General features: G+C 45.9%; 53 protein-coding genes and 6 pseudogenes (1 of these 59 running past the window's edge). 27 read left to right on the top strand and 32 right to left on the bottom strand.

Annotation, left to right across the window (positions count from 1 at the left end):
- The 4 genes from MiSe_RS16090 to MiSe_RS16075 all read right to left on the bottom strand — a co-directional run.
- On the bottom strand, positions 1 to 202 hold the beginning of the coding sequence (locus tag MiSe_RS16090) for an FHA domain-containing protein (RefSeq protein ID WP_226581530.1). The gene continues 224 nt to the left of window position 1, outside the view; the window shows 202 of its 426 coding nt (coding positions 1-202); it begins with the start codon at positions 200 to 202; the stop codon falls past the left edge of the window.
- 81 nt (positions 203 to 283) lie between these two features.
- Positions 284 to 754 (bottom strand): FHA domain-containing protein, encoded by a 471-nt coding sequence (locus tag MiSe_RS16085; protein WP_226581521.1) that lies wholly within the window; start codon positions 752 to 754, stop codon positions 284 to 286.
- A 118-nt stretch (positions 755 to 872) separates the two neighbouring features.
- Complete coding sequence (locus MiSe_RS16080; RefSeq protein ID WP_226581620.1) at positions 873 to 3,371, bottom strand: heavy metal translocating P-type ATPase; 2,499 nt, start codon at positions 3,369 to 3,371, stop codon at positions 873 to 875.
- A 581-nt stretch (positions 3,372 to 3,952) separates the two neighbouring features.
- A complete protein-coding gene (locus MiSe_RS16075; RefSeq protein WP_226581517.1) occupies positions 3,953 to 5,524 on the bottom strand; it encodes a CPBP family intramembrane glutamic endopeptidase in 1,572 nt (523 codons plus the stop codon).
- 117 nt (positions 5,525 to 5,641) lie between these two features.
- Between MiSe_RS16075 and MiSe_RS16070 the strand changes: the two genes are divergently transcribed.
- Positions 5,642 to 5,863: a DUF8778 family protein gene (locus MiSe_RS16070; protein WP_226581504.1), complete on the top strand. Its 222-nt coding sequence runs from the start codon at positions 5,642 to 5,644 to the stop codon at positions 5,861 to 5,863.
- On the top strand, positions 5,821 to 6,183 hold the full coding sequence (locus MiSe_RS16065; RefSeq protein WP_226581501.1) for a type II toxin-antitoxin system PemK/MazF family toxin: 363 nt from the start codon (positions 5,821 to 5,823) through the stop codon (positions 6,181 to 6,183). The genes MiSe_RS16070 and MiSe_RS16065 overlap by 43 nt, the downstream gene beginning before the upstream one ends.
- A 223-nt stretch (positions 6,184 to 6,406) precedes the next feature.
- On the opposite strand, the gene MiSe_RS16060 is transcribed toward MiSe_RS16065, so the two are convergent.
- Positions 6,407 to 6,670, bottom strand: coding sequence for a peptide ABC transporter substrate-binding protein (locus MiSe_RS16060; RefSeq protein WP_226581498.1), 264 nt, complete (start codon positions 6,668 to 6,670; stop codon positions 6,407 to 6,409).
- A gap of 116 nt (positions 6,671 to 6,786) precedes the next feature.
- Here MiSe_RS16060 and MiSe_RS16055 point away from each other — a divergent pair, with 116 nt between their 5' ends.
- On the top strand, positions 6,787 to 7,023 hold the full coding sequence (locus MiSe_RS16055) for a helix-turn-helix domain-containing protein (RefSeq protein ID WP_226581495.1): 237 nt from the start codon (positions 6,787 to 6,789) through the stop codon (positions 7,021 to 7,023).
- An 80-nt stretch (positions 7,024 to 7,103) separates the two neighbouring features.
- Here MiSe_RS16055 and MiSe_RS16050 read toward each other — a convergent pair whose 3' ends face one another.
- Both MiSe_RS16050 and MiSe_RS16045 read right to left on the bottom strand, forming a co-directional pair.
- Entirely contained in the window at positions 7,104 to 7,424 is a 321-nt protein-coding gene (locus tag MiSe_RS16050; protein WP_226581492.1) for a helix-turn-helix domain-containing transcriptional regulator, read from the bottom strand.
- 62 nt (positions 7,425 to 7,486) lie between these two features.
- A complete protein-coding gene (locus tag MiSe_RS16045; protein WP_264196515.1) occupies positions 7,487 to 8,830 on the bottom strand; it encodes an RNA-guided endonuclease InsQ/TnpB family protein in 1,344 nt (447 codons plus the stop codon).
- A 63-nt stretch (positions 8,831 to 8,893) separates the two neighbouring features.
- On the opposite strand from MiSe_RS16045, the pseudogene MiSe_RS16040 reads away from it, so the two are divergent.
- Positions 8,894 to 9,001 (top strand): annotated as a pseudogene (locus MiSe_RS16040) (transposase); the annotation flags it as partial.
- On the opposite strand, the gene MiSe_RS16035 reads toward MiSe_RS16040, so the two are convergent.
- The gene (locus MiSe_RS16035) at positions 8,994 to 9,158 is read right to left on the bottom strand and encodes a hypothetical protein (RefSeq protein ID WP_226581486.1); all 165 of its coding nucleotides are present in this window, start codon (positions 9,156 to 9,158) and stop codon (positions 8,994 to 8,996) included. The pseudogene MiSe_RS16040 and the gene MiSe_RS16035 sit on opposite strands and share 8 nt — an antisense overlap.
- Before the next feature lie 70 nt (positions 9,159 to 9,228).
- On the opposite strand from MiSe_RS16035, the gene MiSe_RS16030 reads away from it, so the two are divergent.
- Both MiSe_RS16030 and MiSe_RS16025 read left to right on the top strand, forming a co-directional pair.
- Entirely contained in the window at positions 9,229 to 10,614 is a 1,386-nt protein-coding gene (locus MiSe_RS16030) for a histidine phosphatase family protein (protein WP_444980507.1), read from the top strand.
- 106 nt (positions 10,615 to 10,720) lie between these two features.
- Complete coding sequence (locus tag MiSe_RS16025; RefSeq protein ID WP_226581483.1) at positions 10,721 to 11,989, top strand: dihydroorotase; 1,269 nt, start codon at positions 10,721 to 10,723, stop codon at positions 11,987 to 11,989.
- 49 nt (positions 11,990 to 12,038) lie between these two features.
- Here MiSe_RS16025 and lepB read toward each other — a convergent pair whose 3' ends face one another.
- Positions 12,039 to 12,713: a signal peptidase I gene (lepB, locus tag MiSe_RS16020; RefSeq protein ID WP_226581595.1), complete on the bottom strand. Its 675-nt coding sequence runs from the start codon at positions 12,711 to 12,713 to the stop codon at positions 12,039 to 12,041.
- 220 nt (positions 12,714 to 12,933) lie between these two features.
- Between lepB and MiSe_RS16015 the strand changes: the two genes are divergently transcribed.
- The 3 genes from MiSe_RS16015 (at position 12,934) to MiSe_RS16005 (ending at position 15,224) form a co-directional block, all read left to right on the top strand.
- Complete coding sequence (locus tag MiSe_RS16015) at positions 12,934 to 14,253, top strand: dihydroorotase (RefSeq protein WP_226581480.1); 1,320 nt, start codon at positions 12,934 to 12,936, stop codon at positions 14,251 to 14,253.
- Between the two features lie 289 nt (positions 14,254 to 14,542).
- Positions 14,543 to 14,842, top strand: a complete 300-nt coding sequence (locus tag MiSe_RS16010) for a type II toxin-antitoxin system HigB family toxin (protein ID WP_226581477.1) — start codon at positions 14,543 to 14,545, stop codon at positions 14,840 to 14,842.
- Positions 14,826 to 15,224: a helix-turn-helix domain-containing protein gene (locus MiSe_RS16005; protein WP_226581475.1), complete on the top strand. Its 399-nt coding sequence runs from the start codon at positions 14,826 to 14,828 to the stop codon at positions 15,222 to 15,224. The genes MiSe_RS16010 and MiSe_RS16005 overlap by 17 nt, the downstream gene beginning before the upstream one ends.
- Before the next feature lie 315 nt (positions 15,225 to 15,539).
- On the opposite strand, the gene MiSe_RS16000 is transcribed toward MiSe_RS16005, so the two are convergent.
- From MiSe_RS16000 to MiSe_RS15990, 3 genes are all read right to left on the bottom strand, one after another.
- Positions 15,540 to 15,710 carry a hypothetical protein gene (locus tag MiSe_RS16000; protein ID WP_226581472.1) on the bottom strand — a complete coding sequence of 57 codons (171 nt, stop codon included), beginning with the start codon at positions 15,708 to 15,710 and terminating at the stop codon, positions 15,540 to 15,542.
- Between the two features lie 243 nt (positions 15,711 to 15,953).
- Positions 15,954 to 16,370 carry a hypothetical protein gene (locus MiSe_RS15995; RefSeq protein WP_226581469.1) on the bottom strand — a complete coding sequence of 139 codons (417 nt, stop codon included), beginning with the start codon at positions 16,368 to 16,370 and terminating at the stop codon, positions 15,954 to 15,956.
- A gap of 187 nt (positions 16,371 to 16,557) precedes the next feature.
- Complete coding sequence (locus MiSe_RS15990) at positions 16,558 to 17,304, bottom strand: TRP family putative cation channel (RefSeq protein ID WP_226581466.1); 747 nt, start codon at positions 17,302 to 17,304, stop codon at positions 16,558 to 16,560.
- A 392-nt stretch (positions 17,305 to 17,696) separates the two neighbouring features.
- On the opposite strand from MiSe_RS15990, the pseudogene MiSe_RS15985 reads away from it, so the two are divergent.
- A pseudogene (locus MiSe_RS15985) lies at positions 17,697 to 19,581 on the top strand (toll/interleukin-1 receptor domain-containing protein); the annotation flags it as partial.
- A gap of 371 nt (positions 19,582 to 19,952) precedes the next feature.
- Here MiSe_RS15985 and MiSe_RS15980 read toward each other — a convergent pair.
- Positions 19,953 to 20,633: pseudogene (locus MiSe_RS15980) on the bottom strand (WD40 repeat domain-containing protein); the annotation flags it as partial.
- Here MiSe_RS15980 and MiSe_RS15975 point away from each other — a divergent pair.
- On the top strand, positions 20,575 to 21,456 hold the full coding sequence (locus MiSe_RS15975; protein WP_226581432.1) for a WD40 repeat domain-containing protein: 882 nt from the start codon (positions 20,575 to 20,577) through the stop codon (positions 21,454 to 21,456). The pseudogene MiSe_RS15980 and the gene MiSe_RS15975 overlap by 59 nt on opposite strands.
- 329 nt (positions 21,457 to 21,785) lie before the next feature.
- Entirely contained in the window at positions 21,786 to 22,682 is an 897-nt protein-coding gene (locus tag MiSe_RS15970) for a DUF4231 domain-containing protein (protein WP_226581420.1), read from the top strand.
- Here MiSe_RS15970 and tsaE read toward each other — a convergent pair.
- The 3 genes from tsaE to MiSe_RS15955 all read right to left on the bottom strand — a co-directional run bounded on the left by tsaE (position 22,664) and on the right by MiSe_RS15955 (position 24,965).
- Positions 22,664 to 23,116 (bottom strand): tRNA (adenosine(37)-N6)-threonylcarbamoyltransferase complex ATPase subunit type 1 TsaE, encoded by a 453-nt coding sequence (tsaE, locus tag MiSe_RS15965; protein WP_226581417.1) that lies wholly within the window; start codon positions 23,114 to 23,116, stop codon positions 22,664 to 22,666. The genes MiSe_RS15970 and tsaE overlap by 19 nt on opposite strands.
- A 53-nt stretch (positions 23,117 to 23,169) precedes the next feature.
- Positions 23,170 to 24,555 carry a gluconeogenesis factor YvcK family protein gene (locus tag MiSe_RS15960; RefSeq protein WP_226581404.1) on the bottom strand — a complete coding sequence of 462 codons (1,386 nt, stop codon included), beginning with the start codon at positions 24,553 to 24,555 and terminating at the stop codon, positions 23,170 to 23,172.
- A gap of 71 nt (positions 24,556 to 24,626) precedes the next feature.
- Positions 24,627 to 24,965, bottom strand: a complete 339-nt coding sequence (locus tag MiSe_RS15955; protein ID WP_226581401.1) for a hypothetical protein — start codon at positions 24,963 to 24,965, stop codon at positions 24,627 to 24,629.
- A gap of 369 nt (positions 24,966 to 25,334) precedes the next feature.
- On the opposite strand from MiSe_RS15955, the gene ruvC reads away from it, so the two are divergent.
- Both ruvC and MiSe_RS15945 read left to right on the top strand, forming a co-directional pair.
- Complete coding sequence (gene ruvC / locus MiSe_RS15950) at positions 25,335 to 25,808, top strand: crossover junction endodeoxyribonuclease RuvC (protein WP_226581398.1); 474 nt, start codon at positions 25,335 to 25,337, stop codon at positions 25,806 to 25,808.
- Between the two features lie 274 nt (positions 25,809 to 26,082).
- A pseudogene (locus MiSe_RS15945) lies at positions 26,083 to 26,831 on the top strand (DUF3891 family protein).
- Positions 26,832 to 27,005: 174 nt separating this feature from the next.
- Here the strand turns inward: MiSe_RS15945 and MiSe_RS15940 are convergent.
- The 3 genes from MiSe_RS15940 to MiSe_RS15930 form a co-directional block, all read right to left on the bottom strand.
- Positions 27,006 to 28,385, bottom strand: coding sequence for a cytochrome P450 (locus tag MiSe_RS15940; protein WP_226581396.1), 1,380 nt, complete (start codon positions 28,383 to 28,385; stop codon positions 27,006 to 27,008).
- A gap of 202 nt (positions 28,386 to 28,587) precedes the next feature.
- Positions 28,588 to 29,151, bottom strand: coding sequence for an MAPEG family protein (locus MiSe_RS15935; RefSeq protein WP_226581394.1), 564 nt, complete (start codon positions 29,149 to 29,151; stop codon positions 28,588 to 28,590).
- 528 nt (positions 29,152 to 29,679) lie between these two features.
- The gene (locus MiSe_RS15930; RefSeq protein ID WP_226581379.1) at positions 29,680 to 32,613 is read right to left on the bottom strand and encodes an ATP-binding protein; all 2,934 of its coding nucleotides are present in this window, start codon (positions 32,611 to 32,613) and stop codon (positions 29,680 to 29,682) included.
- 121 nt (positions 32,614 to 32,734) lie between these two features.
- Here MiSe_RS15930 and MiSe_RS15925 point away from each other — a divergent pair, with 121 nt between their 5' ends.
- Positions 32,735 to 32,944, top strand: coding sequence for a hypothetical protein (locus tag MiSe_RS15925; protein ID WP_226581376.1), 210 nt, complete (start codon positions 32,735 to 32,737; stop codon positions 32,942 to 32,944).
- Positions 32,945 to 33,260: 316 nt separating this feature from the next.
- On the opposite strand, the gene MiSe_RS15920 is transcribed toward MiSe_RS15925, so the two are convergent.
- Positions 33,261 to 33,464, bottom strand: coding sequence for a helix-turn-helix transcriptional regulator (locus MiSe_RS15920; protein ID WP_307731440.1), 204 nt, complete (start codon positions 33,462 to 33,464; stop codon positions 33,261 to 33,263).
- 96 nt (positions 33,465 to 33,560) lie between these two features.
- On the opposite strand from MiSe_RS15920, the gene MiSe_RS52025 reads away from it, so the two are divergent.
- Positions 33,561 to 33,926, top strand: a complete 366-nt coding sequence (locus MiSe_RS52025; RefSeq protein WP_307731439.1) for a hypothetical protein — start codon at positions 33,561 to 33,563, stop codon at positions 33,924 to 33,926.
- Between the two features lie 58 nt (positions 33,927 to 33,984).
- Here MiSe_RS52025 and MiSe_RS15910 read toward each other — a convergent pair whose 3' ends face one another.
- On the bottom strand, positions 33,985 to 35,268 hold the full coding sequence (locus tag MiSe_RS15910) for an aspartate aminotransferase family protein (RefSeq protein WP_226581370.1): 1,284 nt from the start codon (positions 35,266 to 35,268) through the stop codon (positions 33,985 to 33,987).
- Positions 35,269 to 36,169: 901 nt separating this feature from the next.
- Here MiSe_RS15910 and MiSe_RS15905 point away from each other — a divergent pair.
- The 5 genes from MiSe_RS15905 to MiSe_RS15885 all read left to right on the top strand — a co-directional run bounded on the left by MiSe_RS15905 (position 36,170) and on the right by MiSe_RS15885 (position 44,642).
- Positions 36,170 to 41,737 (top strand): trifunctional serine/threonine-protein kinase/ATP-binding protein/sensor histidine kinase, encoded by a 5,568-nt coding sequence (locus tag MiSe_RS15905; RefSeq protein WP_226581367.1) that lies wholly within the window; start codon positions 36,170 to 36,172, stop codon positions 41,735 to 41,737.
- A gap of 118 nt (positions 41,738 to 41,855) precedes the next feature.
- Positions 41,856 to 42,455, top strand: coding sequence for a Uma2 family endonuclease (locus MiSe_RS15900; protein ID WP_226581365.1), 600 nt, complete (start codon positions 41,856 to 41,858; stop codon positions 42,453 to 42,455).
- Between the two features lie 80 nt (positions 42,456 to 42,535).
- The gene (locus MiSe_RS15895; protein ID WP_226581363.1) at positions 42,536 to 42,931 is read left to right on the top strand and encodes a response regulator; all 396 of its coding nucleotides are present in this window, start codon (positions 42,536 to 42,538) and stop codon (positions 42,929 to 42,931) included.
- Positions 42,932 to 43,018: 87 nt separating this feature from the next.
- The gene (locus tag MiSe_RS15890; RefSeq protein WP_226581356.1) at positions 43,019 to 43,234 is read left to right on the top strand and encodes an adenylate/guanylate cyclase domain-containing protein; all 216 of its coding nucleotides are present in this window, start codon (positions 43,019 to 43,021) and stop codon (positions 43,232 to 43,234) included.
- A gap of 343 nt (positions 43,235 to 43,577) precedes the next feature.
- Positions 43,578 to 44,642 carry a potassium channel family protein gene (locus MiSe_RS15885; protein WP_226581354.1) on the top strand — a complete coding sequence of 355 codons (1,065 nt, stop codon included), beginning with the start codon at positions 43,578 to 43,580 and terminating at the stop codon, positions 44,640 to 44,642.
- 190 nt (positions 44,643 to 44,832) lie between these two features.
- Here MiSe_RS15885 and MiSe_RS15880 read toward each other — a convergent pair whose 3' ends face one another.
- The 3 genes from MiSe_RS15880 to MiSe_RS15870 form a co-directional block, all read right to left on the bottom strand.
- Positions 44,833 to 45,423, bottom strand: a complete 591-nt coding sequence (locus tag MiSe_RS15880; RefSeq protein WP_444980508.1) for a methylmalonic aciduria and homocystinuria type D protein — start codon at positions 45,421 to 45,423, stop codon at positions 44,833 to 44,835.
- A 9-nt stretch (positions 45,424 to 45,432) separates the two neighbouring features.
- On the bottom strand, positions 45,433 to 45,639 hold the full coding sequence (locus MiSe_RS15875) for a glycogen debranching protein (protein ID WP_226581348.1): 207 nt from the start codon (positions 45,637 to 45,639) through the stop codon (positions 45,433 to 45,435).
- A 168-nt stretch (positions 45,640 to 45,807) separates the two neighbouring features.
- On the bottom strand, positions 45,808 to 46,680 hold the full coding sequence (locus MiSe_RS15870; protein WP_226581345.1) for a tRNA (5-methylaminomethyl-2-thiouridine)(34)-methyltransferase MnmD: 873 nt from the start codon (positions 46,678 to 46,680) through the stop codon (positions 45,808 to 45,810).
- 123 nt (positions 46,681 to 46,803) lie between these two features.
- On the opposite strand from MiSe_RS15870, the gene MiSe_RS15865 reads away from it, so the two are divergent.
- From MiSe_RS15865 to MiSe_RS15850, 4 genes are all read left to right on the top strand, one after another.
- Positions 46,804 to 47,979 (top strand): DNA cytosine methyltransferase, encoded by a 1,176-nt coding sequence (locus MiSe_RS15865; protein ID WP_226581342.1) that lies wholly within the window; start codon positions 46,804 to 46,806, stop codon positions 47,977 to 47,979.
- Positions 47,980 to 48,081: 102 nt separating this feature from the next.
- Entirely contained in the window at positions 48,082 to 48,687 is a 606-nt protein-coding gene (locus MiSe_RS15860; protein ID WP_226581339.1) for a PDDEXK family nuclease, read from the top strand.
- 47 nt (positions 48,688 to 48,734) lie between these two features.
- Positions 48,735 to 48,950 (top strand): PDDEXK family nuclease, encoded by a 216-nt coding sequence (locus tag MiSe_RS15855; RefSeq protein WP_226581337.1) that lies wholly within the window; start codon positions 48,735 to 48,737, stop codon positions 48,948 to 48,950.
- Between the two features lie 13 nt (positions 48,951 to 48,963).
- On the top strand, positions 48,964 to 49,791 hold the full coding sequence (locus MiSe_RS15850; RefSeq protein WP_226581333.1) for a sulfurtransferase: 828 nt from the start codon (positions 48,964 to 48,966) through the stop codon (positions 49,789 to 49,791).
- 195 nt (positions 49,792 to 49,986) lie between these two features.
- Here the strand turns inward: MiSe_RS15850 and MiSe_RS15845 are convergent, their stop codons facing one another.
- The 6 genes and pseudogenes from MiSe_RS15845 to MiSe_RS15820 form a co-directional block, all read right to left on the bottom strand.
- Entirely contained in the window at positions 49,987 to 51,384 is a 1,398-nt protein-coding gene (locus MiSe_RS15845; protein ID WP_226581328.1) for a hypothetical protein, read from the bottom strand.
- Between the two features lie 549 nt (positions 51,385 to 51,933).
- Positions 51,934 to 52,200, bottom strand: coding sequence for a hypothetical protein (locus MiSe_RS15840; RefSeq protein ID WP_226581644.1), 267 nt, complete (start codon positions 52,198 to 52,200; stop codon positions 51,934 to 51,936).
- Positions 52,154 to 52,381, bottom strand: coding sequence for a group II intron maturase-specific domain-containing protein (locus MiSe_RS15835; RefSeq protein WP_226581326.1), 228 nt, complete (start codon positions 52,379 to 52,381; stop codon positions 52,154 to 52,156). The genes MiSe_RS15840 and MiSe_RS15835 overlap by 47 nt, the downstream gene beginning before the upstream one ends.
- 30 nt (positions 52,382 to 52,411) lie before the next feature.
- Entirely contained in the window at positions 52,412 to 52,594 is a 183-nt protein-coding gene (locus MiSe_RS15830) for a reverse transcriptase domain-containing protein (protein ID WP_264196510.1), read from the bottom strand.
- A 284-nt stretch (positions 52,595 to 52,878) separates the two neighbouring features.
- Entirely contained in the window at positions 52,879 to 53,289 is a 411-nt protein-coding gene (locus MiSe_RS15825; RefSeq protein ID WP_226581562.1) for a reverse transcriptase N-terminal domain-containing protein, read from the bottom strand.
- A gap of 925 nt (positions 53,290 to 54,214) precedes the next feature.
- Positions 54,215 to 55,441 (bottom strand): annotated as a pseudogene (locus tag MiSe_RS15820) (RNA-guided endonuclease InsQ/TnpB family protein).
- Between MiSe_RS15820 and MiSe_RS15815 the strand changes: the two are divergent.
- On the top strand, positions 55,372 to 55,647 hold the full coding sequence (locus tag MiSe_RS15815; RefSeq protein ID WP_226581640.1) for a hypothetical protein: 276 nt from the start codon (positions 55,372 to 55,374) through the stop codon (positions 55,645 to 55,647). The pseudogene MiSe_RS15820 and the gene MiSe_RS15815 sit on opposite strands and share 70 nt — an antisense overlap.
- A 38-nt stretch (positions 55,648 to 55,685) precedes the next feature.
- Here MiSe_RS15815 and MiSe_RS15810 read toward each other — a convergent pair whose 3' ends face one another.
- Positions 55,686 to 55,883: a helix-turn-helix domain-containing protein gene (locus tag MiSe_RS15810; protein ID WP_226581323.1), complete on the bottom strand. Its 198-nt coding sequence runs from the start codon at positions 55,881 to 55,883 to the stop codon at positions 55,686 to 55,688.
- Positions 55,884 to 56,156: 273 nt separating this feature from the next.
- Here MiSe_RS15810 and MiSe_RS52690 point away from each other — a divergent pair.
- Positions 56,157 to 56,528, top strand: a pseudogene (locus MiSe_RS52690) (FecR family protein); the annotation flags it as partial.
- A gap of 445 nt (positions 56,529 to 56,973) precedes the next feature.
- Here the strand turns inward: MiSe_RS52690 and MiSe_RS15800 are convergent.
- On the bottom strand, positions 56,974 to 57,609 hold the full coding sequence (locus MiSe_RS15800; protein WP_226581629.1) for a hypothetical protein: 636 nt from the start codon (positions 57,607 to 57,609) through the stop codon (positions 56,974 to 56,976).
- Positions 57,610 to 57,671: the final 62 nt, after the last annotated feature.

The raw sequence follows: 57,671 nt of genomic DNA, 5'->3' as shown, positions 1-57,671 counted from the left end.
CAATTCGGTAATAGTGAGTGCCATCTTGCCTGGGTAGGCGTACCAACGTGGCATGTCGGCGCGAGACAAAATGGGAGACGAGGCGAATATCGCACTGTGGATCCCGACCAATCGAATAGACCGGGGCTTTTAGTACTACTTCCTTGCGTCCTTTATCGTCTTCAACAATCAACAGATGATTGTGTTCTTGTGGTACAGGCATTGAAGAATCTCTCTTGGAACAAGTTTAAAAACAGCGGTTAACTCAATGTTGAATGTAGCAGTTGCTCTTAACGTTATTGAGTTATATCTGACCGGGAGTTGGCTGACTCTTCGCTGGAGATTGTTCTTCTACAGTTTTTTCTACCATAGCGGGATCGATCAGCGTCACATCAAATGATGGGTCTGGCAGCGGTGCTGACGAGGTGTCTTGGCGCTGCATGTGCAGATAGGTAACCTGCACGTTAGACCCGAAAACAATTTTGTCGTTATGTTTCAGGATACGAGCGCGGATTTTTTGACCGTTAATTGACAACCCGTTAGTACTATACTTGCCTTTTCCATCACCATCGATAATTTGGTAGGAGTAGCTGCCATCTTGATCGGGTAAGCGAAGCAAAGTCGCATGGCGATTGGAGACAAACAAAGACTCCACGCGGATATCGCACCTCTTACTCCGCCCCAGGGAATAAGCAGGAGCTTCTAGAATAAACTCCCTTTGTCCCTTATCGTCCTCAACGATCAATAGATGTTTTTGATAGTTTGGTGAAGTCATCGAAGCATCTGTAATGCGAGGCGGAATCAGCGTGTCTTTGTTTGAATCATAACAGGCACAATCAAAGCGAATCCGATTGACAATGCCTGTTAACTTACCGACAATTTGGCGATGGCAGTTAGGGGGTCAACTCCCGTGAAGACCGACTTTCGCAGCCATTGACAGGGATACACAAGGGATTGGTGCGGCGCAGAAGCAGAGAATTGGTAACAACGCTGACCGAACTAAAGGCCATCATTGCACCCGCACCTGCTGGAGCGAGAACGATGCCCCAAGCCGGAGCTAAAATACCGGCGGCTACGGGAATTCCCAGGGTATTGTAGGCCAATGCCCAAAATAAATTTTGGCGGATTTTGTTGACAGTCGCACGGGAGAGCCGAATCGATTCGACAATGTCGGTGAGGCGCGATCGCATCAGGATAATCTGAGCGCTTTCAATAGCCACGTCGGTTCCCGCTTGCAGAGCAATCCCCGCATCCGCTTGTGCCAGTGCCGGTGCATCGTTAATCCCATCACCAATCATAGCGACTCGGTGACCCCCGGTTTGCATCTGTTGGATCGCCGCTACTTTGCCATCTGGACGGACGTTTGCTTTAACGTCTTTGGCATCAAGTCCTAAAGTTTGGGCGATTGCCACTGCCGCTTCGCGCCGATCTCCTGTTAAAATCATCACCCTTAATCCCATCTGCCGCAGGCTATCCACTGTTGTTTTAGCATCTGGTCTGAGAGCATCTGTAACCGCTATTACCCCTGCTAGCCTGCCTTCTACTGCCACGTATACTACTGTTTTACCAGCCAAAGCTAGCCCCTGCGCTTGGGCTTTTACCGCTTCGACCATCGAGACACCCTGCTGCATTAACCAATCTTCACCTCCCACCAGCACTTGCTGACCTGCCACCGTGGCAGATACCCCCAACCCTGCTTCGGTATAAAAGTCTTGTGCCGCTGGGATGGATAATCCCTTGGCTTTAGCTTCCTCCCCAATTGCCGTTGCCAGGGGATGGCAAGTGCCGCTTTCTGCCGCCGCCGCTAGTTGGAGTAATAAGGACGCGGTGACGCCAAGACGCGGTGACGCGCTGACATCTTTACTCGCCGCGTCTCCGTCTCTCCGCGTCTTGGCGTCTTCCCCATGCCCGATGCCCTCAACTGGTATGCAATCTGTAACCGTAGGTTTACCTAGAGTCAGTGTGCCGGTTTTGTCAAATACGATGGTATCGAGTTGCCGTACTCGTTCTAAGACATCGCCGCCTTTGATTAATATTCCTCGTTCTGCGCCGATGCTAGTGCCGACTAAGATAGCCGTCGGTGTGGCAAGTCCCAAGGCGCAGGGACAGGCAACTACTAGGACTGCGATCGCTAGCTTTAAACTCAACAGCAGGGGTGATGGATGCAGCGTCATTTCCATCCCCATTCCTCCATGCCCCATTCCCCATGCCTCATGCACGACATCAGGCCACAGGTGCGTCCCGATAAAATACCAGAAGACAAAGGTTAAGGCTGCGGCTGTCATGACGCCGTAGGTAAAGTAACCGGCTACTGTATCCGCCAGTTTCTGTACGGGGGCTTTGCGCGTTTGCGCTGCTTCCACCAGTGCCACAATCTGAGCAATGGTTGTATCTTTACCCGTGCGAGTCGCCCGCAAGACGATAACGCCCGACTGATTTAGCGTTCCGGCGGCGACTAAATCTCCTGGTTGCTTTAATACCGGCATCGCTTCCCCAGTCAGCATCGATTCATCCACCGTTGTTTTACCTGCCACGACTTCGCCGTCCGTGGGGATTTTTTCTCCGGGTAAAACCTGCAACCATTCTCCTATCCGCACAAGGTCTGCTGGAATTTCAATTGCCTGATGTATCGATGTTTCATCTACAACCTTGTCCCTAGTAGTTTTGACTAAGCGCGCGGTTGTTGGCTGTAGCGAAAGCAACGCTTCAAAGGCTGATGCGGCTCGTCCCCTCGCCTGTTGTTCCAAGGTTCGACCCAAGAGGATAAAGCCCAACAACATCACGGGTTCGTCAAAGAAACATTCCCAACCCAATTGGGGAAACAGTAAAGCTACGACGCTAGTGGTATAAGCGGTTACAGCCCCCAATCCTACAAGCGTATTCATGTTGGGTGCTAGCCGTCGGATGCCCCAAAAACCATCTACAATGATGGATCTACCTGGCCCTAGTAAGGTTGCGGTTGCTAACCCCCAGTGAAACCAGAACGGGGTAAGAATTGAAAAGTGTTGACCCAGATGCCCCAGTCCGGATAAAACAATTAAAGCACCAGCCATTATCAACCGCCAAATAGTAGCTTTGATTTCCCGGCGGTGACGTTCTGCGGGGGTGATGTAATCTATTTGATTGGTACTCCCATAACGGGGTTGAGTGGGAAACCCGGCAGATGTAAGTTTTTCAGCTAATGTAGCGGGTTCAAGCCTACCAATTTCGTACTCAACAACTGCGACCTCGGTTACCAAATTGACGCAGGCTGAAATAACTCCAGGATTTGATTTTAGCTGTTGCTCTACAACCTTGACGCAGCCAGCGCACCTCATGCCTGCTACATCCAAAGTGGTTGTATCGGTGGATAATATTGGTTGAGCGATCGCGTTAGCGTGCCTCTGGCCGATCGCCGTCTGCGACAATACGGGATGAGAAGATTTCTTGACTAATTCCAACACTTCGCTTGCCTACTCTGTTTCTTGTTTCTTTTTCCAAGGTAGGCTTTGGCTCGCGCGATCGCCTCTATCTCGCTAAGTTTTTTAAACTATCGTTTATAACTGTTAATATTCCAGCCGCAGTCAGTATGTGATGATACTTTGTTGCATCTATCAAAAGCTAGAAATATTAACTTTTTTAGTGAAAAACGCTGTTTTATTGCTTCTGCTTCTACCTTACAGGACTGAGGCACGACGAACCTAGAAACCCGGTTGCTTGCCGCGTACTCTGGTGACAAAGCCATGATTTTTCACAGAAACAAAGGTGATGGCCGCGTACTCTGGTGACAAAGCCATGATTTTTCACAGAAACAAAGGTGATGGCCGCGTACTCTGGTGACAAAGCCATGATTTTTCACAGAAACAAAGGTGATGGCGCCCTACTCTGGTTGCAAAGCCATGATTTTTCACAGAAACAAAGGTGATGGCGCCCTACTCTGGTTGCAAAGCCATGATTTTTCCCAGAAACCCGGTTTCTTTGCCTAAGTCCTGCCTTATTTAGCCCCACTACCTAAGATAAATAGACTCAACAAAGTGCCGCTATTCCACAAACTGTGGAGTAGCATCGGAGCTAGTAGGTTGCGCGATCGCGTATAAACCACCCCCAGCACGATGCCCAATGTCGTCAGGGGCAGTACTTCTGACAAACTCAGGTGAGCAACTGCAAACAGCAAGCTACTCGCCCCAATTGCGCCCCAAACTGGCAGGTAGCGCGTCAAAGATGGCAGTAAAAATCCCCGGAACAGAAACTCTTCAAACAGCGGCGCCGCAACGGCTGCTGTCAAGAAAAATATCAATAAAGCCACCCCATCTTGACTCTCTAGCACCAAGGGCAACAAAGGATTACTCCCTCCCTGTCCACGCCAAACAAGCTGGTTAATCAACGATACTAAAATCACCAGCGGCAGTGCGGTTAAATAACCTCCCAAACCCCACCACAACCAATTGCCGCTCAAATCGATTTGAAACCACTTTTCTGGCTGTGGTAACGGTAAAAAAGGCTTGAGCGAGAAAAACAGCACCAATAATCCACCCAGCGCCACCAAAACATAACTCGCCAGCACGTACAAAGACTGCCCCCGCACGTCGAAGGTAGAAGCTTTGACTTTTAGCAAAAAGAATGCTAATGGAACCAGGATTTGACCCATCAAGAAAAAGCCGACAACGAACACTTGCCAAATCGTCTCGGCGTCCCAGGGAGTTGACCAGGGGAGATTCTCATTTTGCGCCAACAGAGAATCTTTGCCCTTGACCAGTCGCTGACCCACTAGAAAAATTAGCAGTCCGACGCCAATTAAAAACCCTAAAGTTGGGACAGCACTGACAACGGCTAAGTTCAAAACCGCTTGCTCGGCTATTTCCCGTTCTGCGGCGATCAGCTTAGAGAGCGCATCCTCGCGTTGCTGTAACTGGTAAAGTCGGGTTAACGCCTGGTAGCGGAACCATCCATCTAACTGCTTGTTAATCGACTGCTGTGCATCTGGAAGCAAGCGGGGGGGACTGCTCCACAAACCAATCAAAACTGTAGCGGTTTTGGCGGCGGGTTCTGCATTGGGTTGAGTTTGAACTCGCTCTTTAACATCTGTCCAAGTCTTTAACGCCGCCTCGGTTTGTCCTTGCTCAACCTGTAAAATTCCCAGCCGCAAGTCTAGCTCGTTAATCAATTGTTGCGTTTGTTGAATGGAAGCCTGCAAGGGTGCTTGCTTGGCAGAAATCGATGTTTGAACGCGAGTGGCTTTGAGGGGTTTCTTTGGGGTGGGTGAAAGCTTGGTATCTTGCTGTTGCAGTTGTTGTAGCGTATTTTGGGCAGATTGGCGTGCCTGTTCGTATTGCTTAGTAGCCGCTTTGAGCGGTTCAACCCCAATCAGGGTTTCCCGTGCTGACTTGAAATCGACTCCTTGGGCGGTTTCACCTTGCCACTCGGTAGCGTGGAGTAGCAAATTGGTTTGATACAGTTCCAGGCGACTTTGAATCTGAGGCTGATTCCAACTCGCTATTAAAGACAAGCTCAGGATAAACAGTATCGCAATGGTCAGTACGCCTAAAATAAACCGCTTCAGTGTCATCTGGATCTCCGCACGCTCACCCTACCATTGAAGCTTATTGAGGGACGAATGGCTTACCTACAACCGTTTCGTCAGTTGTTTGCTCTATACTACTAATAGTATGACTTATAGTAGCAAATGGCTAAAATCTCTATTTCAATACCAGATGAATTGCTAACCTACATCGACCAAAAGCTAGAGAACCGCAGCGCTTTGATTGAATTGCTCTTGCAACAATGGCGGCGGCAACAGGAAGATGAAGCTTTGGCGCAAGCTTGTAAGTTGGTTGATGAATTAGGTTTAGGCTCTGATGAGGAATGGCAAACTCTAGCGCTCGCGGATTGGGAAGCATCTGGGTAGTCAGATTCGAGCCATCTGTGGGTACGGAAATCAGAAAAACTCGACCCGCTTTGGTTATTTCTGGTTCTGCATTTAATGCCCAACGTAGCAAGGTAACCGTTTTACCTTTTGCTTCAGCTCGTGCCAACGATCCTCGCATTTCTCCGGCTATGGTATTTGTGCCGTCATCAGCAGAAAATGGCTTAGCGGTGGATAGTTTACTGGTGTGCGTTGACCCCATGACATTTGATAAGTCGAGATTAGTACAACGATTGGGTCAATTGGAAACTGAACTGATGACTCAAGCGCAGGCGATTTTGCGTCAATATTTGCGGTTGTAGCATTCTGGTTCTGGATCTTATTCCAAAATAGCTTCGATGTAGCCAGCAGCATATTCAGAGTTTTTGAGACGTGCAATCAGGGACTCGCGGTAGCTATTATCGGTGGGCATTTTCTCTTGTCCTAATGTTGAGGTAATGGTGCGTTACACTTCGTTAACGCACCCTACAAACTCTAAAAAATTAGTAGTTCTTTTCAGTTTGGAGAAATGGGAAGTCTTCTGTTTCAATCCACAAGAACATAGCGGATCAAACTTCGCATTAGCTTATTGGGAGTAAAGGCAGGTAACAGCCTCGACCATTCTTTGACCTCGGCAAAGCGACATTTATACAGCGCGTGAACAATTTTGTCAATACCCTTTGCTGAACCAATGACTAGGATCAGCACAGGTTCGCGGTCTGGTTCAGCAGGCGCAGCAGTTAGCTGTAAGGCAGATGATGTGGGAATCTCTTGGACATCTTTGGCAGTAAAAAGCCTGGTTTTAATCATAGCGGTTGACCTGATTGGTAGAAATAGTTGCTAATCGTCAACTATGACAAGTGTACCGCATTGGGTGACAATCAGCATCGTTTACGAGTACGAGACTCTCTGACACAATCGGGAGCATGGGAAGAGCAGGTAAAGCCCTCAAACAGGTGTTGGCGGCATACGATATCAGTCAGTATCAATTGGCGGCAACAATGGAGATCGATCGCTCAAACATCAGCCGTTGGGTAAGTGAAGAACGAGATCCTTCGGCTGAGGCGGTATTTGCGATTAAGAAAGCATTGAAAGTACTGAACCCGGACGCTGCTAGGGAATTCGTCTGGTTATACCTGGAAAATGGAGAGCAAGATAGTTAGGTGATGACCTATAGGGGATGGGATTGTGGGAGCGATCGCGATCGCTTCACGCGCAATGGGTGCGCCAGCACGTATCGCTCTCAATCCCCACTTTTTGAATTATCTGATTTAACCGTAACCGTTAACTTTAATCCTAGTTTATCCAGCCAAAGTGCCAAGTTATAAATTTCAGCACTTCCTTCTACCGAAAGAATACGGTCTAATTTTTCCAAATGAAGCTTACCTTGCTCTTTTGGCAGATTCATTTCTCCAAGTGCAAGGGCTACATCTTGTAGAGCATCTTTGAGCAATTCTGGTTCTGGATCTTCTTCTTCCAAAATAGCTTCGATGTAGCCAGCAGCATATTCAGGTTTTTTGAGACGTGCAATCAGGGACTCGCGGTAGCTTACACTTTTAGGCATTGTCTTAACTCCTTTGACACTCCCCGACCTGAAGGTACGGGGATTCTTAAGATCTTACGGTCTTAATATCCTTGTTGCCAAGGTTCCCAGGCTCGCCAATGACAGTCACGAAGACGTGGCGATTTCTCCTTACAGTATTTTGGGCGTTTAGCGGTCTTATCCGCAGGTTCCGTCGAGTCCCGGCGTACCATTTCTAATGCTCTGTCTCGGATGTTTTTCGCAGCAGAAATATCAGCATGTGCGAAAAATCCACAGGCTGAACAGATGAACTTTTCGCCATCGCGGTTACTGCCGTCAATATGTCCACAATTTCTGCATTCAGTGCTGGAATGCTTCGGATCAACCTTGATTGCGATCTTTCCCCTCTTTGCAGCGAGATACTCAATCTTCAAAATTAATTCATTCCAAGCAGCATCAGAGATAGCGCGATTTAACCCCTTTTTTCTGGATTGTCCATTCGGTAAAAACCTCCCACTTTCTTCATCTTTCTTCACCCGACAGCGACGCAACATGCCAGAAACGTTCAAGTCTTCCAAGGCAATAGCATCCACTCGTCGGGAAACAATAGTATTAGCTACCCACCATTGATAAGCTTGTCGCTTATCGCTGATTTTCTTATGCAGGCGTCCAACTTTTCTGGACGCCTTTTTTCGGTTGTTGCTACCTTTAATTTTCCGATTAACCCGTCGCTGCCTAATCTTCAGCAGATGCTTGGTCTTTTTATTGTTTCCTGCCCTTGGATTTTCAAATTGATGCCCATCAGAAAGATGTACTAATTTGGTGATACCCAGATCGCATCCAATAACAGATCTGACTTCAGTTAAAGATTTAGCCACCAGGTATGGTACGGTTTTATCCTCAATTCTGAGCGATACATACCATCCGTCTTGTCGTTGCCGGATCGTCGCTGCTTTGATGATAAAACCGTTTGGAATAGGTTTGGAGTTGTAGAATCGCATCCAACCTAACTTGGGTAAATAAATTTTGCTTCCCTGGGTTTTTACCCCCATCGCGTATGTAAACGAGGTGAAGTTGCTGCGATTCTTGAATTTAGGAAACCCTCTACCTTCAAAGAAGTTTTTGTATGCAATATCCAGACGTTTTACGTTCTGTTGCAAAACGGTTGAATCAATCCCGGCATACCAAGGTCTAGCTGCTTTTAGTTGCGGCAATGCCGTAATTTGAATATCGCCAGCGCTGCGGCGGGGGTTTTTAGCAGTTTCGGTGTCTTTCCACGGTTCTCCCGTCGCACCGTTCTTGCTGACAAAACAAGTTAACGGACAAGCTTCGGCACGGGTTCTGATATCGCAGTAATCTCCTTGGATGAATTGCTGGCTGTAGTGGGTAATTCTATCGTTTAAGCACCAATTGTAATGGCTTCGCAACATGTTAACCCAGGATGCCATTGTCACTGATTGAGTTGTGTTTGGCCTCAGCTTGTAGGCGTAGCATGTCAGCAAGATTATCACCTGCCCAGTCTTTGGACGCATTCTTACTTCGTATCTACTGCTGGTAACGTCAGCAGCGAAACTGTGAGGAAATATATTGAAGAGCAGCGCCATCACGATACTACTTGACGGGACTTAAAAGTCCCGGTCGCACTACATCCCCCGCGTAAACGACGGGGGTTTTGTGCTTCTCGTTCTGTTTGATAAAAGGAATTGTACCGTTTGGTGTTACGTAACGTTGAATATCCTTGGGTTGTGCTTGCATTATCAACGGTTGTAGCTGCAAGGGAATTTTATCCTAATCGGTCTATGGGAAGTCTCCGATTCAGTGCAGCTGCCCAAACAAGGTAAAATCTTTGCAGACCCCTCTCCTATTGTTTGCGGAGGATACTCCCCTGGCTACCCGCGTTATCCTTGTCCGTCACGGGCAAAGCAGTTACAACCAGCAGCAGCGCATCCAAGGTCGTCTCGATGCGTCGATTTTAACCGATGCAGGCCGCGCTACCGCGCTTTTAGTGGCAAAGGCACTCAGCGGTATCACTTTTAATGCTGCTTACTCTAGTCCCCTGCAACGGGCTAAAGAAACCGCTCTGACGATTCTATCGAGTTTAGAATCATCAAATGTGCCATCGCTACAGGTTGCAGATAATCTCCTGGAAATCGATCTGCCGCTGTGGGAGGGGTTGTACAAGCAAGAAGTTAAGGACAATTTTCCCGAAGAGTATCGCTGCTGGCAAGAACGTCCCCACGAACTGCAAATGCAGGTTTCAACGCCAGAGGGAACTAAAGCATATTTTCCCGTCTTAGCGCTTTGCGAGCAAGCAAAGCAATTCTGGACTGAAGTTTTATCCCGCCATCAAGGACAAACTATCCTAGTCGTAGCTCATAACGGGATAAATCGGGCTTTGCTCAGTACGGCAATTGGCATTCCTCCAGCACGCTATCATTCAATTCAGCAATCAAACTGCGGCATTAATGTCTTAAATTTCGCCGGTGGTTTGGGGGATACCGTACAGTTAGAGTCGATGAATCAAACGGCTCACTTAGGAGATATCCTACCCAAGCCGCGCCCCAGTCACAAGGGACCGCGTTTGTTGCTGGTGCGTCACGGGGAAACGGAATGGAACCGGCAAAAGAAATTTCAGGGGCAAATTGATGTACCCTTAAACGATAATGGGCGAGAACAATCGAGTCGGGCGGCTGAGTTTCTCAAAGATATTCCGATTGATTTTGCTATAACTAGCCCGATGTTACGTCCCAAAGAAACCGCTGAAATTATTTTGCAATATCACCCAGATGTGGAATTGCAATTGCAGCCGGAATTAAAGGAAATTAGTCACGGGCTTTGGGAAGGAAAATTAGAAGCGGAAATTGAGCAAGAATATCCCGGTTTGCTGAAAGACTGGCAAGTCGCACCGGAAACGGTTCAAATGCCCGAAGGGGAAAATTTGCAACAAGTTTGGTCGCGCGCGATCGCATCCTGGAATGCCATTGTTACCGAATTCAGCCAACAACCCAAAACTGGTATAGTTGTAGCTCACGACGCGATTAACAAAGCCATTCTTTGTCATATTTTCGGCTTGGAACCAAAACATTTCTGGAACTTTAAGCAAGGCAATGGCTCGGTCACCGTCATCGATTATCCCAAAGGTGTGGAAGGATACCCGGTTCTACAAGCAATGAATATTACCATTCACCTCAGCGGCAGTATCCTAGATAAAACCGCAGCCGGGGCATTGTAATCCAGTCTGGAGTTGCAAATGGCAGCTAATGGCTAATCGCTAATCGCTAATAGCTGCTAAAACAATCAGCAATTAGCAATTAGCAATTAGCAATTAGCAATCAGCAATGAACGAACTACTTCAACAAGTAAGAGTATTAGATCCGCTCTCTGGAACGGATAGAGTTGCTGATGTTCTAATTGCAGAAGGTGTAATTCAGGCGATTGAAGATAAAATTTACCACTGGCCTCACGATACATCGATACGCGATTGTTGGGGATTAATATTAGGGCCAGGATTGGTAGATCTTTACAGTCATTCTGGAGAACCTGGTTTTGAAGAAAGGGAAACCTTAATTTCTCTGAGTCAAGCCGCCGCATCTGGAGGTTTTACCCGCCTTGCCATCTTACCCGATACCGCACCAGCTATAGACAATCCAGCAACACTAGCAAGGTTACAGAAATTATATCCCCCCCTCTCCCCTGCACCTATTCTCCACTTCTGGGGTGCTTTAACCTTGCTCTCAAAGGGAGAGGAAATGACCGAATTGGCAGAATTGGCATCTGCTGGAGTAGTTGGTTTTGCCGATGGTCAACCTCTGTCCAATTTAGCGCTAGTGCGTCGCTTGTTGGAATATTTGCACCCTTGGGGAAAACCAGTAGCTTTATGGTGTTGCGATCGCCAGCTTACAGGCAATGGTGTCATGCGCGAAGGCTCTCATTCTATTGTCTACGGTTTGCCTGGTAATCCGGCAATTTCCGAAACTTCTGCGATCGCTGCTTTACTAGAAATGGTAGAAGCCATCGGCACGAGCATCCACATCATGCGCGTTTCTACCTCTCGCGGCGTCGAGTTAATTCAGCAAGCTAAACAACGCGGTTTACCCGTCACCGCCAGTACGACTTGGATGCATTTGTTACTTGACACAGAAGCAGTTATAAGTTATAATAGCTCCCTAAATATTGAACCGCCTTTGGGCAATCCATCGGACCGGGTGGCATTGCGGCGGGGGGTGAAAGAGGGGATATTGGATGCGATCGCCATCGACCATACCCCCTACAGCTACGAAGAAAAAACCGTTGCCTTCGGGGAAGCTCCCCCAGGTGCAATTGGTTTAGAATTAGCCTTGCCCTTACTCTGGGAAAATTTAGTAGAAACCGGCGAATGGTCGGCAATAGAATTGTGGCGGGCGTTGAGTACGCGACCTGCCGAGTGTTTAAAGCAAATACCCGCTAGCGTCGCACCCAATCAACCCGCTGAAATTACCTTATTTGCCCCCCAACAAACTTGGACAGTCGAGAAACAAACCTTGAAGTCCCTTTCTACCAATACACCTTGGCTGGGTCAACAACTCAAAGGTCGCGTTCTGCAAACCGGGCGCCAACCTAGCAATTAACAATTAGCCATTAGCCATTAGCCATTAGCCGTTAACTCTGGGCTACTGACTATTTAGCAGGATACAACGGTTGTGGAGTCAGTCCCCCCATGCGATTGAGAGGCCAGAAACGAACCACTGCCTTACCAATAATATTGTCGCGGGGAACGGGACCCCAGAAATGACTATCGCAGCTATTGTTACGATTATCACCCAAGACTAAGTAATATTTCGGAGGTACGGTAACCGGGCCAAACTGGTAGCTGGGAGGGGCATCGATATACTTTTCTGGCAACTTTTGACCGTTAATAAACAGCTGTTCGCCTTTAACCTCGACTTTATCGCCGGGTAGCCCAACCACGCGCTTGATGAAGGCATCCTTGAGTTTGGGATTATTCTGGGTGGTAGTATCTGAGGACGAGTCAGCCCAATTATTATTATTTGGATTGGGGTCGGGAAAGTTACTAAAGCAACTAGCAGCCTTCTGGGGTGGCATGAATACCACAATATCTCCCCGCTGAGGATCGTTAAACCGATAGCTGATCTTATCAACGATTAAGCGGTCGTTAATCTGTAGCGTTGGTAACATCGACCCGGAGGGGATGTAACGCGCTTCCGCCACAAAGGTGCGAATGCCAAAAGCCAATACTGCACTTAATCCGATCGTCTTGACAGCTTCTAACCAGGCGTTATCGGAGTTTTGATTGGATGTATTATCTGGAACTTGCTTTTGCACGCGAGTCATGTAGATTTTTAACGTAATGGAAAGCAAGGCGGGGATTGGTGCTTTCCTAAACAATAATAGTAGGTGAGTTAGAGAGCGATCGCCAAGAATTCCCCCTGGCTCGATCCGATAGCCAGAAATCTCAGCGTTCTTAACAAATCTAACATGACTTTAGAATCGCTGTTGACTCAAAAACAATCAAGGATGAACTATTGAAATTGTCCTGCTTGACCTATAATCCATGACCCATAACCCATCCCTATTAATCCGCCACGCCCGAATTCTGTTGCCCGACGCAGGGTATCTGGTGGGAGATGTGCTGGTGCGATCTCGCACCATTGTCGAAGTCGCAAGAGAAGTCAGCGCCACAGCAGATAAGGAAATAGACGCAAAAGGTTTAACTTTGTTGCCAGGAGTCATCGATCCGCAGGTACATTTTCGCGAACCTGGACTGGAACACAAGGAAGATTTGTTTACCGCATCTTGCGCCTGTGCCAAAGGGGGGGTAACCTCGTTCCTAGAAATGCCCAATACCCGCCCTTTAACCACCACCCAAGCAGCGTTAGATGACAAGCTGCAACGGGCATCACAGAAGAGCTTGGTTAATTATGGCTTTTTTATCGGGGCGACGGCAGAAAATTTACCCGATCTGGTAGAAGCCAACCCGACCTGCGGCATTAAAATTTTTATGGGGTCGATGCACGGAGCGTTATTAGTAGATCGAGAAACAGCCCTCGAAGCTATTTTTGCTAACGGAAAACGTTTAATTGCCGTTCACGCGGAAGATCAAGCCAGAATTAACCAGCGACGGCAAGAATTTGCCGGCATTAGCGAGCCAGCGATTCATTCTCAAATTCAGGATAATCAAGCAGCTTTAAATGCGACTAAATTAGCGCTGGAATTGTCGAAAAAATATCAGCGACGGCTGCATATTTTACACATGTCCACGGCGGAAGAAGCCGAGTTAATGCGTCGGGATAAACCGCTTTGGGTGACTTGCGAAGTAACGCCGCAACACTTGCTATTAAATACCGATGCTTATGAGAAAATCGGTACTTTGGCGCAAATGAATCCGCCATTGCGCTCGCACCACGATAACGAAGTCCTTTGGCAAGCGTTACTCGATGGCGTAATTGATTTTATCGCCACGGATCACGCGCCCCATACTTTAGAAGAAAAAGCCCAACCTTACCCCAATTCTCCTTCTGGAATGCCTGGGGTAGAAACATCTTTACCGCTAATGCTAACTCAGGCAATGCAGGGAAAATGTACGGTGGCACAGGTGGCAAATTGGATGTCTACCGCTGTAGCGAAGGGTTATGGGATACCGAAGAAGGGAGCGATCGCAGTTGGTTACGATGCCGATTTAGTTCTTGTAGACTTGAACAATTACCGCCCGGTTTTACGCGAAGAATTACAGACAAAATGCGGCTGGAGTCCCTTTGAAGGCTGGAATTTAACCGGATGGCCCGTTTATACTATTGTCGGCGGTCAGGTTGTTTACGAACGGGGTAAATTGAATACAGAAGTAAGAGGTCAGGCGTTAACGTTTGATGCTTGATATCCAATCAAAATATTGGTGTCCAACCTTTCAGCTTGACCAATGCCTCTCATTTTGAGAGAATAAGATATATAGCGGTTTGCAGCCGTATGAGGTACGGCGACTGTTTGTGTAGCGGCAGCATTAATGCTGCCGCTACACAAACAAAGCCTAGTGGCTATAACTCAATCATTTGCAATCCGCTATAAATTGATTGCCTCTCCCGTACTTGCAGTGGTATTACACTCTAAGTACGCGAAAGTTAATCAATTTTTGTGGTCAAAACATATGAAAAGAAAACCTACAAACAATGCATCTGATTTCAATTCGCCACCTCCGAACTGATGTTGCCCAGTACCCCGATGTCAAAAAGCAAATTGATGACTGGTATGCAACCGTCAAGAATGCGGAATGGCAGAACTTAGAGGAGGTTCGTAAGATTTACCGCAATGCTGAAGCGGTGGGAAATTTTACTGTCTTCAACATCAAAGGCAATGACTATCGCCTGATTGTTGGCATCGACTATCAAGAGCAAGTAGTTTACTACAAATATTTTCTAACACATTCTGAATACGACAAAGGTAAATGGAAAAATGACCTTGACTTTTGACCAAACTATTTATCGGAATCTACTGGCTGAAGTTGCTCCCGTAGCGATTGAGACAGAAGCGGAGTACGAACGTGTTTTGGCAGTGGCAGAGCAGCTAACCTTTAAGAAAAATCGTACTTTAGAGGAGCGTGCTTTACTCAAGTTGTTAGTGATATTGATTGAAGCTTATGAGGCACAGAATTATCCAATGGATAGATCGACGCCTCATGAAATTCTGCAACATATTATGGCAGCCAGTGGAACTCGCCAAGCTGACTTAGTAGGTATTATCGGATCTAGCGGCGTAGTTTCCGAAGTTGTGAATGGCAAGCGTTCGATTAGCAAGGCACAAGCTAAAGCGCTTGGGGATTATTTCAAGGTGTCACCCAGCTTGTTTATTTGAGCCTTTTTGTACAGTTTGCCTCAAACAGTTAAACCCTTTAACGCTCAAAGATACAGAATCATTACTAACGCTTGTTGCTAGTTATCTTTTTAGGGCCCAAGACAGGCTAATGGCTAATAGCTAATGGCTGGTAGAACCGAAAAATATTCCCATCAGCAACTAGCAAGCTTGCGATTAGCTTCTGCTGTGCAACCCACGATAGTTATAACTAGCAACTTGGGTTACTAGAGTTGGGTAACAGGCGTCAACCCAACCTAGAGGAGATCGGCTATCGCACTATGGTATTACCTTGCGATTCAAAGCTTTGGTATTCCATTAAGGAATAAATCTCACAGCTTTCAGAACAATTTGCAAAAGTGCATCAGAGTTTGTTGTGAGAAACTTACCTGGGTCAATAGCCTGATCTAATTGAGGGACTGCGTGTTCCTCTAGATACTTCCAATCAAATTCAATTTCTTCCCTGTCATTGGAGTTGGCAATCTCCATAGGGTTTTATCTGAGCAATATCCTATATTTGTAAGGCCAGACTGGCATCCCAACTTTATGCTCTTGCATGATGAAGTACATATTCTGTCGAACGTTGCTCCACCATAGCAAGCCCCCCATAGTTGTAATTGGTTTTCTGAAAGCCATAGTAAATTATTAATTTGTAGGGTGCGTTAACCCAGTGTAACGCACCCTACTAGCTAACTCATCCGCTTGCGCCTTTAGATCGGCTTAAAATCTCGTTTATCTTCCAGGACGTGGTGTTTCTCCCTCACCCAAAACAGCTAAATCTTGTTCAGCCATAGAAAGAGGTTTGGTTCCACTACACAACCCTGTTTCTAACTGAGACTTCTGCCTAGAAGCATAAACGAGGTACTGTTCTGTTTTTTGAAAAGAGTACCCACAACTAGCACTGGAACTAGATGTCATAACAACGATTCGCGGTCTTTTTTGACCTTTCCAAATCCTGGACACTTCAAATATAACTTGAACTTCTGAATCAGGATTTGGCTGAATAACATCAATGACTCGTCCGGCAAACACTGCTTGAGCAGATGCAAAACTTTGTTGAGGATTGCTGGGGAGACAACTACAGGCATAAGCCGCAGTTGCCTGGAAAATAGCCAACAAGCTGGCAACACTAAGTAGTCTCTTATTCATAGCCTTCTCCTGAGAATTTTCGGTTTACCTTAAACTATTGACCGATGAGATTCCAGAAAAGTTCCTCCAGTCTGGAAGTCAGAGAAGCAAATCTAACATGTTTATCTATTTTTCTAACACTGCTGATAGTTTCGACTAAAAGTAACGTCGTTAACTACACCGGATTGCCAGCGAGTGAAGTACAATGTCATATCTGATTAGAAAGTAAATTTTTAATGACTTTAGCTAAATAATTAAAACTATCATCAAGAGCGATTACTTGCAACAACCCAGAGTCAGCTAATTGTCTGCTGCGCTCATCGGAGGTGGGTTCCCCGCGCAGGACAGATGCTAGTTGATCGGCGGTTCTACCGCTGCCAGCAACAACAATCACCAACCTGCCGGCAAAGACGCTGTACAAAGCATCCCGAAAGGTAATTTCCCCGCCATTGAGCAACACTGTAACTGAAGGATTGCCAGCAGCTAGCAAAGTGGCAACCGTCGCTAACCAAGGAGATTCATCACCCCAATTGCTGCCGGGAATCAGCACAAAATGAGTATGATGCGGTTCTAAAGGTGCAGAATCTGCTGGAGGATTGGTATCGTTGGGCAATGCTATTTTTCCATCTGGGCTGACACCAATTAGAGGAAATGTGGCACCTATTTTGGTACGAGCTTGACCCATCAACCGCATGACTCCCGCATCCGTACCGCCATCTACTACATAGGCTTCCAAGGTTTCAGCGATGGGGCCTAATACCTGCACAAACAGTTCTTGGATAGCTAAAAAGCTAGCTTCGCTAATCTTACTTGCGCCCCCCACTACAACTAAAACAGGACGCTGCTCCTGAAGCCCGATCTGACTTAAAGCTTTGGGTAATTCTGCTGGTTCTTGGACTTGAATGGCCTCTGCTGTTTGTCCCTTGGCAAAGGTGAGGCTAAAATGCTTTTCCATCGCGTGATGTAATTTTTAAATTAAGTCAGTCATATTCTTCGTCATTTATACTTTACACTCTCATAGAGAGTGCCAGCTTGCCAGCTGGCTGTTGTTCATCTCCATTATGGATTAGCGATTAGTAACTCAACGAAGGTTTATGCCTGTACGAAGTATACAACGTGATTTTCAAAAGTTTTCTTAAGCGATCGCCAATCCCTGGACTGAGCGAACAACATCAGCGAACTCAGCATGAAAAGTGCGTCAAATGTAGCGAGAATCACCGCAAAGCCGATGGTCGCAGTTCAGCGTGCAGGTCGGTTTGTATATTTTATTTAAAATTCTTTACTTGACTGCAAAAATTTTTTTGGTATAGTGGAAAACACTAGGGAAATATACCTAACGCCAGATGCATGAACAGCTTCCAGGATGCATTTATCTCCTATGGAAGAGCAGATAGCAAAGCATTTGCGTTCAAGCTCTACCAAAACTTAAGCGCTCGCGGCCTGAAAGTTTGGTTTGACTTTCAAGACATCCCTCTAGGGGTAGATTTTCAAAATCAAATAGATGACGGGATGGAAAAGGCGGATAATTTCCTGTTCATCATTGCCCCCCATTCAATCAACTCCCCCTACTGCCGCAAAGAAATAGAACTTGCCCTCAAATGCCACAAGCGGATTATCCCCTTGCTGCACGTGGAACAAATTAACCGCGACACCGGGCAGCAGCGCAACCCTCAAGGAACAGATGCCGACTGGGAAGCGTACCAAGCCAAAGGCTTGCATTCAAGTTTTCCCAACATGCATCCAGCAGTTGGCAAAATTAACTGGGTGTATTTTCGTGAAGGGATAGACGACTTTGACCAGTCACTTACAGGACTGCTGGGGATATTCGATCGTCACAAAAGTTATGTGCATCAGCACACCTACTTTTTAGCCAAGGCACTGGAGTGGGAAAGCCAGCAGAACCAGTCGCGCCACTTACTGGTTGGGGAAGAACGCCAGCAGGCAGAATCCTGGTTAAAAGTCAGGTTCAAAAACGAACAACCCCCCTGTACGCCGACCAACTTGCATTGCGAGTACATCACCGAAAGTATCAAGAATGCCAACAACCTGATGACTCAGGTGTTCCTGTCTTATGCCTATGAGGACAAGGGGGTGAGGGAAAAAATACGCAACAGCTTGCGGCGAGAGGGGTTCACTGTCTGGACGAATACCACCGATATTCAAACAGGGGAAACGTTTGAGAAGGCAATTGAGCGAGGAATTGAACAAGCGGATAATGTTGTTTATCTGCTCTCGCCCGCAGCTTTAAACTCTGCCTACTGTCAGCGAGAACTCAACTATGCTCTCTCCTATAACAAGCGCGTCATCCCCTTGTTGGTGCAAGAAACTGACCCCCAACAAATACCGCCAGAACTGCGGAGTTTGCAGTATATAGACTTGACTGACAACGTTAAGGAAGAAGACTATCGTCTGGATGAAAGTAAGTTAATCAAGATTCTGCACCAAGAAGAAGCTTACTACCAGAACCATAAGCTACTGCTAGTCAATGCGCTCAAGTGGAAGCAACAGCATGATAATCCGAGCATTCTGCTGCGGGGTTACAATCTGCGTCATGCCGAAGCTTGGTTGAAGGTGGCAAGGCAGAGAAAGTTGCATCGTCCCACACCTTTACAGGAAGAATATATCGCGGAAAGTCACAGACAGCCACCTGCAAGATCGCTGGATGTATTTATCTCCTATTGCGGTACTGATTCTGACTTGGCGCGTCAGCTGAATGATGCCTTACAGTTGCAGGGGAAAACCACTTGGTTTGACCAGGAAAGCATTGCTTCGGATGCAGACTTTCAGCAGGAAATTCGTCGCGGCATTGAAATCTCAGACAACTTTTTATTTATAGTCTCACCTAGCTCAGTAAATTGCCCCGACTGTGGGAATGAGGTGGAATGCGCAGCTTCGCTGAATAAGCGGTTTGTGACGGTGCTGCAACAAGCGGTGAACCCAGCACAGTTGCATCCGGAGCTAGGAATGGATTGACTTTAACCAAAACGAAACCGACTTTGCCACCAGATTCAGCCAACTGATCAGAACCCTAGATACGGATCAAGAACAGGTCCAGAATCACACAAAATGGTCGCAACGGGCGCTGGAGTGGGAGGAAAAAGGCAGGAATGAGGATTTGCTGCTGTGGGGGAGTGAGTTTGCCATTGCCCAAAAATGGTGGCAAACCGCATTAGCAGAAAACAAACAGCCTGCACCGACGGCGTTGCAGCAAACATTTATTGAGGAGAGTCACAAAGCGATCGTCGCTGCCGAGGCAGCCGAAAAGCAGCGACAAGCTGAACTGCTGCGCTTGCAGGAGGAAAAGACCAAAGAAGCCGAAGCAAGGCTGGCAGAACAGAAAAAAAGTGCCAGACTCCAACAAAGGTTCCTGGTTGTCGCCACGGTGTTGGGAGCATTGTCTTTACTAGGGTGTGTAGTGTCTTCATTTATGTATATCAGAGCCACCCAAAGTAAACATCAGGCAAAAGAGGCCACGGCTGAAGCACTAGCTAAGTCTTCAGTAGCACTGTTTGCGGATAATAAAAAATTAGACGCTCTGTTGGAAGCACTCAGGGCGAAGCAAGCACTACAAGATATCAAAGGGGTTTTCAGCAAGGAATCATCCATCTTCCAAAGATTGACGGTGTTGTCTTCGCTGGCTGAGGCAATCGTCTGACCATCAGGGCTAAACGCCACATCTGTGACCTTATCGCCATGTCCCCGAATTATCTCCTTCAAGGAACCATCGCGATTCCACAGGTAGATAGCCTTATCCGAACTGACGGAGGCAATCGTCTGACCATTGGGGCTAAATGCCACTGCTTTTACTTCACTAAACGCCCAAAATTCTTTCTTAAGCGAGCCGTCGCGATTCCAAACCATCAGCCGATTAAGATTTTTGTCTCGACCAGCTGAGACAATTAGCTTGCCATCGGGGCTAAAAGCAACTGCCTCCACTTCACCCTTGTGTTTCCTCAGAGTTTTGAGCAAACTGCCGTCGCGATTCCACAGTTTCACAGTTTTATCATCGCTTGCCGAAGCCAGTAGCTTTCCGTCCGGACTAAAAGCCACTGCCTCCACTTCACCCTTGTGTTCCGTCAGAGTTTTGAGCAAACTGCCGTCGCGATGCCACAGTTTCACAGTTTTATCATCGCTTGCCGAAGCCAGTAGCTTTCCGTCTGGACTAAAAGCGACTGCCTCCACGCTAGCCTTGTGCCCTTTGTCTCCTTCCAGGGTATGGACTAAGGTGCCATCTCGCCGCCACAGTTTGATAGTTTTGTCCGCACTCGCTGAGGCAATCAGTTCCCTTTCTGAACATCAAGGTATAGTCACAGCAGTCGCTTTCAGCCCAGATGGAGAGTTGGTTGCTTCTGCTAGTGGTGACAAAACTATCAAACTGTGGCGGCGAGATGGCACTTTACTCAAAACCCTAGAGAAACACAGCGATCAGGTGACGGCTGTCGCTTTCAGCCCCGATGGCAAGTTGATTGCTTCTGCCAGCGAGGACAAAACTGTGAAGCTTTGGAATCTAGAGGGGAAATTGCTCAAAACCCTAGAGAAACACAGCGATCAGGTGACGGCTGTCGCTTTCAGCCCCGATGGCAAGTTGATTGCTTCTGCCAGCGAGGACAATAGTGTGAAGCTTTGGAATCTAGAGGGGGAATTGCTCACAACCCTAGATAAACATGAGGATGCAGTTGAAAGCGTTGCTTTTAGCCCAGACGGCAAGCTAATTGTCACAGGGAGTAAAGACAAAACTGTGAAGCTTTGGAATCTAGAGGGTAAGTTGCTGGCAAGTCTGACAGCGCATAAGGGTCGTGTGACCGATGTGTCGTTTAGTCTTGATGGCAAGCTGATTGCCACAACTAGCGTGGACAACACGATTAAACTTTGGCGACGGGAAGGGATTCGGCTCACTTATGTGGAAACACTTAAACATCGTGAGTCGGTGAATCAAGTTGTTTTTAGCCCCGATGGTCAAAGGATTGCCTCTGCCAGTGCGGACAACACGATTAAACTCTGGAATCACCAAGGAAAGCTGCAAACCACTATTCACGCACATAGCGATGCGGTCAATGGCGTCGCTTTTAGTCCAGATGGTCAGACGCTTGCCTCTGCAAGTGAGTGACGACACCCTAGTGATTCTGTGGCCTGTAGATCGAGTCCTACAGCCACATAAGCTACAGACAGAGGGATGTACTTGGCTGGGGGATTATCTGCGGACGAATCCAAAGTTAGACGAGAGCGATCGCCAGATATGCAACAAAATTAGTTCCAGTAAATCAGTTGTTTAGCTCTCTGTAGGCGCGCCAACTCATGAAGTGGGTGCAATTAACTTGGAGGAAACAAATTTTTAGCAGGAGGAATTTAAAACTATGGCAAAGAAAGACGACTATCGCCAATACCTCAAACAGACCCTCATATCATGTCCGCGAGAGATCAGTTGTGTATAGTTGATTGTGCGAAAAAGCGTTTTTTCTCCCCCAGCTCCCCCATCCCCTTTGCTCCCCCAGCTCTCCAAACGCAACCGATGCAACCGGACACGATATCAGTGGACTGATCGACCAACTCGACTTGTCAGAGTTGCGAAAAGACTTTCTCAAGCAGCGCTGGCTCGATCAATTACTGTGGCTGGAGGGACGAGCCACCAAAAACCGCGATCGCCATTACGCCCTCAGACTGACTACTATCGTTGGCGGGGTGATTATCCCGGCGCTGGTCGGCTTTGGCAAGGGTACCGCTCAGTGGCAGGAATGGTTTGGCTGGGCGGCTTTCGGCTTAAGTCAGGTGGTAGCCATCTCCGCTGCGATCGAAGAATTTTTTGCTTATGGCGAGAACTACCGCAACTACCGCAATACTGCCGAAGGCTTGAAAATTGAGGGTTGGGAGTTCTTTCAACTGACTGGATCCTATCGTCAGTTTGAAACCGATACGGATGCCTACACCGCTTTTTCCGAGCGCGTGGAGCAGTATATTAAGCAAGATGTGCAGGGGTTTATTTCCAACTTGCAGGAAAGGCAAAAAGAAGACAAAAAGAAGACAGAAGAAACTGTCAAACAGAATGTCGAAATTGCTATGGAAAAGCTCAACCAGCAGTTGCAGCTACAGGCGCAGTTGGAAGCAAAACTTAATCAGCTGGAGGAAGAGAAGCGCAATCTGGAAGAACAAAAGCAGCAGTTGGAACAAGAGCGTTTAGCTCAGCTTCAGAGCAATAGCGAAAAATCAGCAGAGGTGGTCTCAGATAAGCTATCTGAGGTAAGTAATGTTGGGATAGATTGCCATGAAGACGAAGAAATCGGGACAGCACCAGCCGCAACGGCGATTCAGTACAGTAGCTACAAATCTGCAGATTGAACGGGTAGAATTTGAGCTTGACGGCTGCCATCTGTTTGATATGTCAAACAAATTTTGATATAATTATTAGGTTGATCGGGTAATCTTTCTGCCCATTCTATTGCAACTATTCCTGGCAGAAATTCGATGCCTTCCCAATAAGCTTCTAGATTCAATGCTTCAACTTCTTTGGGTTCTAAGCGGTATAAATCTAGGTGATAAAGCGGGATGCGTCCTTCCAGATATTCGTTAATTAAGGTAAACGTGGGACTGACAATGGGGTCTTTTATGCCCAATCCCTCACCAAGACCTTGAACTAGGGTAGTTTTGCCGCTGCCTAAGTCTCCTTCTAATAAAATGACGCTACCCGGTGGGAGGGATGGAGCTAAATTGCGACCGAGTTCGCGCGTCGCTTCTGCATCAGGCAAAACAATTGTATTGGACTCGAGTTTCATGGCTAATGGCTCATAGCTAATGGCTAATTGTAAGAGCTATTAGCCATTAGCAATTAGCCGGTTTGAGCGCGACCATACCATCGCAGGAGAACGCGAGCTAGTTTTTGGGGATTGTGGCGGACTAGACCTGTGTTTTCATCTTCATCCATGACGTTGGATAGAACGATCCGACGCCCCAATTGTCCTACTGCTTCTCGATCTAGGCGCACGGGATAGGAATTTTCTTGAGCATAGCGGATCAGCGCTTTGGCGGAGGGGACTTTCCGCTGCACGAGGACGGCGTTAAATAACCGCTGTCCGCAGGCTTGATCGATGGCCTTGATGTGGTCGGCAACGGTGTATCCTTGAGTTTCTCCCGGTTGGGTCATGACGTTGCAGACGTAGATGCGGGGGACTTGCCGTTGGGCGATCGCACTAGCAATTTCCGGCACCAACAAATTCGGAATCACGCTGGTATAAAGACTTCCCGGCCCGATAATAATATAATCCGCTTCCTGAATTGCCTTGAGCGCTTTGGGTAACGCGGGTGGATTGGCGGGTGTGCAACCAATTTTCACAATGCTGCCTTTGGCTTCTGTAATATTCGACTCGCCTTCAATGCGGCGTCCGTCGGCTAATTCCGCCCATAAACGCACATCTGAGAGCGTCGCCGGTAACACTCGCCCTCGCACGGCTAGAACTTTGGAACTGGCTACGATCGCTCGGTCTAAATCGCCGGTAATTTCGCTCATCGCCGTCAGGAACAGGTTACCAAAACTGTGACCCGTTAAACCATCCCCCGCCTTGAACCGATATTGAAACAATTCGGTTAATAACTTTTCCTCATCTGCCAACGCTGCCAAACAGTTGCGAATATCTCCAGGGGGCAAAACTCCAATTTCCCGCCGCAGGCGTCCTGAGGAGCCGCCATCGTCCGCTACGGTGACAATCGCGCTTATATTGCCGCTGTAAGCCTTTAATCCCCGCAGCAGCGTCGAAAGCCCCGTACCGCCGCCAATCGCTACAATTTTCGGACCCCGATTTAACCGGCGATGCGCCAGCAGCATGTCAATCAGTTCGTCATCTCCCCCAGGTTTGAGAACCTCTGTAATTGAACCCAGGCTGCGGGTTTGCCCCCATAAAATCAACAGCAGACCACAGAGTATCACTATAGGCCCGCTGATATAGTTGGGAACGATCGCAGCAATCTTCTCTACAACTTCGAACGTGAACTGAATCAGGCGATAGGTGGGCGTTAGCTTCACCCATATCGCCATTCCCAGACTTGTCAGCAGCACGCCGGTAGCACTGATCAGCAACCAGCGTTTCACTAACAAACCGGGCGCTAACCACTTAAACCATCGGTTAAATCGCCGGGGAGTCCTGGGGTTAAAACCCCAGGCTAGGCGCGACTCCTGAGACAGGAGGAGTAGAACTTGTTTGAATATACCAATTGACATGATGAATCCGGGGGTGGTGAATTTAACTAAATGGGGGTTTGGGGGCGATGTTCGTCCCGCCAAGAGAACGGTCAGCGTCGGGATACACAGACCCCCAACGCAGTTGAGTCTGGGTGAATGCCCCCGAAACTGCCAATTTGCAAGGGTTTCGAGTTATAATACAGATGGTCTCGATCCCGCCTGACCGGATCGAACAGACAGGCTAATTCTGAAGTAGAGTGACGACTCTTGCCGCAGAAAGATCGGTAGATCTGGGAAGGAACTTCTCCAGCTGGCGGCGATGGCATAAGACCAAGAGAAGTTTTACAAACAGAAAGCTTTCGACCAGCGGCAGGCGAGTTGCTGCCGGGGTTCTGGCACTGACTGGATAAAGGTTCGCAAGCACCAGAGATGCTGTGTAAGACCATCATCGGATTGGGTTCCTCACATCCTGTAGTATGTCCCTAACGTGGCAACGGCAGAGGAGACCGGAAGTCCGTGCTGTATGCGGAGCATCAGCGCCCGGTACTTCACCAGGATCGCCAGAACAATGTATGATATATATTTTTGAACCAAGCTGCGAGTCGCATTTTTGTTCTCAGCGCGGTTTGATTAGGTATTTGTTAGCAAAGTTTTGCCATATTTATCAACTCTGAGCCAGTAAAGAACAAGTTTCATCCCTTGAGCGTCTATATGTGGGTTTTTTTCAGCGATTGCCGATCAGATTGAACGACCTTATTGTACCCACCCACTTGGGATAAAGTATTTCACGCCAAGGTAGTACAAAATCTGAAATTTTTATGGAGCAGCGAATTCTGGGATTAGATCCGGGGCTGGCTGTGTTAGGGTTTGGGGTGATTCGCTGCCAAATGCCACAAAGTCCTACACCGCTAGATTTTGGTGCGATTAAAACCGAAGCCAATACCGAAATGGGGGAACGACTCCGCACGATCTACGACGATCTGCACACCTTGATGCAGGAATGGCAACCCGATCTGGTAGCAATTGAGAAACTATTTTTTTATCGCATGGGTAACACGATTGCGATCGCCCAAGCGCGGGGCGTGATTATGCTAGTTTTAGCTCAGCACGGCGTCCCATTTGTCGAGTATACACCCGCCCAGGTGAAACAGGCGCTAACGGGAATGGGCAATGCAGATAAACAAGAGGTACAACAAGCCGTCGCCCACGAGTTGAATTTAGATTATATCCCCAAGCCAGATGATGCGGCGGATGCACTGGCGATCGCACTGACGGCTTGTTTTCAACAGTAAGATAGATCCCCGACTTCTTCTAGAAGTCGAGGATCTGAGTGTTTTCTCGTTTCTCGTTCCCAGGTTCAACCTGGGAACGAATTCAGGGAGGTTCCACCTCCCTTGATGGAAGATCTGAGTTTACTCTCATAGACCCTAAGAGTATCTTTCTTAAGATAGGCAAGCATGTCTGCCCTAAGTTACTTTTGCCAAATCTGACCGAAGATTATCCTCATATTTAGGTGTCAATTGGCATACCAAATTCGGTATTTCAAGCAAGGAGGATGATGCTTTAGTGATTGCTAATCAACACGAGAATGGATGGGAAATTATTTACCACCGCGCCCATGCTTTACTAGCAGCACAAATCGCGGGAAACTGGCATAAAAAAGACCGTCCCCAACGCATCATTGAAACCGTCGCGGCGATTTCCCACCACGACGATTTAGAAAAGGAATGGGAAGGTAATCACCTCACTCCTGCTGGCACGCCATTAGATTTTACCCTTGCTAAAAAAAGCGACATTAAACAGCTAAAAGAATTCACTAATAATGCTCGCTATCGGGGAAGGTGGGTGGCGATGTTAATTTCAATGCACATGAGCTTTTTGAATGAAGGCAAGCGGGGAGAGTCGCCGGAATTGGATAGTTTTCTGGATGAGCAACTACAAAATCAAGAAAAATGGCGGAAAGAATTGGGGATTACAAAAAAGGAAGCTGAAGCAGCTTATGCATTTTTTCAGTGGTGCGTTCGCGCAGCGTGCGGTCGGCATATCGCTTGTCCCTAATCTTGTGCAAGCGCGAGATTCCCGCAGGCGAACGTGCCTTAGAAATTGGCACTGGTCCTGATGGCGATCGCTACGACATCAAGCAAGAAAGCGATGGCAGCATTACTGTTATCCCTTGGCCTTTTGAGGAAAAACAATTCACCGTCAACTTCGAAGCTTGCTATCTCAATCAAGTCAAATTTGAAAATAATGCCGAACTTACAGAAGCACTGCAACAAGCTCCTATTAAAGTGTTAGAGTGGACCCTTGTAAAATGACACAGAAAGAACCCCGAATTATCTAATAATTCGGGGTTAGGCGCTCAGTTTTGGGTGTTATATCGTTGACCGTTGCATCGTAATTACGACCTCTAGGGGCAATTATAAATTAGCAATTAGCAATTAGCAATTACCAAGAAAGGCCGATCATTTCGATGCAGGATTTGATATTAGTTAATTTCGCGCTTTCAAGGTCAAATGCACTCCCCCCTTGGGTGCAAATGTTATGCCGCGACGGACGGGTATTAGAGGTCTTTTTTCTGCCAGATCGAGCGAACAGCGGGATAAGATATTTGCCAGTGCTAATTTCATTTCAAACATGGCAAATGCCGCCCCCAGACAGCGACGATTGCTCCCTCCAAACGGCAAATATTCATAGGGAGAGAACTGCCGTTCTAAAAATCGCTCTGGCTTAAACTGATTCGGTTCTGGATAAATATCCGGGCGATGGTGAGTCAAATAAATGCAGATAGACAGCATCGTTCCTTTTGGTAAATTGTAGTCCATTAACTGCATCGGAGCTTGCAAAATTCGCGGTAAAGCAAAGAAAACAATTGGGTAAATCCGCAGCGTTTCTGAGCAGACTGCATTCAAATAAGGCAACCGAGCAATCTCCATCGGATCTGCGTTATCAATGTCGATATAATTGAGTTCTTGCAGCAGCTTTTCTCGCACTTCTGGCAGGTAATGAATCCAATACAAAGCCCAAGCTAAAGCGGTTGCTGTTGTTTCATGACCTGCGAATAGCATGGTCATCAATTCATCGCGCAATTCCACATCGGTCATCGGTTGACCTGCTTCATCGCGAGCAGATAGTAATAAACTCAGAATATCTTCACCCCAAGATTCCGGTTGAGCGCGACGTTCCCGAATTTCTTGGTACAATAGTTCATCAAGTAATGCCCTTTGTCGGATAAAATTGCCCCAAGGACTCCAAGATCCCAGATCGACTTGCAGGGATTTAAAGAAGAGAAATATCGCGCTTAAAGGCTCGTTAAAAGAATCGAGCATCGCGGTTAAAATCTTTCTGATTTGTTGAGATCGCTCGCCTTCCTTTAATCCAAAAATGGTGCGAAGAATCACTTGCAAAGAAATCTCTTGCATAGCGGGACGCGCAACAAAAGTTTCCCCAATTTTCCACTCGTTAGTGACTTGTTGAGAAATCTCGCAGATTGTCTGACCGTAAGCTTTCATGCGTTCGCCGTGAAAAGGCGGCATTAAAAGCTTGCGCTGTTGCATGTGGCGATCGCCATCTAACAATATCAATGAATTTGGCCCTACTAAAGGTTCAGTAATCTGATTTCCAGAACCAGAATCAAACAGATTGGGATCTGCTGTAAAAATTTGCTGAATTGCTTGGGGATCGCTGATAACTAATTGGTTGGGAAAACCGGCAAATTTAGCTAAATAAATGTCCCCATAGTCTTGTCGTGTTTTTTCCAGATAATACATGGGGCGGGTAATTCCATTGATAGTTTGCCGCCACCTGGGAACGGATGTTTCTGGAATTTTATTAACTGGTGTATTTTGCTCTTTTTCTTTCAGGCTAACCATTAGTTGTTCTCCTTGTTTGTGAGTTTAAAATGTAGGTTTGGGTGAATATATAAATCTCAATCACCCCAATTATAGCCATCAGAAATACCGCATCATGTAGATGACAAGCAGCACGCCAACTGCGAGGGTTGTTATTCCAATGACTTTGCCAATACTCTTTTCTGCGGATTTTTTCTGATTCATCTTTCAATCTCCTTGGTATTTACCAGATTAAACTCAGAACGCGATAGGCATCGTAAAATAGCATAACAGCTGTCGGATACAAGGTAACTCCCATGCCAAAGCCTCTGTAAAGGGGATTTTTTAGATAGCCAATCCAAAAGGCAATTCTTCCCAAGACAAACAGAATAGCTAAAATGGGAATTAGTTTGATACTGGCTGCATCTAAAAAGGTAGAAAGAACTAAAGTCGCTACGAAAAATAACACGAATTGCTCTAAAGTATTGCTGAGATAGCGCAGGTGGACGCGCATTTGTTCTGACTCAGCATTTGCTAATGGGTTAATCGCTGGACTGAGAAATCGACTGTTCCCAATGGTTGCAATTCCAGCAAATAGCATTAGGAGGGGAAAGATCTGACAACGGAGGGCGAAAATTAAGCGCTGTTCTGCTGTATCTAACAGAGGTAGGGATACCGGAATTATAAAATAAGCAATTAACACAAAAGTTGTGCAAAATACAACGGCTGCAACAATTTGCCATCCTACAGTTTTTTGTTGGTTATAAAGACTTGGCAATGTTTCATCTGGATGAGTGGTATTCAACATTTATTTTCTCCTTATACAGCCATGAGAGTTATAATTGTTTAAGTTTGTTCAACATAGATAGATCTTCCTAAGTTATAGTCTGGGCGAGTAGCGCCTATTTTCCTGGAGCCACAGCCCTTAGGTGGCTTTATCTTGCTATTCTTATTTAGAGGGTGGCTGTTTGCCTACACCCAGTCGGGCGATTCTGTTGATCTCGATCTCAGTTTCGTTTAACCGCCTGGACATTGCGATACAGCTAAGTTAGGGAAAAGTTCAGCGTCTGCTGATATTGGACAATTGGGAAACAATCAGGACTTACGCAAATATTACCGGCATCACCAGGATAACAGACGCGCAAAAATTAGGGACACGGCATTATATCATGTCCCTGAGCAACGGTTGTGTAACTGCTAATCGCTAATCGCTAATGGCTAAATAAAAAAGAAACAGTCACTGATTGCTGAACAGCTCTGGAGGCAATTGACAATTAGCAATTAGCAATTAGCAATTTGTTAAAACAGCCAATTAAATCTCTTGTAATGCCACAGTTTAACTTGGCCGAATCGGAATTTCAATTTGAAACTCGGTTCCTTTTTTTGGTGTGGATAGACACCGCAACCTACCGCGGTGATGCTCGACAATAATTTGATAACTGATGGATAATCCCAATCCGGTTCCTTGACCGACTGGTTTGGTGGTAAAAAAGGGATCGAACAGTCGAGATTTTACTATCTCGGTAATTCCTATTCCATTATCTTTGATGCTAATTATGACCCAATCTTTGTCAATAATTTCAGTCGTAATCCACAGGCAGGGAGAAGGGAGAGACTGCTTTTCCTTTGCCGCTTCTTTTTCCCTTTCTTCTAAAGCATCGATGGCATTGCTCAAGATATTCATAAACACCTGGTTGAGCTTGCCTGCATAACATTCGACCGCAGGTAAATCGCTGTATGCTTTAATAATTTCAATTTCGCCTCGCTCGGGTTTGGCTTTGAGACGATGCTGCAAAATTAACAGCGTGCTATCAATGCCTTCATGGATATTCACCGGCTTCATTTCGGCTTCATCTAAGCGCGAGAAGTTTCGCAATGTCAAGACAATTTGGCGGATGCGGTTGGCTCCTACTTTCATAGAATCAAGTATTTTCGGTAAATCTTCGCGCAAAAATTCCAGATCTATTTCTGACTGTAAATCTTGAATTTCTGAATCGATATTGGGATAGTATTGTTGGTACAATTTAATTAAATCTAGCAGGTTATTACTGTATTCTGCTACATGAGTGATATTGGCATAAATGAAGTTGACTGGGTTATTAATTTCGTGAGCAACACCCGCCACTAATTGACCGAGGCTGGACATTTTTTCCGTTTGAATCAGTTGCGCTTGGGTCTGGTTCAAGTTTTGCAAGGTTTCCTGGAGAATTTTGGCTTGCTTGAGCAGTTTTGATTCAGACTTCCGCAAGGCAATTTCTGTCTTCTTCCTTTCTATAATTTCTTGTTGCATCTGGAGATTTTGCTTGTCGAGTTCTGCTTCTGCTAACTCGCGGCTTTCCTGCGCCAGCACTAACCACCAGGTGCCAATCCCAATCAAAACTAGCAAGGCAGCATATAATTTGAGGAATGTTCCTAAAAGCGCATTCGCCAGGAATGCAATTTCTGGAGAGAGCCAAATTTCTTGATAATAAATTATTCCTAAACATGCTCCTACTGTGACTGATAACACCGAGAAAATTCCGATAAATTTTAATATTCTTGCTCCCATATGGGGAGATATTTTTTGAATCAAAATATTTTTAATCTGGATTTGACTTAGCCGGTTTTTGGTAATTTTTGCATGTTTACAAATATCGTGGCATCGACTGTTTAAACTGCAACATAAAGAGCAAATGTGCCCGTCATATACTGGACAATAAGCCATATCTTGTGGTTCGTATTCCGCTCCACAAATTGAACATTTTAGGGAATGAGCAATTGTATTTTTGAGCAAAACATTCTCTCTAGCGATGTAGTATTTGCCTTTAGTCAAAATGGCGATAATTGGAGCTAAAATAAAGGCTAAACCCAGGGCGATGAAAGGAGAGTAGGCTTGAGCAACAGGGCCAAATACACCAACGAAGGCGGCGATCGCAACTAGGGAACCCACGAGCATGGAGCCAAATCCCACCGGATTGATGTTGTAGAGATAAGCGCGTTTAAATTCGATATAGGAGGGACTGATTCCCAGGGGTTTGTTGATCGCTAAGTCAGCTACCAAGGCTCCAATCCAAGCGATCGCCACATTCGAGTACAGTCCCAACACTTTCTCCAGGGTGGCAAAGACGCCGAGTTCCATCATCAACAGCGCGATCGCTACGTTAAAAATCAGCCATACCACTCGTCCCGGATGGCTGTGCGTCACTCTGGAAAAGAAGTTTGACCAAGCTAAGGAACCTGCATAAGCATTGGTGACGTTAATTTTAATCTGAGAAATAATCACAAACAGCGTGCCGACGGTTAAAACTATCGCTGGATTTGAAAATATCGCTTCAAACCCAGCTAGATACATTTGAATTGGCTCGACTGCTTTGGTAAAACTGACGCCATGACTTACAGCTAAAGAGGCTAGAAAAGCGCCGCCTAACTGTTTGGCTCCCCCCAAAATAATCCAGCCGGGACCTGCTAAAATCACAGCCAGCCACCACCGAGTTCGATTTTTTGCTGTTTTATCGGGTAGAAAACGCAGATAGTCTACTTGCTCTCCCAGTTGGGCAATTAAAGAAAAAGATACGGTAGCCGCCGAACCAAACAACAGCGGATCGAAAGCAGCACCGCTAGTCGATTTACCTGCAAAGTTGAACCAATTAGAGAGCGCGGCAGGTTCTTTGTATAGCACAAAAATATAAGGGGCAATCATCAAAATTAACCATAAAGGTTGCGTCCAGAGTTGGATCTGGTTAATCAGAGTCACCCCAAAGAATACCAGGGGAATAATAATTAAAGAACAAACGATATAACCGATTGCCAAAGGCAGGTGGAAATATAGCTCTAGCGCCTGGGACATAATGGCGGCTTCTAGGGCGAAGAATATAAACGTAAACGAAGCATAAATCAGCGAAGTAATCGTGGAGCCAATGTAACCGAATCCCGCGCCTCGCGTTAGCAAATCCATATCGATGTTATATTTCGAGGCGTAGTAACAAATCGGAATACCCGCCAGAAAAATAATCGCGCCTACAACAATAATCGCCCAGAAGGAATTGGCAAACCCATAGCTGATGGCTATTGACCCCCCAATCGCTTCTAAGGCTAAAAAAGAAATTCCTCCCATCGCTGTATTGGCAACCAGCAACTCTGACCACTTGCGGAAAGATTTGGGAGTGTAGCGCAGGGCATAATCTTCTAAAGTTTCACTCGCCACCCAACTATTGTATTCCCGTCTATCTTTAATAATTATTTGAGCAGGATTGTCAGTCATGGTTTCGGCAAGTGTTTTGCTCTTAATCATATACTATCTTCTTCAAAACAGTAATTTTTTGACTTTTTCTACAGGTTTACTTCAAAATATATTTGATTATATTATAATTTTATACAATCTGAATTGCCTCCATGATTTTATTGATTTATCAATGGCAACAATTTTAATAATTCAGTATTTTTACGATGGCTATTTTGTTAAGAAAATATCTATGGCAAAATTACTGAATCAGGACTTACGCACGACGAGAAAAGAAACCCGGTTTCGACCTCGATCTCTGGTTCCCTTTCCCCAGGATTTTTCGGATCGCCCTTTGTTTCTGGGCGTAAGTACTGTGAATTTACCAGTGTTAATGGTATAAAAATTTATACAAATGGTAATTTGTGTACTGAAACAGTGAAACGATCGGGACTTATATCATGTCCGTTTGATTACCCATAGTTAGGACTGACGCTCGCTCCGTAGGGACACTCTGACGCTCTGAGTTTTAATTATGGGTGAAAAGCCTGACATCATATTACCCACGACGATCCTGTCACCTTTGTTGATTGCTGCGAACGCGAGTGCGGAAGGGAGGCATATCTCCAGTTTCCTTTGGCGACGATTTTTCAGAGAAACCCGTTTTCTTTGCGTAAGTCCTGACGATATATTCAGTCCCAGAGGCGTAGCTTGTCTGATTAAGACTCAGGCGCTCTAAAATCATTAGGCAAGTCATCCACATTCCAATTCAATACCTTACACAAAGCTTTTATCTGGGGAAGAGTCAGTTTTGCTTCTTTATATCGTCCTGTCTCCCAGTTACTTATCGTTTGGACAGACACATCAACAGCAACAGCAACGTCTCTTTGCGTCAGTCCTAACTCTTCTCTGCGTTTCTTCAATGGCGACTCTTGTTTTGATCCTTGCTGTTCCGTCATCTCGCTTACTATAAGTCCCTTATACAAGCTGCTTGACAAGGTTACTATAAGCAGCTTATAGTGGAAGAACACAATTCAGTAGCAGGCAACCGAAAAAGCATTCCTATTACCAGGTCGTTTTCGGTGTATCTGCTTTTTCAGTTTCTCATCAATTGTCATTTCAACAAACAACAAGCGCGATCGCTATTTAAGCGATCGCTTAAATTCCCTATGTCTTATCTCGATCAACTTCATCCTTGGTGCATTATCCGGTTTCTACCAAATGCCCAGAATATCACTGTTTGCCGTTTGCGTCGCCGCAGCGATGCTGAAGCACATTTGCAAATACTCAGACAAATGGTTCCAACGGCGACATATAAAATCGTCTTTGACGGGATGATCTATAAACCCGACCCAACGAAACAGCAGAAGTTCAGAAGTAGCTAGCAATAGGGTAGGCAATGCCTACCCTGCTACTAAAGGTAAACGGTAGAAGCGATCGCACCTACGCACTCACAGATGCGATCGCAACTTCCACGGCTTGCAATGCCCGCTCGACTTCCTCTGCGCTTACAATCAAAGGCGGTACAAACCGGACGACTTTTGGTCCTGCTGGTACTAATAACACGCCGAAGGCCATCGCTGCTTTGACGATATCGGCTGAAGTTAGTGCAATATCGGCTTTTAATTCCATGCCGTTAATTAAACCCCAGCCGCGCACTTCGGCTATTTTATCCGGGTATTTGGATGCGATCGCTCTCAATCCCTGCCGCAATTGTTCGCCGCGTGCTTGCACGTTTTGCAGAATGTTCTCTTTTTCCAGGGTTTGACACACCGTCAATGCCACCGCACAAGCAAAAGGATTTCCGCCAAAGGTGCTGGCGTGATCTCCCGGTTGGAAAACATCGCACTTAGCTTTGCACAATGTGGCGCCGATGGGAATCCCGCCACCCAATCCTTTGGCACTGGTGAAGATATCCGGTTCAATTCCGAGATTTTCGTATCCCCAATATTTGCCGGTGCGTCCCATGCCAACTTGCACTTCATCGAGAATGAGCAAAATGCCGGTTTCATCGCAAATTTGGCGTATTTGCTGGAAGTATTCTTTATTTCCCGGACGGACGCCGCCTTCCCCTTGCAACGCTTCTAGCATAATTGCACAGACTCGCCGATCGCCTTCGTCGATTTCTGCGATCGCATTCCGGATCGCCTCAATATCGTTATACTCTACGTACTCGAACCCAGGCATCAACGGACCGAAGTTCTTTTGATACTTCGGCTGACCCGTGGCTGTAATCGTCGCTAGGGTGCGCCCGTGGAAACTGGCGTGCGCGGTCAAAATTACCGGAAACTCGATATTTAGAACCGTGTGGGCGTATTTCCGCGCCAATTTAATCGCCCCTTCGTTCGCTTCTGCACCGGAGTTGCAGAAGAACGCCCGCTCTGCACAGGAATGGTCGATTAACCACTTCGCCAACTGTCCTTGCACGGGGACGTAATACAAGTTAGAAACGTGATGCAAGGTTTGTATTTGCCGCGTTACGGTTTCAACCATTGCTGGATGAGCGTGTCCTAAAGTGCAAGTGGCAATTCCAGCGACAAAATCTAGATATTCCCGTCCTTGAGTATCCCAAACGCGACAACCCTCCCCCCGTTCCAACGCCAGGGAAAAACGCGCGTAGGTGGACATGACCGATTGGTCAAAGTTTGCTGCATCGAACGCTTCCGACAGCACTGGCGCTGATTCTGCCGGGATTTGGGGGTTCTCAACTAAAGTTTCTACGCTCACTACCTGTTCCTTTGAATTCGCTAACTGCAATATTGTCTAACTCGACTGCTCAAACATCTGGCTTTAGCTGGGTTTAGATCTAAGACGGCTCTTTTCCCATTGAGCAGATCTATCAATTTTATTATTTATTGACCCTTAGTGCTGTAGCTTTTTTCACAAATTATTAATTTTGTGACATTAATATTACTATAATTATTGAATTTTTATCGATAATAATATTACGAAATCATTTACGCGAACGGAGCGCGCCAAACCATTGCCTGCGTAAAAGTACGGTTAACTGCGGTATATTAATTACTTACGTAATTTCGCGAGCGCTCGCCTATGGCGCACTGCTAGACCGCGCCGTAAAATCGGGCAATTTTCAGACTTTTACGCTCTAATTTACTCGCTTAATCCGTTTTTATACTGAATCCAGCTTTTACGCGATCTTACTGAAATTACTGGAAATTAATATTTTTTCAGGATAGTATGTAAATCGAGAGAATATAATTAACTAGGAATTATTGTCTTCAGTTTATGCGTAGTTGAGTATACTGAGACGATGGGTGCATCTAACCCTTCTAGTCAAGGGAATTTACTAAGGCGCGATACTTGCTACGCAAAAGCTTTGCGTACGCTTATGTTTCACTCAGATCTTGCACCAGTTGTCACAACCCGCCGGGGAATAAATTCCCCGTCTAATAGCAAAAGTCGGATAAATCCGACTAAAGAAGCTTTTACCCTGGGAATTTAGTCCCCGGCGGGATAGAAGCACTCTTGCAAGATCTAAGTTTAACTGAGCCAGCGATCGCAGACCGAAAATCAGCCACAATACTAAGTTTAAATGGCACGAGCGCGAAGTGTGGCTAAAGTCGTATCGCATCCAGTTCTTACCCCACTCCCAAACACGAGTCCAACCATGAGCAGAAATTTCCCCATCTTTCCTAACTATCGCATCACCGAACAGATCTACGATGGCTCTAGAACGTTAGTGTATCGGGGGATTTCGGAGTCAGACCAAAGATCGGTTGTCATCAAACTGCTCAAAAGCGAGTATCCTACTTTCAACGAATTGGTGCAGTTTCGGAATCAGTATACCATTACTAAAAATCTTGACTTGGCGGGAATTGTTAAACCGATTGCGCTGGAAAACTACGGCAATAGTTTTGCCTTAGTCATGGAAGATATGGGGGGAATCTCCCTGTCTGAGTACCTGGGTAACAGAGCAATGAGTCTCGATGAATTTCTGCCCCATGCGATCGCGATCGCCGAAATTTTAGCAGGACTTTATTACAACCGAGTGATTCACAAAGATATCAAACCCCAGAATATTATAATTAATCCTAAAACCAAAGAAATAAAACTAATTGACTTTAGCATCGCTTCTTTATTGCCGAGAGAAAATCAGGAGATTGCTAACCCTAACGTCCTGGAAGGAAGCCTAGCTTATATCTCTCCAGAACAAACTGGCAGAATGAATCGCGGCATCGACTATCGGACTGATTTTTACTCGTTGGGAGTGACATTTTACCAACTATTAACAGGTCAATTACCATTTCAATCAATCGACCCAATGGAGTTAGTTCACTGCCACATTGCACGCAGACCAACTCTTCCAATGGAACTCGTACCAGCGATGCCGCAGGCCGTTTCGGACATTGTGATGAAATTGATGGCAAAAACCGCTGAACTGCGCTATCAAAGTGCATTGGGATTGCGATGTGACTTAGAAAAATGTTGGCAGCAATGGCAAGAAAAAGGCAGTATTAATCAGTTTAGTTTGGGGGCGAGGGATGTATGCGATCGCTTCGTCATCCCCGAAAAACTTTACGGCAGAGAAACCGAAGTTAAGACCTTATTAGATGCCTTTGATCGCATCAGCGAAGGCCATAGAGAAATCATGCTAGTTGCTGGCTTTTCCGGCATTGGTAAAACCGCCGTAGTTAATGAAGTTCACAAACCCATTGTTCGCCAACGCGGTTACTTCATCAAAGGGAAATTCGATCAATTTAAACGCGATATTCCCTTTTCTGCGTGGGTACAAGCATTCCAGAATTTGATGCACCAATTACTCACCGAAAATTCTACCGAATTGCAGAAATGGAAAGCCAAAATACTGGAAGCTTTAGGTGACAGCGGTCAGGTGATTATCGATGTCATCCCAGAATTAGAACACCTGATTGGCAAGCAGCCAAAAGTGCCACAACTAGAAGGAATTGCCGCTCAAAATCGCTTCAATCTTTTATTTCAAAACTTCATCCGAGTTTTATCGACCAAAGAGCATCCTTTAGTCATCTTCTTGGACGATTTACAGTGGGCAGACTCGGCTTCATTGAAGCTAATGCAATTGTTGATGAGCGAAACGAATACCGGCTATCTGTTATTAATGGGAGCTTATCGAGACAACGAAGTTTTTCCCGCCCATCCGCTGATGCTAACCTTGGATGAGATTCGCAAAGACTCAACGACATTAAATCAAATTACTTTAGCACCCCTAGACCAACCTTCCTTAAATCAACTGATTGCCGATCCGCTGATTTGTCCAACAGCAAGGGCAATTCCTTTGACAGAACTGGTGTTCGCTAAAACCAAAGGCAATCCTTTCTTTGCGACTCAATTCCTCAAATCTCTCTATGAAGATGAGTTAATTAAGTTTAATTTTAATCGCAGCTATTGGCAATGTGACATTGCCCAAGTGAAGGCGCTGGCATTGACCGATGACGTCGTCGAGTTTATGGCGATTCAGTTGCAAAAATTGCCGGTAAATACTCAGGAAGTTTTGAAACTAGCAGCCTGTATCGGCAACCAATTTGACTTAGCAACCCTGGCAATTGTCCATAAAAAATCTCAGAGTGAAACAGCGGCTGACCTGTGGAAAGCATTGCAAGAAGGATTAATTATTCCCACTACTGAAATTTACAAATTTTTTCAGTCAGACGATCGCGAACTGTCGCATATTACGAATGATGAAGAGTCAGCCCAATTACCAGTTTACAGATTTTTACATGACCGAGTACAGCAAGCGGCATATTTTCTGATTCCCGAAGACAAGAAACAATCAACTCATCTCGAAATTGGGCGACTTTTATTGAGGAAATGCGGACACGGAGGTGCCGCGCCTACGGCAGAAGAAAGAGAAGATAAAATTTTTGATATTGTCAACCAACTGAATATGGGGGTAGAGTTAATTACCGCTCAAATAGAACGGGACGAACTCGCTGAATTGAACTTAATTGCTGGACGTAAAGCTAAATATTCAACGGCTTACGGAGCTGCTAAAAAGTATTTAACTGTAGGTTTAGAACTCCTAAATATTGATTGCTGGCATAACCATTACCACCTAACTTTGGGACTCTATGAAGAAGCCACAGAGGCAATGTATCTCAACGGTGAGTTTGAGCAAATGGAGCAATTGGCAGAAACTGTTCTTCAAAATGCAAATACGCTTTTAGATCAAATCAAAGTTTATCAAGTTAAAATTCAAGCTTTAAAAGCGCAGAACCACCTCAAACAATCTTTAAATCTTGGTTTAGACATTCTCGCACTCTTAGGTATAGATTTACCTAAAGAGCCAGAACCGACAGAAATTCCCCTGGCTTTTGAACAGACGCAATTGGCTTTACAAGGGAAACGCATTCAGGATTTAATTGACTTGCCTGATATGATTGACCCGCAAAAACTGGCAGCCACTCAAATACTGTTAAAACTCTGTCCTGCTGCCTACATGGTGACTCCAGTTCTGTTGCCTCTGATTACTTTTAAACAGATTCAGTTAGCGCTTGAATATGGTAATGCACCAACTCATACTCATGCTTATGCAAATTATGGACTGATTCTATGCGGAGTCATGGGAGAGTTAGAATCGGGATACGAATTTGGAGAACTGGCATTAAATCTGCTGGAAAAGCTAGATGCTAAGCCTTTCAAGGCTATGACGCTGTTTGTAAAATCCTGCTTTATAAAACATTGGAAAAGGCATATCAAAGAAACATTAAAACCCTTTCTAGATTCTTACTCTAGCGGTTTAGAAACAGGAGATTTAGAACATGCTGGCTATTCTGCCCAGAGGTATTGCTACCATTTATACTTTAGCGGAGCGACCGAGCTATCAAGGGTTGAACTAGAGATGCAAACCTACAGGGACGCTATCAACAATATAAATCAGGATAGCATTCTTCAATTGCATCAAATTTACCATCAACTTGTATTAAACTTGCTGGGAATGACAGAGAATCCTTGCTGTTTAATCGGTACAGCTTGTGATGAAGCTAAAATGTTACCCCTTCACATCGCCAATAATTACAGAATAGCCTGTTACTATTTTTATTTAAATAAGTTAATTCTTTGCTATCTTTTTGGCGAATACAAACAAGCGGTTGAGCATTCGGTTGGAGCAGAACAGTATTTAGATGCAGGAGTAGCTTCGATATTAGTGCCAGTTTTCTATACATATGATTCTCTGTCTAAGTTGGCGGTGTATGCTGATGTAGATATTTCCGAACAACAACAAATTCTCAAAACTATAACTGAAAATCAGCAAAAAATGCAAAACTGGGGGAATCATGCCCCGATGAATTATTTACATAAATTCTATTTAGTAGAGGCAGAACGGCATCGAGTTTTAGGGGAAAAAGTAGAAGCGATAGAAATGTACGATCGCGCCATCAAGGGAGCCAAAGAAAATGAATACATCCAAGACGAAGCACTGAGCAATGAGCTGGCAGCCAAATTCTATCTAACCTGGGGAAAAGAGAAAATTGCCCAAGTGTATTTAATTGATGCCTACTACGCCTATGCACGCTGGGGTGCTAAAGCCAAAGTTGAAGATTTAGAAAAGCGCTATCCCCAATTACTCGCCCCGATTTTAAACCAGAAAACAGGCTTAAAGACAGGCGAGACAATTGCCCAAATGGTGACTGGAACTATAACATCCAGCAGTTCAGGTGTTTCAGAAATTCTGGATTTGGCGACGGTAATTAAAGCATCTCAATCGCTGTCAGGAGAAATTCAACTCGAGGGGTTGCTCTCCTCTTTAATGCAAGTGACGATTGAGAATGCCGGAGCAGAAAAAGGCTCTCTGATTTTGCTAGAGGGAGATTCATTCTTCGTCGCTGCTCAATGCGTTAGCGGTAGGGCGTGCAACTTGCATTCTACTCCTGTTGTTGACTCTGAGGAAATTCCCATCACCTTAATCAACTATGTCTGGCGTACCCAAGAAACTTTGGTAATTAATGATGCGACGGCTGAGAATACCTTTGCTGCTGACTCTTACATTATTGGGCATCAACCAAAGTCGGTTTTGTGTATGCCGATCCAAAAACAGGGAGTTGCGATCGCTCTCCTTTATTTGGAAAATAATCTGACCGTCGGTGCATTTACACCAGCCAGATTAGAAGTGTTAAAAGTGTTAGCTTCACAAGCAGCCATCTCGATTGAAAATGCCCAACTATACGCTACTTTGGAAACGAAAGTAGAGGAACGTACCCAAGAATTATCCCAAGCCTTAAGCGATTTAAAAGCTACCCAAGACGAACTGATTCAATCAGAAAAAATGGCAGCATTAGGTCAACTGGTGGCTGGAGTTGCTCATGAAATTAACACGCCTTTGGGTGCGATTCGTTCTTCCGTGGGTTATATTAGCGAATTCCTGCAAGAAAACCTGAGCAAGCTTCCTTCTTTATTCCGCGAACTTACCCCAGAACGAGAAGAGCAATTTTTGGCATTGTTAGCGCGATCGCTCTCCAACACTACCACCATATCCGGGCGCGAACGACGACAATTGAGAAAAGCCCTCACGGGAGAATTAGAAGCACAAAATATTAACAATGCTGACACCTTGGCTAACCTCCTCCTCGATTTGGGAATTTGCCACAACCTCGAACCCCTCATCCCTCTCTTGCAACAACCTGACAGCGATAGTTTCCTCAAAATTGTGCGTTCCTTTGCTCGCTTGCAAGATAGTACTAGAGATATTACTACGGCAAGCGATCGCGCTGCCAAAGTCGTGTTTGCCCTCAAAACCTACGCCCGTTACGACCAAACTGGCGAAACCGTCCAAGCCAATATTCTCGATGGTTTGGAAGCGGTTTTAACCCTCTATCACAATCAAATCAAACATGGGGTCGAATTAATCCGCCACTACCAAGAACTCCCACCCATTGATTGTTACTTCGATGAACTCAACCAAGTGTGGACAAATTTAATCCACAACGCCCTGCAAGCGATGGATAATAAAGGAACCCTCACCATCGCAGCCATTCAACAAGAAGGTTACATTAAAATCAGCATTACCGACAGCGGTAAAGGCATCCCTGATGAGATTAAAGATAAAATCTTTCAACCCTTCTTTACCACTAAACCCCCAGGCGAAGGCAGCGGTTTGGGACTCGATATCGTGCGGAAAATTGTCGAAAAACATCAGGGAAACATTACTTTTGAATCAGTCCCCGGTCAAACGACTTTTACCGTTTCTCTACCTGTGTTATAGGACTGGAGGCGGAGCCTCCCTAACTCGTTCCCAGGCTCAGCCTGGGAACGAGATCAAGCGAGGATCTGCCTCGCTTTTAGAGGAGCGTTACTATAAATAAATTAACTAGGAGATAGAAATGTTAACTCAAACGCCGCAACGCACCTACACTCCAGATGAGTACCGAAAGTTAGAAGAAACTGCTGAATTTAGAAGTGAATATCGCGATGGAGAAATTGTACTTATGACAGGTGGCACGATTAATCATAACCGGATAACAGGCAATATCTATGCCTTCTTGAAATATGCTTTAAGAGGAAAAAATGCCGAACCATTTATGAGCGACTTGCGGTTGTGGATTCCCCGATATCGGCGCGGAACTTATCCTGATGTCATGGTAATTTCTGGACCACCTGTTTTCACAGAAGGACGCAACGATGAGGTACTCAATCCCATCCTGATTGTAGAAGTGCTTTCTAACTCTACAGAAGATTTTGATCGAACAAATAAGTTTCGCTTCTATCGCTCGATTCCTGAGTTTCGCGAGTATATTTTAGTTGACCAATATGAGTTTTTAGTTGAGCAGTACCTGAAAAATGAATCAGGACAATGGTTATTTCAGGAATATGAGGGAGAATCTGCTACAATTTCCTTGGCTTCGGTGGGAGTGCAAATGTCAATGAGCGATATTTATGAAGGGGTAGTTATCGATACAGAAAAGAATGAGGAAAATCAATAAACCTGTTAAAAATATTTGGAGCAGGCAAGATGCCTACCCCACAAATACACAATTCACCAATTCAAAATTGAGACAAAACTATGAGTAAATTTGCTATTTTGTGCGTTGACGACGAAGCCATAATTTTAAACAGCGTTATCCGACAACTCCAAGACGAATTCGAGGAAAAGTACACCTATGAAGCGGCTGAAAGTGCTGAGGAAGCGCTAGAAGTTTTGGCAGAACTTGAAGAAGAAGAAATTCAGACAATTGTCATTGTATCGGATTGGCTCATGCCAGGAATGAAGGGCGATGAATTTTTAGTCGAAGTTCATAAAAGGTTTCCGAAAGTTGTCAAAATTTTACTAACTGGTCAAGCCGATGAAGCCGCGATTGAAAGAGCCAATAAGCACGCCGATCTCCATCGTTATATTGCTAAACCTTGGGAGAAAAAAGACTTAATTGCAGCAATTATAACCGGGTTGGAAAAATTATGAAAAAAACCGTCATTATCTTCGTTGATGACGAGATTACGGTTCTCGATAGTTTAAAAAGAGAACTGTCGTAAGCTCTAGAAGATCCTTATGGACAGCACCGTGATTAGCGATGCTGTAAATCTTGCCTCGCGTCTTGAGCAATTGACAAAAGTTTATAGCGTTCCTTTGCTAATTTCTCACTACACCTTCTCACAACTGCAAGAACAAATGAATTTTGTCCGGCGCTTGATCGAGCGCGTCCAAGTGAAGGGAAAATCCCAAAAAGTTGCCGTATTTGAAGTATTCGATGCCGCTCCAATCTAAATTAAACATGGGAAATTAGCCACTAAAATTGTGTTTTAAAAAGCGTTATTTTTGTATGATTCAGGTTTGTTGAACGAAGGGAAACAACTGTTTGAGAAATGTTGGCAAGAAAATCCGCGCGCTCGCGTCAGCCCAATCTATCTCATGCAATGTGAAAATCAGCTTTCCGATTCAACTAGCTATAAAAAATTGGCTAATGGCTAATGGCTAATGGCTCAATCAGGAAAAATGCCATATTACGCTCCGCTCCCAATCAGCAATTAGCAATTAGCAATTAGCAATTAGCCATTACCAGCCGCTATTCTACCTATTGGTAGATTGTTTAGATGGGCAAGCAATATTCGTGTATTCTACACTAGAACAAAAATATCTTCGCCTCCAACAAGAGCTAGTTGGGGGTGCGATCGCGCTGTTTGGCGTCTTCCTCACAGGCACGCTGTGGTACAAGCTTGTAGAAGGCTGGGGGTGGTCTGACGCGATTTACATGACGGTGATTACCCTCGCTACCGTGGGATACGGAGAAACCCAACCCCTCGGTCATCGCGGACGCATCTTTACCATAGTCTTAATTTTAATGGGCGTTATCGTCATCGGTTACATCGTCAACCGATTTACAGAAGCCCTGATTCAAGGTTACTTTCAAGAAGGAAGACGACTGAGGCAATTAAAACGCTTGATCGAATCTCTCAACCAACACTATATTATTTGCGGATTTGGGCGCACTGGTCGTCAAATCGCCTTGGAATTTGACGCCGAAGGCATCCCATTTGTGACGATAGACTCTGGGTTAGAACAAGTACAGGAAGCGCAAGCACACGGTTATGTTGCCGTTCAAGGCGACGCCACTTTAGATGAAGTGTTGCTGGCGGTGGGAGTTGAACGAGCAATTTGTTTAGTCGCGGCGCTTCCCAGGGATGCAGAAAATCTTTACATCGTGCTTTCCGCAAAAACACTGAATCCTAATATTAGAGCGATCGCGCGCGCCAATAGCGAAGAAGCAATCCAAAAATTACAGCGCGGCGGTGCCGATGCGGTAGTTTCTCCTTATATTACAGGGGGAAAGCGCATGGCAGCAGCCGCCCTCAGACCCCAGGTAATGGACTTTGTCGATGGAATTCTTACAGGTGCGGATCGCGCTTTTTACATGGAAGAATTTTTAATCGATCCAGAAACTTGTCCGTATGTCGGTCAAACATTGCGCGAGGCGAAGTTGCGATCGCAATCTGGTGCCTTAGTTTTAGCCATTCGCCGCGCCGACGGCAGTCTAATTGGCGGCCCTACCGGCGAAACTATTATTATGGCTAGAGATTTGCTCATGTGTATGGGAACCGCCGAACAACTGCGCGAAATCAACAAACTTCTGTGCCCCATCAATTCTAAAACCCTGCGTCGCCCCAAACACACCTAAATTATTGCAGATTGTAGATTGCAGATTTCAGATTTTACCGCAACGGGACTTACGCGCACCCATCCGGGTTTCTCTGAAAAGAGATCTACGTAGAAACTTTGGTGATAGGATCGTCCTGCGTCAGTCCTAAGCAAGTCAAACTCCCCGTTAGTTAAATCTGCAATCTGAAATCTTAAATCTGAAATCTTCCTCAGCGATTCCCCGGCGCCGCAATAGATAGTTCCACGGCGGGTTTGGCAAGCTTCCAACCATGCAGAACCGCAACATTTTTTAACACAGACTTCATAATTCTGGGCGAAGCTGAAGCAAATAGCGTGCTGGGGTAAACCGCAGTACCCCAACTGGGATGGGTTAAAACCGAACATTGATTCGTCGTTACCGGAAATCCCAGCAGCGCTTTGACTACCGCCGTATCGTCGTGGCGAATTTCTCCTGGACGGGAAAGCAGGGGATATCCCGTGCGAGGATCGATCAAGTCGCTTAAAAAACCGCGATCGCGCAGATTAAACGCCACATCAAACCCAAATCGCATAAATTTTTCCCGCAAGCGCTCTTTTTCCCGTTCCACATGGGGTGTACTTTCCGCCAATTGGTATCTTGCTTGCTGCAAGACAATCGCCACCCACAAAACCGGCAAGTTCCAATCTGGGATCACCCGCTCTAAGTTTTGAACCATAAATAAACTAGGTCTATTAACCGAAATTTGAACTTCTTGTCCATTGTCGGCAACTAAATGGATCGGAAGTCCATGCCGGACACTTACAGGTTGTGGATTGGCCATAACCATAAATTAATCTAGTTTTAAAGCATTCACCGGAACTTCATCCCAACAATTAACCGTCCGCAAGCGCGCCACCCAACCCGCTGCTTTTTGTCCTTCAGTCAAATTTTGCTTGAAAGACTCGTGGCAATCTTTCGCCTGGTTCTCGTTGCAGGAGGCGATGCAAGAGTAAACAAGACCCATCGGATCGATCTGTTCGTTCACCCAAATCGTCATAGTACTCCCTCTCATCTCAAATCCGCGAATCGAAAAACCAAGTAGATCTACTTTGTTTTTACTAGAAAATGACTGCACACCGCAAGATTTTCCATATACTTTTTGACAATTTCTTGAAATCTGCTATTACTTTAGCAACATTTTTTACTTGTCGCGTCCGCTCTGATTCTAACTTTGAGCCATTGACCACCGCTGTTTCCAACGGGAAGTAGGCTCCAGAGAGCAAGTTTTTTGCTCGATTTGACGCCGTTGCACAATCACCTCTGATGGGTCGCACAAACTCGGATCGCGATAGGGAATAGCGGCTTTGGTGTGCAAATGCTCTTGCTCTTGGAGTGAAAGTGGCGGTAAATCGTTAGTGTAGCTGGCGACTGTACCCGGACTTCGCCTCCCCACTGGTGGCGTTGCGCCAATTTGCAACCCGCTTGCCATCAATGCCGTCCGTACCGCTGCGGAACAGGAATAAGTAGCTAGCTTACCATCCTGCTTGAGGCATTTGGCGACCAATCCCAAAAATTCCACCGTCCATAATTGGGGACAAGTAGGAGGTGAAAACGGATCGAGAAAAATCCCATCCGCTTGAAATCCCGACTGATAAACTTGCCCGATGGTTATCCTAGCGTCGCCGATCAGCAATCTAGCTTCAAGTCTGTTCGTTTTAACTTGGTAAGCAGTCGCCAAATTGGTGAGAATTTCCCTAATCGATGGATTCCAGGCATCGAGGAGGCGGTGAGCGATCGCGCTATTAGGCACGCTGGGATCTAATTCCAATCCGATCCACTCCACACAGCAATCGGGATTAACTTGCCAAATCGTTTCTAAAGCCGCTGCGGTATTATATCCCAAACCGTAACAAACATCCAGCAATTTCAAACTCGGTTTTACAGCCTTATGCCTGAGTTCGGTTGGTTCGACAAATTTAAATACAGCTTCCTGTTTCGCACCATAGCGACTGTGAAACATTTCGCCAAACTTCTCTGAAAAGAAGGTAAACGAACCATCCTCTGTGAGTTGGGGGGTGAAAGTCTCTGTGTTTTCCATGACTCTAGTTTAGGAATTTGTGTATAAAGTGCGATCGCCTACTCTAGTTAAAACAAGCAGCCCTGGCAACAACGCGGGTATCTTTAGATCAGAAGTCGCGCGCGTCAAAAGAGAGCTTACGCTGTGTTCAACGATAAACTGATATCCATCAGCTTGTTTGCAGGAGCTTTTGGCCTAGACCTGGGAATGGAACAGGCAGGCTTTCATACAGTCAATGTGGTGGAAATAGACCCTGACGCGGTCAAGACTATAGTCCTTAACCGCCCACACCTGTTTGAGTGTGCCGTACCAAGAGACATTCAACAAGTCAGCAGCCAAACTCTCTTGGAACAAGCAGGGCGCGTATTAGGAATTGGCAGATCTTTGCGTGCTGGTGAGGTAGATATTGTCACTGGTGGGCCACCCTGCCAACCTTACAGCACGGCAGGAAAACGGGGTTCTATAGGCGATCCTCGCGGTAGCTTGTTTATGGATTTTATTCCCATTGTTGAAGAAGTCCAGCCCCGCTTTTTTGTCATGGAAAATGTCAGAGGGCTACTTTCTGCACCCATTCGTCACCGCCCCCACCATCAAAGAGGACTAGGTTTTCCACCTCTAGAACCGGATGAAATGCCAGGAAGCGCCCTTCAAGTAGTATTAGCAGAGATGAAACGGATTGGTTATGAAGTTAACTATGGTCTTTTAAATGCAGCTGACTACGGTGTTCCTCAAGTTAGGGAAAGAGTCATATTTATCGGATCCAGAGATGGTCAATCGGTTACTCTTCCTTTACCTATTTATAGTGAAAAAGGCATCCGTGGGCTACCAAAGTGGCTCACGCTCAAAGATGCGCTTGAGGAGTTAGTTGATACTCAACCCGAATACATTCCTTACTCAGAAAGTCGCATTAAATACCTGCGCCTTTTGAAAGCCGGACAAAACTGGAGATATTTGCCTGATGAATTAAAAAAGGAAGCGATGGGAGGTGCATACAAATCTGGCGGTGGTAAAGTTGGTTTCTATCGGCGTTTGTCTTGGGATAAGCCCTCGCCTACCGTCACAACAAGTCCGCATCAGAAGGCTACAGATATGTGCCACCCAGAAGAATTGCGTCCCCTGAGTGTGAGAGAGTCTGCCAGGATTCAGACTTTTCCAGACGATTGCATATTTTATGGTTCAACTGCGTCTAAATATCGGCAGATTGGCAATGCAGTTCCAGTACTTCTAGCAAAAGCAATTGGTGAATACCTACACAAGCGGCTTAAGGGAGAAAATGTTCAGGGACGAGTCCAGTTTTACCAACTCCCTCTTTTTACGTAATAACCAGATGAGGAGACTACAGCGTGTCAGATGATAAACTTCATGAAATGTTGGCCTTTGTCCTACGAAACGAAATCGGTCTAACTGCAAGTAAAGCTCGTTATGAGAGCTTCTCACTTTTCAGATATAGAGGAATTTATCAATGTAACAGAGTCAGATATCAGCAACATTAAGAGTATATCTGGGAAAAAACTGCTCAAACTAACCGATGATGAAATTAAGCGTATCCTATCTTTTGTATCATCAGGGAATCTATCGACACAACTGACAGTATCTGAGAATTTCTTAGCTAGTATCAGTCGAGATTTCACGAAAAGGCAATTAGCTATGCTCACTATCCTGTCTCTGGAAAATCTTAATCCCAACCCATTTTTAATTAGATCCCTTAACCTGGAAACTCCAGAAAAAGTTGTTCGCCTCAACGTTTATATGGCAACCACAAGATCGATCGTCACGTCAATGGGCTTTTTTATTCAAAATATCCTCCTCGCTAGTTCAGAAACTGTCGAAAATGCTCCTAAAAATTCCGGATGGGATTTAATGAAGACTAATCTTAGTGGTGAGCGTTCGTGGATTCAGGTCAAAAGTGGCCCAAATAGCATGGATAAAGATCAGATAGTCTATTGGGCTAAGAAAATACAGGAAAAAATTGATGAGGGAGACAAAGCTTATCTTGGCATTACCTATGGAAAAAGAACTGTACTGTAACAATTGGACTGCTGAAACAACTGTTACCCGATTGGGAAATCAGGACTTTGATAGGGCGGGAACTCTGGGATTTTGTCAGTGACGATCCCGATTACAGTTCCCTATTGTTAGAAATCCTACGGACTTCAGCGGCAAAAGTATTACATCAGCACTCTATATCCGAAGAGATTGATGCTTGCTGTGACCGGATAACAAATGAATTTATTAAAAAGTACGGTAGCGGCACTCAAGGAGTAGATAATTACATCAAAGATATATTTTAGTCAGGAAAAACCAATGTCTGAAACCACTTTTGTCATTTCCCCCCAATGGCTTTCCCAACACCTCGACGCTCCGCAAGTAGTTGTTGTAGATTGTCGCTTTTCCCTGGAAGATCCGGAACTGGGACAAACGCAATATCTCCAAAGTCACATTCCTAGCGCTTATTATCTTCACCTCAATCGGGATCTTTCCAGTCCAGTTGGGCGTCACGGCGGACGCCATCCTTTACCCAACATAACTGAATTAGCGGAAAAATTAGCCTCTATTGGCGTTAATTCCCAGGAAACTTTAGTAGTCGCCTACGATGATTCTCGCTTTGCCTTTGCCGCGCGTTTGTGGTGGTTGCTACGCTATATGGGACACGATAAAGTTGCCTTGCTCGATGGTGGTTTTGCCGGATGGCAAGCAGCGGGATATCCCGTCACAGATGCCGTGCCTACGCCGCTACAACCAGGGATATTTGTACCAAACTTGCGATCAAACCTCCTAGTAGACATCGACGCCGTAAAAGCCAGAAAAGACCTACCACAGGTAATTTTAGTTGACTCGCGCGAACCAGAACGCTATCGCGGCGAACGAGAACCCATCGACCCGATTGCCGGACACATTCCTTCTGCCGTCAACTATCCTTGGAAAGATGTTACCGACTCTCAAGCACGCCTGCGCTCCCTCCCTGAACAACAACAACGCTGGGAAAGCTTAAAAGATGCCAAAGAAATAATGGTTTATTGCGGTTCTGGTGTAACAGCTTGCGTCAATTTATTGTCATTAGAAATCGCTGGAATTCACACCGGCAAACTTTATGCAGGGAGTTGGAGCGATTGGTGTTCTTACCAATTGTAGATTTTAGATTGCAGATTTCAGATTGATATCGTTGACCGTTGCATCGGAATTACGACCTGTAGGGAAAATTAGCAATTAGCAATTAGCAATTAGCGATTGGCAAGAAAGGCCGATCATTCCGATGCAACCGGATTTGCTCTGAAAGCAGAATTTTTGTTTTAAATCTGAAATCTGCAATTTTAAATCTGCAATTAATTAATAAATCGGAAAATCCACACTGTAAGTAACGCTGAAGAACAAACTATCAAAATCAATGAACGGTTCGGAAGAACCGCCTACAGTCACCCCACCTGAGACGCTAATCTGACTATCCCGCAAGACGCCGTAAGTTAAGCGACCCATAATGCGATGATACTGGTCATAGCGATCGCTCACGGTAAAGTCGGATCGCTCAAACTGGTAGTCCATAGCAACTTGCAGGTTGGTTTGGAAAGAATAGTTCAAAGATAGGTACAAAGAGTTGATAATCCGACTGCGGCTATCCGGATTGGCAAAACTGACGCGAAAATCGTAGTAGGAATTCAGCCTTAGCCGTCGCGTCAACTGGTCTTGTCGCGACAGGGACAGGTAAGCTATATGCTCGTTCAAAAAGCGATCGCCAACCTCTGCTCGATAAAACCCTTGATTAGTCCAACCAATTTCACCGAACATCCGAGGGCTGAGGCGTTGGCTGATACCCGTTCTAAATCTCAGCAAATTGTAATTATACTTCGGTTCTTTAATGTAACGAATCAAGCTGCCTTCAATGGAAGGGGTTAAAAAAGTATTCCTTCCGAGTTGCGGCACCGCCCAAAGCATCAAACTGGGATAAATCAGACCATCACCCACCGGATCGACGCTGGAAAATACATTGCTTGTTTGGAAATAGCTGATCCGAGGCAGCAGGTGCAATATTGGAGTGCTTTGACGTTGTGGTGCAGGTGGCGCTGGTTTGGGTGGCGTTACGGGTGGGGGTAATTCTTGTTGTCGCAGGCGCAAAATTCCCAGATCCGGATCGCCATTTGTCTGTTGCGTATCCGACTCATCTTCTGCCTGTTTAGGTTGGGACTCAGCTTCTAGTTGCTGTGCTTGTGGGGCGCGTTCGCCCAGGGTGTTGCTTTGCAACTTATCGCTATCCTCCCGTTCTCTATTCTCCCCTGTGTCGAGCAGCAAATCTGCGGCTCCTCTATGGGGAAAACCCTCCAAGACACTTTCCTGAGGATTTTGTAAAGGGGTTGGTTGTTGCTGGGTAATAGATTGAGCGGTGAGCGCGTTAGGATTGAGTTCGGCATCTGACAAGACACCGTTCAAAGGATTTGTATCGCTTGCTTGCGCTTGATCTAGCGGTGGGGTTTTCTTTTGTGCATTCCCCAAGCTAGCAGCTAGCGAGGCGATCGCTGACCCAGATAAACGAACCCCAGAGGAAATTACCGTTTGATCTGGCGTTTTGTCTGAAGCTGCCAGCAATTCGGTATCCTTTTCCCAACTAGCAGCTGCAGCACTCCATCGACTAAAAAACAAAGCTTCTCCACTGGAAGCCAACACTATCCAGCCAGCGAGATGTATCCAACGTAGTCGTTGACGTTTTCTACCCAGTTGGTTGCGAATCAGCATTTGGTGGCCTAGTGACGCAAAAAATCGGAGTAAATCAGACTTTCCTGTTTACGGATCCCATCTGTGAGCGGTATCCCCAGCAGTATTGTCAAACTTTACTCAACTTATCACCATAACCTGATTAAATAACTCCTTCGTCGCGACGTGGGATTGAGGCTTTCTAGTTTCCACCGAACACTTTTGAGTTTTAGATACGAGCCAGAAGCCCTTTTTCCGGTTGAGCGCCATTTGTCTGAAATATAGGCATCTTTCTAATATACATCATTAATGCTATTCTTCTTGCAGTTCTTCAGGCATTTTTTTGCGGATTTTCGCAAAAAGTACAGCTTGGCGCTGAAACAGTGCATAATACTCATAAACTCTCGCCTCTCAGGCAGCCGAAAGTTGTGGGTTATTCAGCACCACAATCTGACATTCGAATAGGGCGCAAAACCATTTCACAAAGTCAAACCCAAATCGAACCAGTCGGTCAGGGTAAGCTACAACGATTTGTCTAATCTCCCGATTAGACACCCGCATCATTTCTCAAAAAAGTTCAAGAAAGCAAGCTTATAAGTCCAAGGCGGCTTGCTGTAAAACCTGAGAAGCTGGTTCTTTCAACCACTCATATTCTTTTTTGAGTTGTGGGAGTAGATTGATTATTTGGTTTCTACTTAGCCCTTTGCTATTTAATGGTGTGGAAGTAACGTTCTTTGAACCACTTTTTGCTTTTATTGGGTTGTCTACGCCTACCCTATTTCCAGAGGTATTGCCATACTCTGTGTGAGAGCTACCTGAAGGTTTTTTTGCTAACTCCACTTTTGTAGTAATTAGCAAAACCCCTGAGAATTAAATTGAGTTTTCTGATGACCGCCTCTTGTTCTTTTCGTTTTAGACCTTTGATTTCCTTGACTATCCGTTTACAGAAAGCTAACACTTTCTTTTTGGATGGTTTGGTCAGTAGTTTGCCGCCATAATGTCTTAGGTTAAAACCGAGAAAGTCAAAACCTTCTTCCATTGACGTGATTACCGTCTGAGCATAACTGAGTTATAAGCCCCTTTCTTTCATCCATTGCTGCATCTGGATTTGTGCTTTTTCAAGACTTCCTTTTTCTTTAGCTGTGACTAGAAAATCATCAGCATATCTCACCACGCCAAGTTGAGGATTGGTGGATTTTATGAATGTTTCTAATCGATGCAGTCCTATGTTAGCTAGTCGGGGAGAAATCACAGATCCCTGTGGTGTGCCTTGTTCTGTTGGGTTGAATTCCCCTTGGAATATGAATCTGTGCTTTTAACCATCCTTTTATTAGTTCCCTTTGCGGGAAATTACTAATACTGTTGAGGATGGATTCATGGGCAATGTTGTCAAAGAAGCCTTTGATATCAGCTTCCAGAACCCAAGTGTCATGCCCTTTGTTTAATCTTAATCCAAGATTGTTCTATGGCATCCTGACAACTTCTGCCGGGTCCCAAGCCATAGGAATTGCTTTCAAACACGGCTGAACATTCCGGTTATAGTGCGTTCTTTACTACCGCCTGCATGACTCTATCTCTAATGGTTGGGATACCAAGAGGACGCTTTTTGCCATTTGGTTTGGGAATCATTACCCGCCTTGTAGGACTGGGTTTTGTTCCATGGCAATTCTGAACAAATTTCACTCTTTGGGCTGGGGTGTTGCTCACCTCATTGTCTATCCCCGCTGTCTTTTTTCCTTGATTGGTTTGAGTGATTTGTCGTACTGCTAGCAGTAAGTTTGCGGAGCTTGTGAGCATTAACTTTGGCAAGTTTCGTAGCAGGCGAAAGTTCCCAATTTGCTTGGCACGAAAGATTCTATGAGGTAGATTTATAACAACCTTCTTTGTTTGTAGCCAATTTATTTGACTCGAGTCTTCTAGTTGTTTCCTTTGTCCGTTTACTGTCATTGACATGGCTGGAGTTAACTTGTCATTGGATTAGATTTCTGATTCATTTCATCTTTTCGTGTCAGACCCAGATGAAGTCGGCTTTCCTTTCGGTCATATCATGTCCGTTGAATTGCCCATAATAAAAAAACCTCACCGCGTCGTTGCGTAGGGAACATCATAGATATCTCGGACAAACAGATAACGTTAATAATGTTCCCTACTCCTAATTATGGGGAATCGACCAAACATGATATCAGGGGCAAATTTTGCACCCCTATCTGATTCATTACAAATCAGCATTCGCTTTTTCATCCATCCTCTACCCTCCAGGGAGTTGTGTCTTTGTTTCCTTAGACTTACTAGGAGTATCGACCTTTCCTAGACCCTGTAGGGTTTATCCTTTTGATACATCTGTTGTTTCTATCTTCTGTTGGGTGCTATCTCTTCAGCGGTGGGTTTGTTTATTCACAGGTTTTGATGACTTCTTACCATCAAAACTCCCCACTTATGCCTGTCAGCCTTATTTGGTCATTCCAAGTGTGTCGCTGTTTATCGATAGTTTATGTTAGTTCACCCTGAGAAGATTCCCTCTTGCTCCTAACCAGCTGAGGCTGCCAGCTGCGGCTACTTTTGTGGTCTGCATTCCGACCGTTTCGTTACCTACTAGGTCGTGACCAAACTCAGATGAGTCTTTTACATGAGGGTAAGAGCTGTGAATCCCTTAGCTCAGATCTTGCACCAGGGCTAACACCTTAGTTTCTGGCAAATAGCTAAACTTGAAAGCCTAGATTTTTCATCAAGAAACAAGGGTTTCCAGGCAGGTTGAGAATGGTGCAAGATCTGAGTTAGTGGAGTAGGCCCCACGGAACAGATGACCTTTTCAGGTCGCACCTGACGGAACTTGTCCCCCTAATATATGGTGGTTATATTGACTGGGAGTGAACTACCCACACTGACCTGACGGTACAGTGTGGGCTTCTGTACTCATAGGCGAGTGCCAAAGATGAGACTTTCGCCCCATCTTTGGTCTTACCTCCCCTCCTACAGCAGAGACGGCTGAACCTTCCGCCAAAAGCATTCTGATACCCTCTGCTCTAATATTTATTGCTGCATTTCCATCTCTGTCATGATAAGTACCACAGTGAGGACAAGTCCACTCCCTCACATCCAACGGCATCTCACCCATCTGATAGAAACAATTCGAGCAGAGTTTTGAGCTGGGGAACCATCTATCAATTTCAACCAACTTCCCACCCTTGCGCTCTAGCTTGTAGGCTAAGAAGTTGGTAAACATTCCCCATCCACAATCAGATATTGCTTTCGCCAAGTTGTGATTACTCACCATGCCCTTGACATGAAGATTCTCTACTATGACAGCTCGGGCTTAGCTGACCAACTTGTAACTAAGTTTATGTAAAAAATCTTGCCTTGAGTTGCTCACCCGTTCGTATACTTTGGCAACAACTTTACGATATTTATTTTGAGAATTACTTCCTTTTTGTTGGCGTGCTAATTTTTTCTGCTTCCGTTTCTGGTTTTTTTCTTGTTTGGCAAGATGTTTTGGGTTGTCATATTTAGAAACTTTCTCGCCGTCAGTAACAACAGCAAAATGTTTCACCCCTAAATCAACGCCATAAATCTTACCTTCTGCGGTATACGGGCTATCATTTTCTATTTCAGTCAGGATAGACGCCAAATACTTCCCTGATGGAGTTTGGCTGACGGTAACAGTCTTGATTTTCCCTTCAATCGGTCTATGTATTTTGGCTTTGACTACTCCGATATTGCCCGGAAGCTTGACATTACCATCCACAATCAGTACGTTTTGAGGATATTGAATTGACTGCTTACCATGCTTAGACTTGACCCGAGGAAATCTTGCTCTACCATCAAAAAAGTTCTTATACGCCGTAGTCAGATTGAGTGTCGTAGCCTGTAAAACCTGGCTATAGCACTCAGCCAACCAGCAAGTATCTTCGGCTTTTTTGAGGGCTGGTAAAAGTGCATTTAGTGCTGAACGTCCAAGCCCTTTACCTGTCTCTTTATAAGTTTCAATCGACTTATTCAAAGCATAATTCCACCACCAGCGTGAACACCCAAATGCTTGAGCTAATAGTGTTTGCTGTTCAGTTGTTGGGTATAAGCGGACTTGCACGGCTTTATGTAGCACTCAATATCACCTCCTTGGTTTCTCTATTCTACCACGATATACACTTAGCGATAAAACTAACCGGAAATATTTTGGCGACTCCTCATGCATCTTTTCCCTGTCTTTTCTATGGAAAGATTTCCTCAAAGATGCAATCGTCGCCGCCCGCCTTATATCCCACCACTGATTTGGGGTACCAAATTCAGTGGGGGACTTACGGCGAGTAAGTTAAAATCGACCTAGCACCTCCTCCCCATGCCTGAAGTCAGAGGCTGACCTGCGCGTTTTTGGTGACTCTTTCTTTTGCCCGACCCCAATATTTCTCGATGCTGGCGGCGCTATATCTCCGGTGTTTGGAGTTAGGCATCCGTATCGCCTCAATTATGCCTGCGTTGGCTAACCAAGAGAGGGTTTTTGGATGGATGTCGTATTTCTGGGCAGCTTTTTGAGGGGATAAGTACATAGCGCCTGTCTCTAGTCCGGATTACCCCCAAATTCTGCAATATACCACGTCATCGACACTGCTGTTGATTGCCGTACCCGCATCCAGGCTCGCTTGCTTAAAAATTTGTGAATTTTCAACGGTAAACCAGGGGTTTTTACTGTAACCGTTGCAGCTTCACCCGCAAAATTAACGTATTTTTACGAATATCGGGGAAATACCCAGTGTCAATATGGCAAAACAAAGGCTATCTTGGAAGAGTAGTAGCACAAGTGCTAGCTTGCATTTAAAGTGATGACTCGCAAGTTAGTCATACTCTTTACCCTGATGTTGTGGGGCGCTATGACCCTGCCTCTCCCGAAAGAGGCTAACGGTCAAACGCCTCTAACTAGGGCTATTATTCAGCAATTACGCAACATTGTTCGGATCATCCCGAAAAATCAACAGGGGCGTCCCGCGCGCTTATCGGAGCCGCTCGCCCCTGAAGATGCTGTGGCAACGGGGAGAGCATCCCTAGCTGAATTGCGCTTCAACGACGGCTCTTTAGCCCGGGTCGGCGAACAGGCAGTATTTCAGTTCGTACCGAACACGCGCAACTTTCGACTGAATAATGGCACCGTTCTGCTACTAATTCCACCTGGACGCGGCTCAACGCGGGTGCGGACGCCCAACGCAGCGGCTGGGATTCGGGGTTCGGCTTTATTCGTGCGCTACATACCCGAAACTCAAACCACGCTGGTAGGAGCATTAACCAATAGCAATATTGAAGTATCTAACCAGAATGCTTCCCAACGCCAGGGGCTACAAGCTGGACAGTTAGCAGTAATTGTTAAAGATAGAATTGAGCGCGTATATGAGTTCGATCTGAGGACTTTTTACGAAACGAGCGATCTGGTGAAGGGACTAAACCTGACCGAGTCAGGGACGAAGACAAATCCCGATCCAGCGCTCGCAGCAGTTCAAGCTGAAACCACTAACGCTGTAAGGACACAGACTCCCATCCCCAGCGAGGGCGCAATCGAAAATCCGGTCTTTGTCCAAATGCCTCCGGGTGCCGGATCTGAACCTCCCTCTTTTAATCCCAATCCAGAGCCATCCGCTCCCAATCCAGCTACAGTTGAAAATCCTCTACAATCTGTACCTCCGATAGAAGGCGGACAAGTTCAGAGAGAAATACAAAACTCCATACAGCCAGCACCAGCACCAGCACCAGCACCAGCCCCAGCACCAGCCCCAGCCCCAGCCCCAGCCCCAGCCCCAGCCCCAGCACCAGCCCCAGCACCAGCCCCAGCACCAGCCCCAGCACCAGCCCCAGCACCAGCACCAGAACTGGCACCAGCCCCAGCACCAGCCCCAGCACCAGCCCCGGCACCAGCACCAGCACCGGCACCAGCCCCAGCACCAGCCCCAGCACCAGCCCCGGCACCAGCACCAGCACCGGCACCAGCACCAGCCCCAGCCCCGGCACCAGCCCCGGCACCAGCCCCAGCACCAGCCCCAGCACCAGCCCCAGCACCAGCACCAGCACCAGCACCAGCACCAGCACCAGCACCAGCACCAGCACCAGCACCAGCCCCAGCACCAGCACCAGCACCAGCACCAGCCCCGGCACCAGCCCCGGCACCGGCACCAGCCCCGGCACCAGCACCAGCACCAGCACCAGCCCCGGCACCAGCCCCACCCCCCGCCCCAGCCCCAGCCCCCGCACCAGCGCCGCCCCCACCCCCAGCACCAGCACGCGCACCATCTCTAGCTCTTGCTATTCGCTCACCATCCCGTCTAGAGCCGCCCGCTAAATCTGCCGTGACG

Source organism: Microseira wollei NIES-4236 (genome assembly GCF_020521235.1).
In the GTDB taxonomy this organism is placed as follows: Bacteria; Cyanobacteriota; Cyanobacteriia; order Cyanobacteriales; family Aerosakkonemataceae; genus Microseira; species Microseira wollei.
This window is presented reverse-complemented; position numbering and strand designations above follow the sequence as displayed.

Excerpts from the sequence above, each read along its gene's own strand:
- tsaE (WP_226581417.1), bottom strand. The coding sequence starts at position 23,116 with ATGAAACTCGAGTCCAATACAATTGTTTTGCCTGATGCAGAAGCGACG.
- MiSe_RS15850 (WP_226581333.1), top strand. The coding sequence starts at position 48,964 with ATGTCTGAAACCACTTTTGTCATTTCCCCCCAATGGCTTTCCCAACAC.
- MiSe_RS16015 (WP_226581480.1), top strand. The coding sequence starts at position 12,934 with ATGACCCATAACCCATCCCTATTAATCCGCCACGCCCGAATTCTGTTG.
- MiSe_RS15930 (WP_226581379.1), bottom strand. The coding sequence starts at position 32,613 with ATGATTAAGAGCAAAACACTTGCCGAAACCATGACTGACAATCCTGCT.
- MiSe_RS16075 (WP_226581517.1), bottom strand. The coding sequence starts at position 5,524 with ATGACACTGAAGCGGTTTATTTTAGGCGTACTGACCATTGCGATACTG.
- MiSe_RS15895 (WP_226581363.1), top strand. The coding sequence starts at position 42,536 with ATGAGTAAATTTGCTATTTTGTGCGTTGACGACGAAGCCATAATTTTA.
- MiSe_RS15810 (WP_226581323.1), bottom strand. The coding sequence starts at position 55,883 with ATGTACTTATCCCCTCAAAAAGCTGCCCAGAAATACGACATCCATCCA.
- MiSe_RS16060 (WP_226581498.1), bottom strand. The coding sequence starts at position 6,670 with ATGATTAAAACCAGGCTTTTTACTGCCAAAGATGTCCAAGAGATTCCC.
- MiSe_RS15905 (WP_226581367.1), top strand. The coding sequence starts at position 36,170 with ATGAGCAGAAATTTCCCCATCTTTCCTAACTATCGCATCACCGAACAG.
- MiSe_RS15835 (WP_226581326.1), bottom strand. The coding sequence starts at position 52,381 with ATGGAAGAAGGTTTTGACTTTCTCGGTTTTAACCTAAGACATTATGGC.
- MiSe_RS15815 (WP_226581640.1), top strand. The coding sequence starts at position 55,372 with ATGCTTGAGCTAATAGTGTTTGCTGTTCAGTTGTTGGGTATAAGCGGA.
- MiSe_RS16055 (WP_226581495.1), top strand. The coding sequence starts at position 6,787 with ATGGGAAGAGCAGGTAAAGCCCTCAAACAGGTGTTGGCGGCATACGAT.
- MiSe_RS16045 (WP_264196515.1), bottom strand. The coding sequence starts at position 8,830 with ATGGCATCCTGGGTTAACATGTTGCGAAGCCATTACAATTGGTGCTTA.
- MiSe_RS15900 (WP_226581365.1), top strand. The coding sequence starts at position 41,856 with ATGTTAACTCAAACGCCGCAACGCACCTACACTCCAGATGAGTACCGA.
- MiSe_RS15990 (WP_226581466.1), bottom strand. The coding sequence starts at position 17,304 with ATGGAAAAGCATTTTAGCCTCACCTTTGCCAAGGGACAAACAGCAGAG.
- MiSe_RS15870 (WP_226581345.1), bottom strand. The coding sequence starts at position 46,680 with ATGGAAAACACAGAGACTTTCACCCCCCAACTCACAGAGGATGGTTCG.
- MiSe_RS15940 (WP_226581396.1), bottom strand. The coding sequence starts at position 28,385 with ATGGTTAGCCTGAAAGAAAAAGAGCAAAATACACCAGTTAATAAAATT.
- MiSe_RS16085 (WP_226581521.1), bottom strand. The coding sequence starts at position 754 with ATGACTTCACCAAACTATCAAAAACATCTATTGATCGTTGAGGACGAT.
- MiSe_RS15845 (WP_226581328.1), bottom strand. The coding sequence starts at position 51,384 with ATGCTGATTCGCAACCAACTGGGTAGAAAACGTCAACGACTACGTTGG.
- MiSe_RS16065 (WP_226581501.1), top strand. The coding sequence starts at position 5,821 with ATGGCAAACTCTAGCGCTCGCGGATTGGGAAGCATCTGGGTAGTCAGA.
- ruvC (WP_226581398.1), top strand. The coding sequence starts at position 25,335 with ATGGAGCAGCGAATTCTGGGATTAGATCCGGGGCTGGCTGTGTTAGGG.
- MiSe_RS16025 (WP_226581483.1), top strand. The coding sequence starts at position 10,721 with ATGAACGAACTACTTCAACAAGTAAGAGTATTAGATCCGCTCTCTGGA.
- MiSe_RS16050 (WP_226581492.1), bottom strand. The coding sequence starts at position 7,424 with ATGCCTAAAAGTGTAAGCTACCGCGAGTCCCTGATTGCACGTCTCAAA.
- MiSe_RS15890 (WP_226581356.1), top strand. The coding sequence starts at position 43,019 with ATGGACAGCACCGTGATTAGCGATGCTGTAAATCTTGCCTCGCGTCTT.
- MiSe_RS15960 (WP_226581404.1), bottom strand. The coding sequence starts at position 24,555 with ATGTCAATTGGTATATTCAAACAAGTTCTACTCCTCCTGTCTCAGGAG.
- MiSe_RS15860 (WP_226581339.1), top strand. The coding sequence starts at position 48,082 with ATGAGAGCTTCTCACTTTTCAGATATAGAGGAATTTATCAATGTAACA.
- MiSe_RS16005 (WP_226581475.1), top strand. The coding sequence starts at position 14,826 with ATGACCTTGACTTTTGACCAAACTATTTATCGGAATCTACTGGCTGAA.
- MiSe_RS16000 (WP_226581472.1), bottom strand. The coding sequence starts at position 15,710 with ATGGAGATTGCCAACTCCAATGACAGGGAAGAAATTGAATTTGATTGG.
- MiSe_RS15935 (WP_226581394.1), bottom strand. The coding sequence starts at position 29,151 with ATGTTGAATACCACTCATCCAGATGAAACATTGCCAAGTCTTTATAAC.
- MiSe_RS15955 (WP_226581401.1), bottom strand. The coding sequence starts at position 24,965 with ATGATGGTCTTACACAGCATCTCTGGTGCTTGCGAACCTTTATCCAGT.
- MiSe_RS15825 (WP_226581562.1), bottom strand. The coding sequence starts at position 53,289 with ATGACAGTAAACGGACAAAGGAAACAACTAGAAGACTCGAGTCAAATA.
- MiSe_RS15925 (WP_226581376.1), top strand. The coding sequence starts at position 32,735 with ATGGCAACAATTTTAATAATTCAGTATTTTTACGATGGCTATTTTGTT.
- MiSe_RS15800 (WP_226581629.1), bottom strand. The coding sequence starts at position 57,609 with ATGGTGCGCGTGCTGGTGCTGGGGGTGGGGGCGGCGCTGGTGCGGGGG.
- MiSe_RS16010 (WP_226581477.1), top strand. The coding sequence starts at position 14,543 with ATGCATCTGATTTCAATTCGCCACCTCCGAACTGATGTTGCCCAGTAC.
- lepB (WP_226581595.1), bottom strand. The coding sequence starts at position 12,713 with ATGACTCGCGTGCAAAAGCAAGTTCCAGATAATACATCCAATCAAAAC.
- MiSe_RS16070 (WP_226581504.1), top strand. The coding sequence starts at position 5,642 with ATGGCTAAAATCTCTATTTCAATACCAGATGAATTGCTAACCTACATC.
- MiSe_RS15875 (WP_226581348.1), bottom strand. The coding sequence starts at position 45,639 with ATGACGATTTGGGTGAACGAACAGATCGATCCGATGGGTCTTGTTTAC.
- MiSe_RS15880 (WP_444980508.1), bottom strand. The coding sequence starts at position 45,423 with ATGGCCAATCCACAACCTGTAAGTGTCCGGCATGGACTTCCGATCCAT.
- MiSe_RS15995 (WP_226581469.1), bottom strand. The coding sequence starts at position 16,370 with ATGAATAAGAGACTACTTAGTGTTGCCAGCTTGTTGGCTATTTTCCAG.